Here is a 53,541-nt window from a genome sequence, read left to right on the forward strand (position 1 = left end):
CCACCAGCACCTCGGCCGCGGGGGTTTCCCGGGCGCGCTGGGCCAGCCAGCGCAGTTGCTGCGGCCGCGGCGCCTGGTCGAAGGCGGTGGACGGCACGTCGGTGAGGCCGCGGCGCAGCGGCCGGCCGAAGTAGCCGAACGGGTCGAGCCAGGCGTTGGCCAGCCCCAGGGCCAGCAGCCCTGGCAGCAGCACGGCCAGGCCGGCCAGCAGGAACCGCCGTTCAGAAGCGTGCATAGATGAAGCCGCTCCCCGGGGTCTCGCCGAACAACAGCACCAGCAGCACCACCCCGCCGAGGGCGACACCCCAGGCCGCGCCGGGACGCCAGGCCAGGACCGGCGCCTGGCCCTCCGGGGCGGTGGGCGTCGGCCGCAGCAGGCCGAACAGCTGCATGGTGTTGGGCGCGACGAACACCGCCAGGCTGGCCACCAGCAGGATCAGCAGGTCGACGCGCCGGTGCTCCGGCAGGCCGGGCAGGAAGCCGCTGGCGGGCAGCGCTTCGGCCAGGGGTGCCGGCAGCCAGGCGGCGACACCCGGGGAGACGCCCTGGGCCCCCAGGTCCACCAGGCCCGCCAGCAGCGTGGTCAGGCTGTCCAGGTCGTTGGCACGGTTGACCAGCCCCAGCAGGCTGAAGGCCAGCAGCACCGCCAGGTGGCCGCCGATGCGCCGCAGCCGCCGGCGCCAGGCCGGGACCGGCGCGCGGTGGACGGGGCGTGCCAGGGCCGGCAGCTGGGACAGGATGATCAGCACCCCCGCCAGCAGCCCGCCCAGCAGCAGCGAGGCCTTGGCGCCGTGCCAGGCCGCCAGCAGACCCATGCTGACCACGGTGCTCAGCGCCCAGGCGATCAGCCGGCGGCGGGTCGGCTCGCCCAGGGGCCAGCGGCGCACCGCCTGGAACAGCGGCTGGTAGACGTACTCGCGGATCCACGCCACCAGGGACATGTGCCAGCGGTCCACCAGGGCGCTGAAGGAGGCGGCCTTGAGGGGCGAATTGAAGTTGACCGGCAACCACAGGCCGAGGCACAGCCCCAGGCCCAGGGCCATGTCCGAGTAGCCGGAGAAGTCGAAGTACAGCTGCAGGGTGAAGCCCCAGCAGGCCAGGGCGCTTTCCAGCGGCGCCGGCCGGCCACCCATCGCCACCAGGGCGTGCACCGCGTCCACCAGGCGGCCGATGGCATCGGCGAATACCAGCTTCTTGCCCAGGCCGAGCACGAACAGGCTCAGGCCGGCCAGCACCAGGGCGCCCGGCACCGGCTGCCCCAGGCGCAATAGCTGGGGCGCCAGGTCCCGGTAGCGGGAGATCGGCCCGGCGGGCATCTGGGCGAAGAAGCCGGCGAACAGCCCGTGGTGCAGCGGCCCCAGGCGCGGCACGTCATCGCGCCGGCAGTCCAGCAGGAAACCGATCTGCTGGAAGGTGTAGAACGACAGCCCCAGGGGCAGCCCGGCCAGGGCGAAGGCCCCGGGCGTGACCACCGCCCCGGGGGTGCCCAGGTACTTGTACAGGGCCAGGGGCAACAGGTTGAGCAGTACCCCCAGGGTTATCCAGCGTCTACGCCGGGCCGGGTCGCGGCGGATGCGCACGCCCAGGCCGTAGTTGACCAGCATCGACGCCAGCAGCAGTGGCAGCCCAGCCGGGTCGATCGCGGCGTAGAAGCCCAGAGAGGCTACCAGCAGCAGCGGCGCCGCCAGCCCCGGGGCGCGACGGCAGGCCAGGTGGAAGGCCAGCAGCGTCAGGGGCAGGAACAGCAGCAGGAACGGCGCCGAGAGGAAGGCCATTCAAGGCGCGTCCTTTTCCACCAGCAGGTCCTCCAGCAGCACCGCGTCCAGGCCGGTGGTGGCCAGGACTGCCAGGGCGTCCTGCACGCTGTGGACGATGGGCTTGCCCATCACGTTGAAGCTGGTGTTGAGCAGGATCGGCACGCCGCTGCGGGCCTCGAAGGCGGCCAGCAACGCCCGCAGCCAGGGTTCCTCGTCGGCGCCCACGGTCTGCAGACGGCCGCTGCCGTCGGCGTGCACCACCGCCGGCACCTGTTCGCGCCGGGCCTCGCGCCAGGGCAGGGCGAAGGACATGTAGGGGGACGCCTGGTCCCGCTGGAACCAGTCGCCGACCCGCTCCGCCGGCAGCATCGGCGCGAACGGCCGGTAGGGTTCGCGGCCCTTCACCTGGCGGTTGATGCGGTCCTTCATGGCGGCCGGGCGCGGGTCGGCGAGGATCGAGCGGTGGCCCAGGGCCCGTGGCCCGTACTCCGCCGCGCCGCGCATGACGCCGACGATGCGCCCGGCCGCCAGGCGCTCGGCCAGGTAGCCGGCGGACCCGGCGCCCAGGTCGCGGACCCGGAAGCCGCCGGCGTGGCAAGCCACCGCGGCGATCACCGCCGGGTCGGGCCGCGAGCCCAGGTAGGCGCTACCCGCCGCGCCCTGGCGGGCCCTGGGCAGCGGCTGGCCAGGGTGGTCCTGCATCCAGGCCAGCAGCGCCGCGCCGACCGCATTGCCGTCGTCCCCCGGCGCGCTGGGCACGTGCACCGCGCGAAAGCCGTGGCGGCCCGCCAGGCTGCCGTTGTAGGAGGAGTTGAGTGCGCAGCCGCCGGTGAGCACCAGATTCTCCTGGCCGTCGCTGGCGCAGGCCGCCAGCACCGCGTCGGCGAACCCGGCGTAGGCCGCCTGGCCACTGGCGGCCAGGTCGGCGGCCGTCATCAGCGGCGCCGAGGGCGCGCGCCGCGCCGGGGCCAGGCGCGCCATCAGGGCCAGGAGCCGGTCCGGCTCCGGCAGGCGCGGCCGGCCGGCCTCGATGTGCAGCATCTGCGACAAGGCGTCCAACAGCTCCGGGCGCGGCGTGCCGAAGGCGGCCAGGCCCATCACCTTCCATTCCTCGCCAGCCTTCCAGTCGAAGCCGCAGGCGCCGGTCAGCCAGCCATAGTAGGTACCCAGGCTGCCGGGCCCCCAGGACCGCCAGGTCCGCGCCAGGCGACCGTCCCGGTAGCGATACAGGCTGACCGCGCCCACTTCTCCTTCGCCATCCAGCACCAGGCAGGTGGCCGCGTCGAAGGGCGCGCCGTGGCAGGCGTAGGCGGCGTGGCACAGGTGGTGATCGAAGTCGCGCCGCTCATGGGCGACGCCCGCCGGCAGCAGCCGCGCCAGGGAATCCCCGGCATCGGCGTGGGCGCGCTTCTGCTGGGTGCGCAGCCAGGCGCCCTCGGCCGCCGGCAGCAGGTTGTCCATGGTGTCGGTGGGCAGCTCCGCCTTCAGCCGCGTCCAGCTGGTGGCGACCACCACCCGGGCGCCCGCCTCGCAATGGGCGGCCAGCACCGCGGCCAGGTGGCCCGGGTGGTCCGGGGCGGCGCCCCAGGCGCGCTTGTCCTGCAGGAAACGTTCGGTGGCCTCGGCGAACAGCACCTGGCCGCCGTCGTCCAGCAGGGCCAGCGCCGGGTCGTGCCCGGAGGTGGAGAGGCCCAGGTAATAGGTACGGCCGCCGCCGGACGAGTCGCTCACGCCCGCTCCAGCAGCACCAGCAGGCGGTCGGCCACGGCATCGACGGTGCGGTACTCGAACATCATCACCGGGTCCACTTCCAGGTCGAAGTGGTCCTCGATCTCGCCGCTGATGAGCACCACGTCGACCGACTTGATCCCCAGGTCGGTGAGCGGGGTGTCGTTGTCCAGGCGCGCCTCGGGCAGCCCGGTGCGCTGGAGGATGCGCTCGCGCAGGAAAGCCACGATACGCTCGCGTTCGACTCGATTCATGAAGGGTTCTCGGGTTGCAGGAAACAGGGAAGTGTCTGCGGGGCGCGGATGAAGGTGGTCTCGATCCACTGGGGCGGTTCGAGCCCGAGGCGCAGGCCCGGGTAGCGGGCGAACAGCCGCGGCAGCACCGCCTCGATCACCAGCCGGGCGAAGGCGGCGCCGGGGCACTTGTGGATGCCCGAGCCGAAGCCCAGGTGGCCGATGGCCCGGGCGCCGTCCTCGAAGGCCCGGTCGTCTTTGGGAAACACCTGCGGGTCGCGGTTGATGGTGGGCAGGTGCATCTGCACGTGGTCGCCGGCACGGAACGGGCAGCCCCCGGCCTCCCGGTCGGTGCGGGCCTGGCGGTCGATGAACTGGGGCGAAGCATGCAGGCGCAACAGGGTTTCCAGGTGCTGCGCGACCCAGGCCGGGTCGGCGGCCCGCGCCCGGCGCTCGGCGGGGCCCTGCAGCAGCGCCACCAGGATGTTGCCGAGGGTCTGGGAGGTGGTCTGGCCGGCCACCAGCAGGGCGGTGGACAGGGCCACCGCGTCGTCCCGGTCGAAGCCGACATCCAGGTGTGCCATGACCTGGGCGAGGAACGGCGGCGGGCAGCCGGGGGTGTGCAACGGCTCGGCGCGGTCCACCTCGGCCATCAGCTCGCGGATCGCCGCCTGCAGGCGCTCCATGCGTCGCACCGATTGCAGCGGCTCCAGCAGCGTCCGGGTCTGCCGGGTCCACTCGACGAAGCCCGGGTGGTCGGCGATGGCCAGGCCCATGACCCGGCCCAGGGCGGCCTGGAACAGCGGCTCGATGAAGTCGCCCATCAGCTCCACCGCATCGCGCCCCTGCAGCCCCTCCAGGGCGCGCTCCACCAGAGCCTCCACCGTGGCCCGCCAGGGCGCGATGTGACGGGTGCCGAAGAAGCCGGCGGCCAGGGTGTGCAGCTTCAGGTGGCGCTCGCCTTCGAGGAAGAACGGGATGTTCCGCGCCAGGTGTTCGAGGGTGCCCAGGTCGCGCCCGGAATGGGTCCGCAGCACGCCCAGGTAGGCGGCCAGGTCGATGGGCGCGAAGCCGCGGTCGCGCAGCACCGCCCGGGCGCCGGGCTGGTCGTCGACACGCACGAAGCCGGGCCGATCCTGGCCGGGCCTTTCCTGGCCGGGCCTTTCCTGGCTGGGCCGCGAATGGTCGGGCTGCGCAAGGCCAGGGCCGGCCAGGGCGTGCGTCGTTGCCTCGTCGGCGTCGTTTCCGCCAGGCCCTGCTGCAGCGGGGTGTTCGCCGCTCAAGGCGCGACCTCGCGGGCATCGGGGTAGTGGTGGCCGGCGCGGACCCGGGCGGCTACCGTCTGGCGCCGCACCTTGCCGCTGGTGGTGCGCTCCAGGCTGCCGCGCTTGACGACGCGCATCCAGGCCAGGTCGAGGCCGAAGGTGGCGCCGATCCGCGCGCGGATGGCCTCGGCCAGCTGCTGGGCATCGTCCGGCGCCGCCTGGCCGCCGCGCAGTTCGATCAGCAAGGCGACGCGCGGATCGTCGCTGGCCAGTTGGAACGCGGCGGCGGCCATGGGATTGAGCGCCGGGTGCAGGTCGGCGGCCAGCCACTCCAGGTCCACCGCCGCGGTGTTGCGGCCCTGGGCGATCAGCACGTCCTTCAGGCGTCCGGTGACGGACAGCGTGTCGCCGTTCAGGGTGCCCAGGTCGCCGGTGCGCATGAAGGCCCGCGGATCGTCCTCCAGGCGCGCGCCGAAGGTGGCGCGGCTCTCCTCCGGCTGGTTCAGGTAGCCGGCGGACACCGACGGGCCGGCGACCCAGATCTCGCCTTCCTCGCCGTCCGCCACGGCCTGGCCACTGGCCGGGTCGACGATGCGCAGGGTGGCGCGGGTGCTGGGCGCCAGGCGGTTCGGCTCGGTGCGGCCGTCCCCTGCCAGGGACATCGAGGCGCCGTCCCAGGCCCGCTCGCCGGCCACGTACAGGGTGGACTCCGCCAGGCCGTAGCAGGCGTGCACCGCCGCCGGGTCCAGGCCGGCGCGGGCGAGGCGCGCCCGAAAACGCGGCAGCAGCCCGGCGGGCACCGGCTCGGCGCCGCAGAACGCCACCTGCCAGGACGACAGGTCGAGGCCGTCCAGGTCGGACTCGGCGATGGCATCGACGCACAGGGCGAAGGCGAAGGCCGGACCGCCGCTGAGGGTGGCGCCGAACTGGCTGATCGCCCGCAACCAGCGCAGCGGCTTCTGGGCGAAAGCCAGGGGCGACAGCTGGATGCACGGCGCGCCCCACAGCAGCGGGCAGAGGGTGCCTCCCATCATGCCCATGTCGTGGTAGTTGGGCAGCCAGTTGACGCTCACCGTATGGGCGCCCAGGCGCCAGCGCTCCGAGGCCAGGGCGGCGTTGCTGACGACGTTGCGCCCGCTCAGGCGCACGCCCCGGGGCTGGCGGGTGGAACCGGAGGTGTACTGGACCAGGATGTCGTCGTCGAAGGCCCTCGCCAAGCCGCGGCAGTGCCCCCCCAGGGGCAGCGGCGCCTCGGCCAGGGCATCCAGGTCCAGCAAGGTGGGCAGCAGGCTCCGGCGCTCGCCGTCGTACTGCTGCAGCAGCACCTGGGCGCTTTCCCGGGTGCACAGCACGGCACTGGCGTCGGCATCGGCGATCACCGCGTCGAGGCGCTCGCGGTGGGCATTGGCCACCGGCACCGGCAGCGGCGCGGCGATCACCCCGGCATACAGGCAGGCCACCAGCGCCAGGGTGCAGTCCAGGCTCGGCGGGATCACCAGCAGCACCCGGCTGCCTTCCGGCAGCCGCTGCTCCAGGTGGGCGGCGAGGTGCAGCACCCGCTCGCGGAAAGTGGCGCCGTCCAATTGCTCGCCGATGCGCTCGCCGCGCTCCAGGTAGGTGGCGATGGTATCGGTGCGGGTGAGCAGCAGGTTCTGCTCGATCCGCTGGGCCAGGTTGGGTTCGCTGCCGAGGGTGCTCATCGCTGGGGTCCCGGGGGGGCTGGGGAATGAGGCCGGGACGCCGGTGCGCGGGAGGCGCCGGCGAACCGTGGAACGGTGAACCGGACGCCATCGGCCACGAGGGCGGACGCGGTCAGGCAGTATCCGCAATGGCCGGGGGCTGCGCCATCGCCATGCAAAAGAAAGCCCCGCCTAGGCGGGGCTGGTGAAGCGACCGGTCAACCCTCGGCGTCGAGGGCCGCCTGGTAGGCGCCGGCGTCGAGCAGCTTTTCCAGCTCGGCCGGGTCGCTGGGCTTGAGCTTGAAGAACCAGCTGCCATAGGGGTCGCCGTTCACCGCTTCCGGGCTGTCCCCCAGGGTTTCGTTCACCGCGACGACTTCGCCGCCCAGGGGCGCGTAGATGTCCGACGCGGCCTTCACCGACTCCACCACCCCGGCTTCCTGGCCCGCCGAGAGCTGCTTGCCCACGGCCGGCAGTTCGATGAACACCACGTCGCCCAGCGCTTCCTGGGCATGGTCGCTGATGCCGACGGTCACGGTGCCGTCCGCTTCCAGGCGGGCCCATTCGTGGCTGGCGGCGTAACGCAGGTCGGCGCGGATTTCACTCATTGTCATGTCCTCTGAAAGGGGCGGCGGAATCGCTGCCGGTTAATTTAGCAGGCACGGCGGCGTGCCGTCAGATCAGCGGCTTGCCATGCCGGACAAAGGCCGGCCTGACCACTCGCACCGGGTACCACTTGCCGCGGATCTCCACCTCGGCGCGCTCGCCGGTGGCGGCCGGCACCCGGGCCAGGGCGATGGACTTGCCCAGGGTCGGCGAGAAGCTGCCGCTGGTGATCTCGCCCTCGCCGATGCCGTTGATCCGCACCACCTGGTGGGCGCGCAGGACGCCGCGCTCCTCCAGCACCAGGCCGACCCGCTTGGGCAGGTCGCCGGCCTGGCGCTGCGCCTCCAGGGCGGCGCGGCCGACGAAATCGCGCTCGGCGGGCGTCCAGGCGATGCTCCACTCGAGGCTGGCCGACAGCGGCGAGACATGCTCGTCCAGGTCCTGGCCGTAGAGGTTGAGCCCGGCCTCCAGGCGCAGGGTGTCCCGGGCGCCCAGGCCGATGGGGGCGATACCGGCGCCCACCAGCTCGTTGAAGAACCCCGCCGCCTCCCCGGCCGGCAGGATGATCTCCACGCCGTCTTCACCGGTGTAGCCGGTGCGGGCGATGAACCAGTCGCCGTCGGCGAACCCCTGGAATGGCTGCAGCCCGTCGATCAGCGAAGCCCGGGAGCTGGAGACCAGCTCGACGCTGCGGGCCCGTGCCTTCGGCCCCTGGATGGCCAGCATCGCCAGGTCGTCCCGCTCGCGCCAGCGCACCTCGAAGCCCTCGCTGCGGGCTTCGAGCCAGGCCAGGTCGCGGGCCCGGGTAGCGGCGTTCACCACCAGCCGGTAGCCGTGCGCCAGGCGGTAGACCACCAGGTCGTCCAGCACGCCGCCGTGGTCGTTGAGCAGGGTGCTGTAGAGGGCCTTGCCGGGCGTGTCCAGGCGCGCCACGTCGTTGGCCAGCAGGTAGCGCAGGAACGCTTCGGCGCCGGTGCCCTCGACGTCGATGATGGTCATGTGGGAGACGTCGAAAACGCCGCAGTCGTTGCGTACCTGGTGATGCTCGTCCACTTGCGAGCCGTAGTGCAGCGGCATGTCCCAGCCGTTGAAATCGACCAGCTTGGCGCCGAGGGCGAGGTGCAGGTCGTAGAGCGGCGTACGCTGTCCCATGGGTGTCTCCTTCCGGGCGTGGCGAGGATGCGGGCGGGCCCCGGCGGCGAGGAAAGACACCGGCCGGCGCCGTCGCGAGCCCAGGCGGGCCGCATCGAATGGCGCGCATTGTAGCCGCAAGGTCGGAGGCTGGACACCTGAGGCGCCGGGCAGCCGGGGCACGCGGGCCGGGAGGACCGCTGCGCCGGGCGCGGCGGCGGGGGCTCAGGCGCGGGCCAGGGCCGGCAGGTCGCCGGACAGCCCCAGGGCCTGGCGAACGAACAGCGCCTTGGCCTCCGGCAGGCGGTCCACCTGACGCAGGCCGGCGTTACGCAGCCAGCGCAACGGCAGGGCATCGGTCTGGAACAGCCGCTGGAACCCTTCCATGGCCGCCATCATCGCCAGGTTGTAGGGCATCCGCCGGCGCTCGAAGCGGCCCAGCACCCGCGGATCGGCCAGGCGCTCGCCGCGGCCGTGGGCGTGCAGCAGCACTTCGGCCAGCACCGCGGCGTCGAGGAAGCCCAGGTTGACCCCCTGCCCCGCCAGCGGGTGGATGGTGTGGGCGGCATCCCCCACCAGGGCCAGCCCCGGCTCCACGTAGCGCTTGGCATGGCGCTGGCGCAACGGGATGCACAGCCGCGGATCAGCCTCCAGCACCTCCCCCAGGCGTCGCTCGAAGGCATCCCCGAGGGCCGCGCGGAACCCGTCGTCGTCCAGCGCCATCAGCCGCTCGGCCTCGGCCGGGGTGGTGGACCAGACGATGGAGCACCAATGGTGGTCGTCGCCCCGGCGCAGGGGCAGGAAGGCCAGTGGGCCGTGCTCGGTGAAGCGCTGCCAGGCGGTATCGCGGTGCGGCTCGGCGCAGCGCACGCTGGTGACTAGGGCGTGGTGCAGGTAATCCCACTCGCGGGTCTCGCAGCCCACCAGCCGGCGCACCGCGGAGTGGGCGCCGTCCGCCGCCACCAGCAGCGGTGTGCGCAGGCGGCGGCCGTCGCTGAGGGTCAGCAGCCAGTCGTCGCCGGAGCGGCGCAGCTGCTCCAGGCGCACGTTCGCCATCAGCTCGACCGGGCTGCCCGCCAGGGCGTCCAGCAGGCCGTCCTGCACCACGCGGTTCTCGACGATGTGGCCGAGCACCTCGGCGTGCACGCTGGCCGCGGAGAAATGGATGTGGCCGGTGCCGGTGCCATCCCACACGTACATCTCGCCATAGGGGCTGGCGCGGCGGGCGGCGATGCCGTCCCAGGCGCCCAGGCGCTGGAGGATGCGCTGGCTGGCCATGGACAGCGCGCTGACCCGCGGCTCGAAGGGTGCTTCGGCGGCCAATGGCGAGGTGGCCAGTGGGCCGCCGTCCAGCAGCAGGATGTCCAGGCCACTGTCCTTCAGCGCCAGGGCCAGCGCGCTCCCCACCATGCCGGCGCCGACGATCACCACGTCGGCCTGCCTGTCGTCGATCTGCATCGTCCCCTCGTTCATTCCCGGGCCCGCGGCTTGAGCCGCACGTAAAGCGTCTTGTGCACGGTGGCCACCAGGCCACCGTCCCCGTCGCGCACCTCCACCGGCAATTCCGGGAGGTACTTCTCGCCCTCGGCGGTGCGCGCCCGGATGGTCTCCAGCAGCGCCTCGTCGATGCGGAAATCGGCGTACACCGTCCCCTTGCCGGGCGCGACGAAGTCGATGCGCGCGGCCTTGTCCCAGACGATGTAGTCGCGCCCCAGGTTCTCCATCAGCATGAGCATGAAGAACGGGTCGGTCATGCTGTACAGCGAGCCGCCGAACTGGGTGCGGACGTAGTTGCGGTTGTACCAGCTCAGGACCATCTTGACCCGTACCAGGCGGAAGTCCGCGCTGATCTGACGCACCCGGATACCGGCGCCCAGGTAGGGCGGGTAAAAGGTCAGCGCCCAGCGCAACAGGCGCGCCCGGCGTGCGATCGTCCGCGGGTCCGGCGCGCTCAAGGCGTCTGCTGGTCGCGGGTGGCGAAGGTGGCCAGGGTCTGCGCCGCGGTCAGGCGCCGGGTCGACTGGGCGAAGGCGTAGTTGCACGGCTGGTCGTCGACGAAGATTTCCAGGGTCAGCTCGAACACCGACGAATCGTCGAAGGCCTGGGCCGAGACCATCAGGGCGGAGCCGTCCCGGGCGCGCCAGAACAGCGACGAGCCGCACGCGCGGCAGAACACCCGCTCGCCCCACTCAGAGGACCGGTAGACGCCCAGGGCGCTGTCGTCGTCCAGCTGCAGGGCCGGGTCGCAGGCTACCGCCATGCCCACGCCGCCGGCCCAGCGCCGACACAGGGAACAGTGGCAGACCGACATGGCGCGACTCAGGGGCGTCGCCCGAAAGCGCACTGCGCCGCACAGGCAATGGCCATGGCGTGGGCCGAGGGGGGCGGTATCCATGACGCGGTCTCCTCAGGGACGGGTGCCCAGGCCCATGGCCTGGCGCGAAAACCAGCGCTTCGCCGAGGGCAGCAGGTCCAGGCCCAGCAGGCCCAGGTTGCGCCCGGTAGCCAGCAGCGGCCGGTCGTTGGAGAACAGTCGGGTGACCTGGTCGGAGAAGCCCACGGTCAGGTGCTGGTCGAGGCGCTGGCCGTCCAGGTAGGCCTGCAGCACGGCGAAGTCGCCCGGCTCGGTGTCGCTGGCCAGCAGGGCGTCGGCCAGGGCCTGGGCATCCCGCAGGGACAGGTTGTAGCCCTGCCCGGCGATGGGGTGCAGGCTGTGGGCGGCGTTGCCGAGGATCGCCAGGTGCGGACGCACCTGCTCCCGGGCCTCCACCAGGTTCAGCGGATACAGGTGCCGCGCGCCCACCTGGCGGAAGGCGCCCAGGCGGTAGCCGAAGGTGGCCTGCAGTTCGGCGAGGAAGGCCGCGTCCGGCAGCGCGGCGAGGCGCTGGGCGTCTTCGTCGGGACGCGTCCAGACCAGCGCGCAGCGGTTGTCGGCCAGGGGCAGCAGGGCCATGGGGCCTTCGTCGGTGAAGCGTTCGAAAGCCTGCCCACGGTGAGCTTCCAGGGGGCTGACGTTAGCGATCAGCGCGGTCTGCCCGTAAGGCGTGCGGCTGACCTCGATCCCCAGTTGCTCGCGCAGGGCGGAACGGCCGCCGTCGGCCAGCACCGCCAGGCCGCAGTCCAGCTCGGCGCCGTCGTCCAGGGTCAGGCGGTAGCCGTCTTCCTGCGGCTGCAGGCGCGTCACCTCGGCCGGGCAGCGCCAGCTCACCACGTCGGCGTCCAGGGCCTGCCACAGGCACTGGCCGAGCCAGGCGTTCTCCACCACGTAGCCGAGGGCCGGCACGCCCTCCTCCATGGCCGACAGGTGCGCGGCGCCGAAGCGGCCGCGGTCGGAGACGTGGATCTGGCGGATCGGCTCGGCGCGCTGGGCGATGGCCTGCCAGATGCCCAGGCGCTGGTAGATCTGCTGGGTGCCGTAGGACAGCGCCGAGGAGCGCGCGTCGTAGCTGGGCTGGTAGGGTTCGCCCGGGGCGAAGGGCTCGACCAGGGTGATCGACCAGCCCCGCGCCTTGGCGCCGCCTTGCAGCGCCAGGGCCAGGCTGGCGCCCACCAGGCCGCCGCCGACGATGGCCAGGTGCGAACGCACCTACGCGGCCTCGCTGCGGGCGGCGCTCATCAGCGCCTCGATCTCGGCGACGGTCTTGGGCACGCCACCGGTGAGGATCTCGCAGCCCTCGCGGGTCACCACCACGTCGTCCTCGATGCGCACGCCGATGCCGCGCCATTTCTTCGGCACGTCCTGGTTGTCCGGGGACACGTAGATGCCCGGCTCCACGGTCATCGCCATGCCAGGCTCCAGCACGCGCCATTCGCCGCCGACCTTGTAGTCGCCGACGTCGTGCACGTCCATGCCCAGCCAGTGACCGGCGCGGTGCATGTAGAACGCCTTGTACGCCTCGCTGGCGATCAGCGCGTCCACGTCGCCCTGCAACAGGCCCAGCTCCACCAGGCCGGCGGTGATCACCCGCACGGTGGCCTCGTGGGCCTCGTTCCAGTGCCTGCCCGGGGCGATGACCGCGAGGGCCGCCTCCTGGGACTTCAGCACCAGTTCGTAAATGGCCTTCTGCTCAGGGCTGAAGCGGCCGTTCACCGGGAAGGTCCGGGTGATGTCGCTGGCGTAGCAGTCCAGCTCGCAGGCGGCGTCGATGAGGATCAGGTCGCCGTCCTTGAGGGGGGCGTCGTTCTCCCGGTAGTGCAGGATGCAGGCATTGCGCCCGGCGGCGACGATGGAGCCGTAGGCCGGCATCTTCGCCCCGCCGCGGCGGAATTCGTATTCCAGCTCGGCTTCCAGGTGGTACTCGGCGAGCCCCGGGCGCGCCGCCTGCATGGCCCGCACGTGGGCGCGGGCGGAGACCTCGCTGGCCTCGCGCATCACTTTGACCTCGGCGGCGCTCTTGTACAGGCGCATGTCGTGGAGCAGGTGGCCGAGGGCGACGAATTCGCTGGGCGGCTGGGCACCCTGGCGGGCCTTGGAGCGGATCACGTTGACCCAGTCCATCAGCCGCCGATCGAATTCCACGTGGGTGCCGATGGAGTAGTAGACCCGCTCGCGGCCCTCGATCAGGCCGGGGAGGATGTCGTCGATGTCATTGATGGGAAACGCGTCGTCCGCGCCGAAGTCCCGCACCGCGCCTTCCTGGCCAGCGCGCAGGCCGTCCCACAGTTCGCGCTCCGGGTCCCGCTCGCGGCAGAACAGCACGTATTCGCCGTGGGCGCGGCCGGGGATCAGCACCATCACCGCTTCTGGCTCGGGGAAGCCGGTGAGGTACTGGAAGTCACTGTCCTGGCGGTAGACGTGCTCGACGTCGCGGTTGCGGATGTGCATGGGAGCAGCGGGCAGGATGGCGATGCTGTTGGGCACCATCTGTTCCATCAGCGTTTTGCGCCGACGGGCGTACTCCGGTTTCGGGATGCGGATCATGCGGTTCTCCGATCAATGCAGGGAAGGCGTGGGCGTCGTCGCCGGGGCGGTCTTGCCGCATTCGGTGAAGAGCAGCAACGGCGCCACGCGCAGATATTCCATTACTTCCATGAAGTCATTCTCGCCGTCCTCCGAGTCCTCCAGGGCGCTCTGCACCTGGGCGATCGAGGCGAGATCCTGCAGGACTTCCATCGCTTCGGCGCTCAGCGCGGTGTCCCGCGCGGCGAGGCCGAAACCGCCGAGGAAACCCTGGCACCACTGCCCCAGGGCGGCGGCCCGCTCGGAAAGCGGGCTTTCATCCTCGGGCAGCAGGACCACCACGGCCATGTCGCCGCCGGTGAGCTCGCCCTTGACCATCTCCTGCAGCCCGATCAGCGCCTGCCGCAGGTTGTCCTGGGGGGTGGCGCCGATCAGCTCGGCGGCGTCCTCCAGCCAGGGCTCGGGGTCGAACCCCGCGCCGGCGCAGCTGCGACCCAGCAGCAGGCCGTGCAGCTCGGCGGGGGAAACGGTCTGGCCCGAGGTGGCGATGAGGGCGGCGAAAGCGGTGTACGGGGAATTGGAACGGGGCATGGGCGGCTAGGCGCGACGAAGCGCAATGACTAGAATGACGGCTTCGTATCCTAGCACCGGCGTATGCGCCCGACCACGACCGGCGCGGCGAGCCCCGACCGCTCCGCCAGCCGCCACGTCGCCCGCCCGCGCCGTCCCGCCCCCAACGCCCGGCAAGAAGAGACCTGATGGAAAACGCCGACCTGCAGGCCCTGACGAACAAACTGGATCGGCTGATCCAGCACGTCGAGCAGCTCAGGGGACAGAACCGTCTGCTGCTGGCGAACGAGCGCGCCTGGCGCGGAGAGCGCGCTCATCTGATCGAAAAGAACGAAATGGCACGACTGAAGGTCGAAGCGATGATTTCGCGCCTGAAAGCCCTGGAGCAGGATTCATGACCCAGTCGAAAACCGTCACCGTCCATATCCTCGATAAGGACTACTGCATCAACTGCCCCTCGGAAGAGCGCGCCAACTTGGAAAGCGCTGCGCGTTATCTGGACGGCAAGATGCGCGAAATCCGTACCAGCGGCAAAGTCATCGGAGCCGACCGCGTGGCGGTCATGGCAGCCCTGAACATCACCCACGAACTGCTGCATAAACAGCAACGCCTGGACCAGGAAGTCACCTCCACCCGCGAGCGCGTGCGTGACCTGCTGGATCGCGTGGACACCGCCCTGACCGCCGATCCGGAAACCCCGCAAGGCTGACCCGTCGCAAAACTTTGGGGTATACTCGCCGCCAGCTCCCTGGTTTGTTGGCCAGTCGGTGATGTCCCTGAGCCGATACGCACAACCACTGGGGGTTGTGAGCTGGGGCCGGTGTGCATGTCCGCCTGACGGAAAGCCTTAACGCCTCCTGCAACCTCCACCTTGAACTTTCGGGTTCAAGGGCTAACCCGACAGCGGCATAACCGGGGAGTCAATTTCTTCATGGTCCGCCCCATGATCGTCGCCGGCACGCTTTCCCGCCCGGCCCTGCGCCGCCAGCTCCGCCAGGCGCGCCGCACCCTCAGCCCCTCCCAGCAGAAACGCGCGTCCCTCGCCCTCTATCGCCGCCTCGCCCAGTCGCCGGTGTTTCGCCGTGCACGCCATGTGGCCCTGTACCTGCCCAACGACGGCGAGATCGACCCCCGCCCCTTGCTGCGCGCCGCCCAGCGCCGCGGCAAACAGGTCTACCTGCCGGTGCTCAAGCCGTGGCCACGTACCCGCATGGCCTTCCAGCACCTGCGCCTTGGCGAGCGCCTGGGCCGCAACCGCTTCGGCATTCCCGAACCGCGCCGCTGCGTGAAGCGCCAGCGCAAGGTCTGGGCCCTGGACTTGGTGCTGTTGCCCCTGGTGGGTTTCGATGAAGCCGGCGGGCGGCTGGGCATGGGCGGCGGCTTCTACGACCGTAGCCTGGCCTACCGGACGCGCCGTGGCACCTGGCTCAAGCCCACGCTGCTGGGACTGGCCCATGAATGCCAGAAGGTCGATCGGCTGGAGATGGCGGACTGGGACGTGCCCCTGCAGGGGACGGTGACGGATGGCGGGTGGTACGCGGCGGCCCGGTAGGCCTGAAGGCACCGCCGGACGGCGGTGCCGGGAAGGATCAGGGTTGTTGCGGTGTAGCGTCGACGATGCCGACCGGCGCGTCGGCCTGACGCTCCCAGAAACTCTGGGTGTAGCCGGTGGTAACCACACCCAGACCGAAAATGATGACCAGGACCCAGAGCAGATCGGGTTTGCGTTTCATGGATATATGCCTCCCCCTTCAGGCAAGCCGCGATGACTGGCGGCCGTTCCTTGTGACGTGATGGTGAAAAAAACGAGTGAACGAAAAAAGCTGCGGCATTGTCCGGCAATGTGACGCCACGCGCAATTTCTGCTTCGCGCCAATTGTCGGTCCGGTTACATTTTTCATCCCGCCGCGCTAACTGGAACGCACGATGAACCACTGGCTGATGAAATCGGAACCGGACGAGCTGTCCATCCAGGCTCTGCGCGAACAGGGCCGGGCCCGCTGGGACGGCGTGCGCAACTACCAGGCGCGAAACTTCCTGCGCCAGATGAAACCCGGCGACACCTTCTTCTTCTACCACTCCAGCTGCCCGCAGCCGGGCATCGCCGGCATCGGCCGCATCGCTTCGGACGCCTACCCCGACCCCACCGCCCTCGACCCCGAAAGCCCCTACGTCGACCGCCGGGCGACCCCGGAAAAGAACCCCTGGAGCGCCGTGGACGTGGAATTCGTCGAGGCTTTTGCGGATGTCCTAGGCCTGGCGACGCTGCGGCAGCTGCCCGGGCTGGACGACCTGGCACTGGTGCAGAAGGGCAGCCGGCTCTCGGTGATGCCGGTCACCCCGGCGCAGTGGCGGGCGATCCGCGCCCGCGCCTGAAGCTTTCGCTCAGGGCTGGACGATCAGGTTGTTGAACAGCAGGTCGTCCACCAGGGGCGCGCCCTCCTCCGTGGTGAGCACCTGCTGGACCTGTTTGAGGGCTTCCTGGCGCAGCTTTTCCTTGTTCTCCACCGTACCGAGGCTGTCGTCGGTCTGCTGGGAGAACAGCATGATCAGCTGGTTGCGGATCAGCGGCTCGTGGTACTCCACCTTCTTCGCCACCTCGGCGCCAGCGGTCTGCAGGGCGATGTCGGCCTTGTAGTACTTGAGCTTGGCGCCGCTGCCGTAGTTGCCCACCAGGGCGGGCGTGAGTTGCACGAAGGCGACCTTGGGCGCCTCGGCCTCGCCTTCCTTCTTCGCTTCCTCGGCGCCTACCGGACCGATCAGCAACAGGGCCGCCAGCAACCCGACGATGATTCTCACGCGATGCTCCTTCAACGAACGGCTCGCTCGAGCCGGAGGGGATGTCCGGTCGCCCGGCATTACTGCCTAGCATAGCCAGTGGTGCGCCCGCTCCCAAGCCCGCGCGGCCGCTTATGCCGGCGTATCAGGCGCAGGCATCCTCGTTGACCCACCGCACGGCCTTTCTACACTGCCTGTCCACCCTCCTGGAGATTGCCCCCATGAAAGCCGTCCTGTGCAGAGCCTTCGGCCCGCCCGAGCACCTGGTGCTGGAAGAGGTCGCCAGCCCGGAACCGAAGAAGAACGAGGTGCTGATCGACGTGCACGCCGCCGGCGTGAACTTCCCGGACACCCTGATCATCGAGGGCAAGTACCAGTTCAAGCCGCCCTTCCCCTTCTCCCCCGGCGGCGAGGCGGCCGGCGTGGTGACGACGGTGGGTGAGAAGGTGAGCCATCTCAAGCCCGGCGACCGGGTGATGGCCCTCACCGGCTGGGGCAGCTTCGCCGAGCAGGTGGCGGTGCCCGGCTACAACGTCCTGCCGATGCCGGCGGAGATGGGCTTCGCCGATGCCGCGGCCTTCGGCATGACCTACGGCACGTCGATGCACGCCCTGAAACAGCGCGCCAACCTGCAGCCGGGGGAAACCCTCCTGGTGCTGGGTGCATCCGGCGGCGTCGGCCTGGCCGCCGTGGAGATCGGCAAGGCGCTGGGTGCCAAGGTGATCGCCGCGGCCAGCAGCGTGGAGAAACTCGACGTGGCCCGGGCCGCCGGCGCCGACGAGCTGATCGACTACAGCCGCAGCAGCCTCAAGGAAGAGGTGAAACGCCTGACCGGCGGCCAGGGCGCCGATGTCATCTACGATCCGGTGGGGGGCGACCTGTTCGACGACGCGATCCGCAGCATTGCCTGGAACGGCCGCCTGCTGGTGGTGGGGTTCGCCAGCGGGCGGATTCCGGAGCTGCCGGTGAACCTGGCGTTGCTCAAGGGCGCCGCAGTGGTGGGCGTGTTCTGGGGTTCCTTCGCCCAGCGCCAGCCCCAGGACAACCTGGCCAACTTCCAGCAGCTGTTCGCCTGGTACCGGGAGGGCAAGGTGAAGCCGCTGGTGTCCCGGACCTACCCGCTGGCGCAGGCTGCGGAGGCGATCCAGGCCCTCGGCCAGCGCCAGGCGGTGGGCAAGGTGGTGGTCACGGTTCGCTGATCGACCCAAGCCTTCGGGCCTGGGCGGCCCGTTCCATCGCACGAGGCCGGGTCGGAGCATGCCCTCCTGGCCGTGCTCCGTCCGCCTCCCGTCTCGCAGGCCCGTGACGGCGCTTCGCCCCGTCGCGCGTACCCGAGGTCAGCGCGGCGCGTAGGCGAAGACGTCGGCGCGCATCTGGTGCGGGTCCATGCCCGCCTCCACCAGGGCGTCGAGGGTGCCGTAGACCATCGCTGGCGAGCCGCTTGCATAGACGTGCAACGGGCTCAGGTCGGCGAAGTCCTCGCGGATCGCCTCGTGCAACAGGCCGCAGCGCCCGTTCCAGTCGCAGCGGTCGCTGACCACCTGGTGCAGGAAGAGGTTGGGCAGCGCCTCCCATTGCGTCCATTCAGGCACGTCGTAGAAATCCTCCGGACGCCGCGCGCCCCAGTACAGGTGCACCGGGTGGGCGAAGCCACGGGAGCGGCAATCCTCGATCAGGCTGTGCATCTGCGCCATGCCGGTGCCGGCGGCGATCAGCACCAGCGGGCCGTCCGGCAGCTCGGCCAGGTGGGCATCGCCGAACGGCAGCTGGACCCAGGCGCCGCGATCGCGGCGCAGCTGGGCCAGCAACACCTGGGTGCTGTCTTCCCGGGCCAGGATGTGCAGCTCCAGCTCGCGCCCCTGGTGAGGCGCGGAGGCCAGGGAAAACGCCGAGGTGCTACCGCTGTCGCGCTCGATCAGCAGGTACTGGCCGGCGTGGTATTCCGGCGGCCGGCCTGCCGGCGCCCGCAGTCGCACGCGGAAGACATCGCCACCGGCCTCCAGGCAGGCCGCCAGTTGGCAATGCACCCGGCGCACCGGCAGCTCGCCCGGGGCGAGCACGCCGTCCCAGTGCAGCACGCAGTCTTCCAGGGGTTCCGCGAGGCAGGTGTACAGCTCGCCGTGGTCCAGCTCGCCGTGGGCCTGGCGCACGCGCCCTTCCACCAGCAGTGCCGCGCAGACGTGGCAGTTGCCGTTGCGGCAGCTCTGCGGGCAGTTGTAGCCGAGACGCCGGGCCGCATCGAGGATGCGCTCGCCGGCCTGGACATCGAGTACCGCGCCGGACGGTTGCAGGGTCACGCGCATGGCTCGGGCACCTCCTTATAGCCCTCGGAACCGCATCCGGCGGCCAGCCCGCGCGGAGTCGTCCCGTACATCAGTCGATCCCCAGCTCGGCCCACAGCGCGTCCACCCGCTGCTTGACCGCCTCGTCCTGAACGATGGCGCGGCCCCATTCGCGACTGGTTTCCCCCGGCCACTTGTGGGTGGCGTCCAGGCCCATCTTCGAGCCCAGGCCGGACACCGGCGAGGCGAAGTCCAGGTAGTCGATGGGGGTGTTGTCGATCATCACCGTGTCGCGCTTGGGGTCCATGCGGGTGGTGATGGCCCAGATCACGTCGTTCCAGTCCCGGGCATTCACGTCGTCGTCGGTGACGATGACGAACTTGGTGTACATGAACTGGCGCAGGAACGACCAGACCCCGAGCATCACCCGCTTGGCGTGGCCGGGGTACTGCTTCTTCATGGTCACCACCGCCATGCGGTAGGAACAGCCCTCCGGCGGCAGGTAGAAGTCGGTGATCTCCGGGAACTGCTTCTGCAGGATCGGCACGAACACCTCGTTCAGCGCCACGCCGAGGATCGCCGGCTCGTCCGGCGGCCGGCCAGTGTAGGTGCTGTGGTAGATCGGGTCGCGGCGCCGGGTGATGCGCTCGACGGTGAACACCGGGAAGGTGTCCACCTCGTTGTAGTAGCCGGTATGGTCGCCGTAGGGGCCTTCCGGCGCGGTCTCGCCGGGATGGATCACCCCTTCCAGCACGATCTCGGCGCTGGCGGGCACCTGCAGGTCGTTGCCGACGCACTTCACCAGCTCGGTCCGGTGGCCCCGCAGCAGGCCGGCGAAGGCGTACTCGGAGAGCGTATCCGGCACCGGCGTCACCGCGCCGAGGATGGTCGCCGGGTCGGCGCCCAGGGCAACCGCCACCGGGTACGGGCGATCCGGGTGTTTCTGGCACCACTCGCGGTAGTCCAGGGCGCCGCCGCGGTGGCTGAGCCAGCGCATGATCACCTTGTTGCGGCCGAGCACCTGCTGGCGGTAGATGCCCAGGTTCTGGCGCTCCTTGTTGGGCCCCTTGGTGACCGTCAGGCCCCAGGTGATCAGCGGACCGACGTCCCCGGGCCAGCAGGTCTGCACCGGCAGCCGGGTCAGGTCCACCGCCTCGCCCTCCTCGATGACCTCCTGGCAGGGCGCATCCTTGAGGACCTTGGGCGCCATGCTGATGACCTTCTTGAAGATCGGCAGCTTGCTCCAAGCGTCCTTCAGGCCCTTGGGCGGCTCGGGCTCCTTGAGGAAGGCCAGCAGCCGGCCGATCTCCCGCAATTCGTCCACGGACTCGGCGCCCATGCCCAGGGCCACTCGCTCAGGAGTGCCGAACAGGTTGCCGAGCACCGGCATGTCGAACCCGGTGGGCCGCTCGAACAACAGGGCCGGGCCCTGGCGGCGCAGGGTGCGGTCGCAGACCTCGGTCATCTCCAGCACCGGCGAGACCGGCACCTGGATGCGCTTGAGTTCGCCGCGCCGCTCCAGGGCGCCAATGAAATCGCGCAAGTCGCGATACTGCATGTGAGCCTCGTTGGCCTGCGAGTCGAAACCGGGAAGTCTAGCGCTTCGCTCGGGTATTCAGAAATGCGAAAGCCGGGTTTCCCCGGCTTTTTTATTCGCGCCTTCGACTCACTTCCGCTTCATGGAGAGGAAGAATTCGTCGTTGGTCTTGGTGTCCTTGAGCTTGTCGAGAAGGAATTCGATGGCGGCGATCTCGTCCATCGGGTGCAGCAGCTTGCGCAGGATCCACATGCGTTGCAGCTCGTCCTCGGCGGTGAGCAGCTCTTCGCGGCGGGTGCCGGACTTGTTGATGTTGATGGCGGGGAACACGCGCTTCTCGGCAATGCGGCGGTCCAGGGGCAGCTCCATGTTGCCGGTGCCCTTGAATTCCTCGTAGATCACCTCGTCCATCTTCGAGCCGGTTTCCACCAGCGCGGTGGCGATGATGGTCAGCGAGCCGCCCTCCTCGATGTTCCGAGCGGCACCGAAGAAACGCTTGGGCTTCTCCAGGGCATGGGCGTCGACACCCCCGGTGAGCACCTTGCCGGAGCTGGGGATCACGGTGTTGTAGGCGCGGGCGAGACGGGTGATGGAGTCCAGCAGGATCACCACGTCCTTCTTGTGCTCCACCAGGCGCTTGGCCTTCTCGATCACCATCTCGGCCACCTGCACGTGGCGGGTCGGCGGCTCGTCGAAGGTGGAGGCGACCACTTCGCCGCGCACGGTGCGCTGCATCTCGGTCACTTCTTCCGGGCGCTCGTCGATCAGCAGGACGATCAAGTAGCACTCGGGGTTGTTGCGGGTGATGTTGGCCGCGATGTTCTGCAGCATGATGGTCTTGCCCGCCTTGGGCGGCGCCACGATCAGACCGCGCTGGCCCTTGCCGATGGGAGCGCAGAGGTCGATCACCCGGCCGGTGAGGTCCTCGGTTGAGCCGTTGCCGGCTTCCATGGTCAGGCGCTTGTTGGGGAACAGGGGCGTGAGGTTCTCGAACAGCACCTTGTTTTTGGCGTTTTCCGGACGGTCGAAGTTGATGGAGTCGACCTTGAGCAGCGCGAAATAGCGCTCGCCCTCTTTCGGCGGGCGGATCTTGCCGATGATGGTGTCGCCGGTACGCAGGTTGAAGCGGCGGATCTGGCTCGGGGAGACATAGATGTCGTCGGGGCCGGCCAGGTAGGACGAGTCCGCGGAACGCAGGAAGCCGAAGCCGTCCTGCAGAATCTCCAGCACACCGTCACCGGAGATCTCCTCGCCGCTCTTCGCGTGTTTCTTCAGCAGCGAGAAGATCACGTCCTGCTTGCGCGAACGGGCCATGTTCTCGATGCCCATCTGTTCGGCCATTTCCAGCAGTTCGGTGATCGGTTTTTGCTTGAGTTCGGTCAGATTCATAGGAATGACGTATTCGAAGGAAGGGAAGCTGATGAGCTTGGAAGGCCGCGCCACAGGAAGGCGACAGAGTCGCGCTGCGTACTTGTTCGAATCAGGGGGGCGTCGGCGACGGCTAGCAGAAGACAGGGGCGAAACCCGCTGTGAGCCCGAATGTATCACCGGTTTTTCGGGCATGTCCAGCCTGTGGCTGGAAAAAGCCCCGCATTGTGCGGGGCTTTTGATGACACCGGTGCGTCAGATGTTGCTGTCGAGGAAAGCCGCCAGTTGCGACTTGGACAGGGCACCGACCTTGGTGGCTTCGACGTTGCCGTTCTTGAACAGCATCAGGGTCGGGATGCCGCGCACGCCGTACTTCGGCGGGGTGTCCTGGTTCTCGTCGATGTTCAGCTTGCACACCTTGAGTTTGCCCTGGTAGGTCTGGGCGATCTCGTCGAGCACCGGGGCGATCATTTTGCAGGGGCCGCACCACTCGGCCCAGTAGTCGACCAGCACCGCGCCTTCGGCCTTGAGCACGTCCTGCTCGAAGCTGGCGTCACTGACGTTGGTGATGAATTCGCTCATGGATAATCTCCGTGGTTCCGCAAGGCAAGAGTGTCGGCCATCATAGCTTGGCTTCGTCGGCACAGGAAGGAACCGACGATTGAGCCTCTCTATGGGACCGCCCGGGGCTGCCCGCGGTTCGGCCGGGCTCTATACCCATCCGCGCGCCACCCGCGCGACAGCGCGACGCGCACGGCGGGGTTTGGCGCGGCTCGTCTATCGTGGCAGGATGACGGCGATTCGAATCGAGATTCTTCCCCATGCCGCACACCCCTGCCGAAGCCTTCCCGCTGATCGCCGCCATCGACCTGGGCTCCAACAGTTTCCACATGGTCCTGGCCAAGGCCGACCATGGCGAAATCCGCATCCTCGAACGGCTTGGCGACAAGGTCCAGCTGGCGGCCGGCATCGACGAACAGCGGCAGCTCAGCGAGGACGCCATGCAGCGCGGCCTGGCCTGCCTGCGGATGTTCGCCCAGCGCATGGCCGGCATGCCCGAGGGCGCCGTGCGCATCGTCGGCACCAACGCCCTGCGCGAAGCGCGCAACCGCAGCGACTTCATCCGCCGCGCCGAGGACATCCTCGGGCACCCGGTGGAGGTGATCTCCGGCCGCGAGGAAGCCCGGCTGATCTACCTCGGTGTATCCCACTCCATGCCCGACGCCCCCGGCCGGCGCCTGGTGGCGGACATCGGCGGCGGCAGCACCGAGTTCATCATCGGCCAGAGCTTCGAGTCGCTGCAGCGGGAAAGCCTGCAGATGGGTTGCGTCAGCTACACCCAGCGCTATTTCCGCGACGGCAAGATCACCCCGGCGCGCTATGCCCAGGCCTACACCGCGGCGCGCCTGGAGCTGATGGGCATCGAGCACAGCCTGCGCCGCCTCGGCTGGCAGGAAGCGGTGGGCGCCTCCGGCACCATCCGCGCGGTGTGCCTGGCGATCAAGGCCGGCGGCCGTGGCAACGGCGAGGTCAACGCCGAGGGCCTGGCCTGGCTCAAGCGCCGGCTGTTCAAGCTGGGCGAGAGCGAGCGCATCGACATCGAAGGGGTGAAGCCCGACCGCCGGGCGATCTTCCCCGCCGGGCTGGCGATCCTCGAAGCTATCTTCGACGCCTTCGAGCTGGAGCAGATGAGTCATTCCGAGGGTGCCCTGCGCGAAGGCGTACTCTACGACCTGCTGGGCCGCCATCACCGGGAGGACGTCCGCGAGCGCACCCTCAGCGCGCTGATGGAGCGCTACCACGTGGACCTGGAGCAGGCGGCGCGGGTCGAGGCCCGGGCGGTGGAAGCCCTGGCCCAGGTGGCGGACAGCTGGGACCTGGACGACGAGTGGCACCGCGACTTGCTGGTCTGGGGCGCGCGGGTCCACGAGATCGGCCTGGACATCGCCCACTACCACTACCACAAGCATGGCGCCTACCTGATCGAGCACTCCGACCTGCCGGGCTTCTCCCGCCAGGACCAGCTGATGCTGGCGCTGCTGGTGCGCGGCCACCGGCGCAACATCCCCAAGGATCGCTTCGCCGAGTTCGGCAAGGAAGGCATCAAGCTGATGCGCCTGTGCGTCGTGCTGCGCTTCGCCATCCTTTTCCACCACATCCGCGGCACCCAGGCGATGCCCCAGGTGCGCCTGCACGCCAACGATCAGGCCCTGGACGTGCGCTTCCCGGATGGCTGGCTGGAAGCCAACCCGCTGACCCGCGCCGACTTCGACCAGGAAGCCGAGTGGCTCAAGCGCATCGATTTCCACCTCAGCGTCCGCTGAGGCGCCGACGCGTCACCCGATCGAGACGGGCCCGGGCGACCGGGCCCGCGTCGTTTCAGCGCACCCCGATGGTGGGGTTGGTAAGCCGCTCCAGCAGGCTGGCCTGGACGTTGCGGGTGTTCTGGTTGCCGGTAGGCTGCAGGTGCTGGTAGCGGCCGTCGCTCTGAAGGATCCACGCCAGGGTGTTGTCGCTGAGGTAGGACTCCAGCTCCTTCTTCACCCGGGTGATGAGCTTCTTGCCTTCCACCGGGAAACAGGTCTCGACCCGCTTGTCCAGGTTGCGCTCCATCCAGTCGGCGCTGGACAGGTAGATCTTCTCGTCGCCGCCATTGAGGAAGTAGTAGATCCGGCTGTGCTCCAAGAAACGCCCGACGATGGAACGCACCTGGATGTTGTGGGACACCCCCGGCACCCCCGGGCGCAGGCAGCACATGCCGCGCACCACCAGGTCGATCTTCACGCCGGCCTGGCTGGCCTTGTACAGCGCGCGGATCACCTTGGGATCGGTCAGGGAGTTGACCTTGGCCATGATCTGCGCCGGGCGTCCTTCGCTCGCCGCCACCGCCTCGCGGTTGATCATCTCCAGCAGGTTCTTCTTCAGGGTGAACGGCGCGTGCAGCAGCTTCTTCATGCGCAACGTCTTGCCCATGCCGATCAGCTGGTTGAACAGCTTGTGCAGGTCCTCGCAGAGGGCCACGTCGGCGGTGAGCAGGCTGTAGTCGGTGTACAGCTTGGCGTTGCCGGCGTGGTAGTTGCCCGTGCCCAGGTGGGCGTAGCGGCGCAGCTCGCCGTTCTCCCGGCGCAGGATCAGCATCATCTTGGCGTGGGTCTTGAAGCCCACCACGCCATAGATCACCACTGCGCCGGCGGCCTGCAGGCGGCTGGCCAGTTGCAGGTTGGATTCCTCGTCGAAGCGCGCGCGCAGCTCGATCACCGCGGTGACCTCCTTGCCGTTGCGCGCGGCCTCCACCAGGGCGTCGACGATCTCCGAGTTGGCGCCGGAGCGGTACAGGGTCTGCTTGATCGCCAGCACCTGCGGGTCCTTGGCGGCCTGGCGCAGCAGGTCGATCACCGGGGTGAAGGACTCGAAGGGGTGCATCAGCAGGTAGTCCAGCTTGCCCAGCACGGTGAACAGGTTGTCGCGGTTCTGCAGCTGCTTGGGAATCAGCGGGGTGAAGGGTGCGTACTGCAGCTCCGGGTGGCTTTCCAGGCCGGTGATGCTGAACAGGCGGGTCAGGTTAACCGGCCCGTTCACCTTGTACAGTTCGCTGTCGGACAGCCCGAACTGCTTGAGCAGGTAGTCGGAGAGCGCTTTCGGGCAGCTTTCCACCACCTCGACCCGCACCGCGTCGCCGTAGCGCCGGGAGAACAGCTCGCCACGCAACGCCCGCGCCAGGTCTTCCACGTCCTCGGCATCCACCGACAGGTCGGCGTTGCGGGTCAGGCGGAACTGGTAGCAGCCCTTCACCTTCATGCCGTGGAACAGCTCGTCGGCATGGGCGTGGATCATCGACGACAGGAAGACGAAGTTGTCCCCCGGGCCGCCCACGTCCTCCGGCACCCGGATCACCCGCGGCAGCAGGCGCGGCGCCGGGATGATGGCCAGGCCGGAATCGCGGCCGAAGGCGTCCATTCCCTCCAGCTCGACGATGAAGTTCAGGCTCTTGTTCACCAGCAGCGGGAACGGGTGGGTCGGGTCGAGGCCGATGGGGGTGATGATCGGCGCGATCTCGTCGCGGAAATAGCGACGCACCCAGGCCTTGAGCTTGGGCGTCCAGAAGCGCCGGCGGATGAAGTTGACCTGGTGCTTGGCCAGCTCCGGCAGCAGCACGTCGTTGAGGATCGAGTACTGCCGCGCCACCTGCTCGTGGACCAGTTCGGAAATCCGCGCCAGGGCCTGATGCGGTTGCAGGCCGTCAGCGCCGGCCTGCTCGCGGGCGAAGGTGATCTGCTTCTTCAGCCCGGCGACGCGGATCTCGAAGAACTCGTCCAGGTTGCTGGAGAAGATCAGCAGGAACTTCAGGCGCTCCAGCAGCGGGTAGGATTCGTCCAGCGCCTGCTCCAGCACGCGGATGTTGAACTGCAACTGGGACAGTTCGCGGTGCAGGTAGAGGCTGCTGTCGTCCACGCTGGGCACCGGCGCGACCTGCAGGTCCTGCGGCGCGGCGTCGGTGAGAGTGAGCTCGGCCGGCTCCATCACCGGCGGCGTTGCGCTGTCGTTGAAGGCTTCGCTGTTCATCGAGTCATCCTGCTTGCGCGCTCGGACCCGCCGGCTCTGTAGCATCGGACGGCGCTCCTAGCGCTGGGTGTTTAACAACTGGGCGGCACGCTTGGCGAAATAGGTGAGGATGCCGTCGGCGCCGGCGCGCTTGAACGCGATCAGCGACTCGAGGATCACGCCCTCGCCGAGCCAGCCGTTCTGGATCGCCGCCATGTGCATCGCGTACTCGCCGCTGACCTGGTAGACGAAGGTGGGCACCTGGAAGGTCTGCTTCACCCGCCAGAGCACGTCCAGGTACGGCATGCCCGGCTTCACCATGACCATGTCGGCCCCCTCGGCGAGGTCGGCAGCCACCTCGTGCAGCGCCTCGTCACCGTTGGCGGGGTCCATCTGGTAGTTGTACTTGTTGCCCTTGCCCAGGTTGCCCGACGACCCGATGGCGTCGCGGAACGGGCCGTAGTAGCCGCTGGCGTACTTCGCCGAGTAGGCCATGATGCGCACGTTGGTGTGCTCGGCCAGCTCCAGCGCCTCGCGGATCACCTGGACCCGGCCGTCCATCATGTCCGACGGCGAGATTACCTGGGCGCCCGCCTCGGCATGGGACAGCGCCTGCTTCACCAGCGCATCGAGGGTGACGTCGTTGAGAACGTAGCTGTCCTCGTCGATGATGCCGTCCTGGCCATGGGTGGTGTACGGGTCGAGGGCCACGTCGGTGATGACACCGAGTTCCGGGAAGCGTTCGCGCAGGGCGCGGATGGCGCGCTGGATCAGGCCGTCCGGGTTCCACGCCTCAGCGGCGTCGAGGCTCTTCTTGTCCGGGGTGATGTAGGGGAACAGGTCGATGGCCGGGATGCCCAGGGCCACCAGTTCTTCCGCTTCCCGCAGCAGCTCGTCGATGGACAGCCGCTCGACCCCGGGCATCGAGGGGATCGCCTCGCGGCGCTTCTCGCCCTCCAGGACGAACACCGGCAGGATCAGGTCGTTCACCGTCAGCACGTTCTCCCGCACCAGGCGCCGGGAGAAGTCGTCGCGGCGGTTGCGCCGCAGGCGCGTGGCGGGGAACAGACGGTTGGCGGGGGTAAAGCTCACGGCGGACTCCAGTCCCGTACAGGCGGGCAGTGTGACAGTTATAAGCCGCCATTATGACCAATTCATGGCGGCAGCGGCGGACGCTGCGACCCGCAGTCGCAGCCCGCGCCGAGCACGGGTTTCATTGTCGCCAGTCAACCTTACCGCATCGAGCCGCGCCCCGTGCTTTTCCGCGGACGCGCGAGCGGGTAGGCTGGGCGTTTCGCCCTCGGTCCGACTGACCCATGCTGCAACACTTCCTGCAGGACTTCGGCTACCTCGCCTTGCTCCTCGGCACCTTCTTCGAAGGCGAGACGATCCTGGTGCTGGCTGGCTTCCTGGCCTTCCGCGGTTACCTCGACATCAACCTGGTGGTGCTCACCGCCTTCCTCGGCAGCTACGCCGGCGACCAGCTCTGGTATTACCTCGGCCGCCTCAAGGGCCGCGCCCTGCTGCAGCGCAAGCCCCACTGGCAGGCGCTGGGGGAGAAGGCCCTGGCGCACATCCGCCGGCACCCGGACATCTGGGTGCTGGGCTTTCGCTTCGTCTACGGCCTGCGCACGGTGATGCCCATCGCCATCGGCCTGTCCGGCTATTCGCCGCTGCGCTACCTGCTGCTCAATGGCCTCGGCGCCATCGTCTGGGCGGCGGCGCTGGGCTGGGCGGCCTACCACTTCGGCGCGGTGCTGGAGACCGTCCTCGGCGACATCAAGCACTACGAGCTGCGGGTGCTGGGCGCGCTGGTGCTGCTCGGCGTCGTCCTGTGGATCTGGCGCGCCGTGCGTGCCAAGCGCAGCGCACCGGACGCCTGAACGACGGCGCGGCGCGACGATCCATACCTGTAAGGAGCCGCGACCGCTCCCAACGCGACCGGCCCTGCGCCACGAACCCCCGCGACCCGGCCCCGCCGCGTCGCCCGATTGCGCCGATCCGGCGTACCGAACAGCGGAGAACGCGATGAACAAGAAAGTGGCAGTGATCCTATCCGGCTGCGGCGTCTACGACGGCGCGGAAATCCACGAAAGCGTGATCACCCTGCTGCGCCTCGACCAGCGCGGCGCCCAGGTGCAGTGCTTCGCCCCCAATGTGACCCAGCACCACGTGATCGACCACCTGACCGGCGCCGAGATGCCGGAGAGCCGCAACGTGCTCACCGAATCGGCGCGCATCGCCCGTGGCCAGGCGAAGGACGCCCGCGAACTGCGCGCCGAGGACTTCGACGCGCTGATCGTTCCCGGCGGCTTCGGCGCGGCGAAGAACCTCTCGGACTTCGCCGGCAAGGGCGCCGACTGCAGCGTGCAGCCGGACGTGCTGCAGGCGGCCCGGTCGTTCGCCCAGGCGGGCAAGCCCATCGGGCTGATCTGCATTGCCCCGACCCTGGCCACCCAGATCTTCGGCGAGGGCGTGTCCTGCACCATCGGCAACGATGCCGAGACCGCCGGCGCCCTGGAGAAAATGGGCGCCCGCCATGTGGAATGCGCGGTGGAAGACATCGTCGAGGACGAACAGCACAAGCTGGTGAGCACCCCGGCGTACATGCTGGCCGGCTCCATCAGCGAAGCGGCCTCGGGGATCAACAAGCTGGTGGACCGCATCCTGGAAATGACGGTGCAGGAGGCCTGATCCCGGCCAGCGCCCGAGCGACCCGGGCGCCTCACTCAACCCGCCCTGGTACCCCTCCCCCGCGAACCGACCGAGCCAAGGGCTGGTTCGATCGGTTCGAGCCGGCGCGGAGCCGCTAGCCGAGCCGGCTCAGCAGGCGATCCAGGGCATTGGCGAAAGCCTGTCGGTCCCGATCGGAATAGGCGGCCTGGCCGCCGCCCACTTGCCCTTGGTCGCGCAGCTCGGTGAACAGGTTGCGCGCCGCCAGGCGCTCGCCCATGTTGCGCTCGTCGAATTCACGCCCACGCGGGTCCACCACCATCACGCCTTTCTTCACCAGCCGGTCCGCCAGGGGCACGTCGCTGCAGACCACCAGTTCCCCGGGGATCGCGTGCTCAACCAGGTAATCGTCGGCGGCGTCCGGCCCACTGGGCACCACCACCAGCCGCACGCAGGCGAACGGCGGCCGCGCCTGGGCCTGGCCGGCCACCAGCGCCACCTCGAACTTGCGCTTGAGGGCGAACTTCACCACCAGGTCTTTCGCCGCCCGCGGACAGGCGTCCGCATCGATCCACACACGCATCGCATCGCTCCGGGTCCTGACGGCCGCTCACGGCCGTGCACCGTCCCGGTGGGTAGCCCGGGACGCCTCGCCGGAATTGTCCCCGGCGAGGCCGGTCGGCTCAAGCCCGGCCGGGATCAGGCACGGTAGAACGCTTCGCAACTGGCGCGAATGGCCTGGGACAGGGCGTCCTCGCTCAACTCCATCAGGCGCAGCTCCAATTCTTCCGGCAGCACCTCGGCGATGCTGGCGGCGAGGCGGCGCTGCATCGCCTGGTCGGTGCCGGTCACCGCCAGCAGCAGGCTGGGCGCGGCGCTGGCAGGTTGACGCAGCGCGGCCAGGTAAGCCTCGCGCACGGCCAGGCGCGAACAGGCGGCGGCGATAGCTTGTTCCAGGGGGGGATGACGCAGGGGGGCGACGCAAGGGTCGGACGAGGGGTCACCGGTTCGAACAGCGGACGGCGGCATGGCGCAACTCCAGGAATCGGGTCGTGCAGCCTAGGCAAAAGCCGCGGCGCTGTCGCGGCAGCCGGTCACGCTCCGACCCTCGACTGGTTCACGCCACGGCGATGCGCGCGCCCACCGGGGCGCGGGTCGAACCGGGTCAGCCCCGCCAGCGGCGGACGGCTTTCTGGAAGAACAGGCTGTTGGGCACCTGCAGCCAGGCGCCGGGGCTTTCGCTGCTGGCGTCTTCGAGGGTGGTGTAGAACATGTTGATCGCCACCACCCGGCCCTTCACCCCGGGCTTGTCGGCGCTGTCGATCACCTCCACCAGGTCCCCCAGGCGGAACGGCCCGAGGGCGAAGATCAGCAGGGCGCAGAACAGGTTCGACAGCACGCTCCAGATGGCGAAGAACGCCACCGCCGCCACGGCGGCGAAGCCGGTCAGGGCGGTCCACAGCACCTGGGCGGAGACACCGAAGCGCTCCAGCACCATCATGAAGGCGCTGCCCATGATCAGCCAGCGCAGGCCCCCGCGCAGGGGCATCAGGAGCTCACCCGGCAGCTGCGGGTAATGGGTCCCCAGGCGGGTGATGCCCCGGGTGACCAGGCGTTGCACCAGCCAGGCGAGCAGCACGATGGCCAGGACTTGGGCCGCGCGCAGCAGCGGCTCGCTCCAGGCGGCGAGCAGGACCAGATCGTCCATCAGCCGACCTCCTCCAGTTGCCTTTGCAGGTCTTCGAGCCGCTCCAGGGCGACCAGCCAGCGTTCTTCCAGGTCGGCTTCCCGGGCCTTCAGGCTGGCCTGATCCGCCAGCCGCTCACGCAGCTCGTCCCGCCGCGCGGCCTCGTACAGGGCGCTGTCGCCGAGCCGGGTCTCCAGGGCGGCGAGGGCCTCGTGGACCGTGCCCAATTCCTTCTCCAGCTTCTCCGCCTCGCGGCGCAGCGGTGCCAGCTGCTGGCGTTGCGCCGCGGCGGCCTGGCGCTGGGCGCGCTTGTCGGTCTTGTCGCCGACGGCCGGCGATTCGTTCACGGGCACTTGGCGGGCGCGGTAGTCCACCAGCCAGCGGGCGTAGTCGTCGAGGTCGCCGTCGAAGCTCTGCACGCGGCCGTCGGCCACCAGCAGGAACTCATCGGTGGTGCTCTTGAGCAGGTGCCGGTCGTGGGACACCACCAGCACCGCACCGGAGAACTCCTGCAGGGCCAGGGTCAGCGCCAGGCGCATTTCCAGGTCCAGGTGGTTGGTGGGTTCGTCCAGCAGTAACAGGTTGGGCTTCTGCCAGGCGATCAGCGCCAGAGCCAGGCGTGCCTTCTCGCCCCCGGAGAAGTTCAGCACCGGCTCGTCGCAGCGCTCGCCGCGGAAGTCGAAGCCGCCGATGAAGTCCCGCAGGGTCTGCTCCCGCTCCCCGGGCGCGATGCGTTGCAGGTGCAACAGCGGGCTGGCTTTCGGGTCGAGGGCGTCCAGCTGGTGCTGGGCGAAATAGCCGATGGCCAGGTTCTCGCCACAGCGCAGCTCGCCCCCCAGGGGCGCCAATTCGCCAGCGAGGGTCTTGATCAGGGTGGACTTGCCGGCGCCATTGGGCCCCAGCAGACCCAGCCGCGCACCGGGGCGCAGCTGCAGCTTCACCTGTTGCAGGACCGCGCGCTCGCCATAGCCGAGGCGGCCCTCGCTCAGGTCCAGCAGCGGGTTGGAGAGTTTATCCGCCTCGCGGAAGCCAAACTCGAACGGCGAATCCACGTGGGCCGGGGCCAGCTCCTCCAGGCGCTCCAGGGCCTTGATCCGGCTTTGGGCCTGGCGCGCCTTGGTGGCCTGGGCGCGGAAGCGGGCGATGTACTTCTCCATGTGGGCGCGCTGCGCCTGCTGCTTCTCGTAGGCCTGCTGCTGCTGCGCCAGCCGCTCGGCGCGGGTGCGCTCGAAGGCCGAGTAGCCGCCGCGGTAGAGGGTCAGCTTGCGCTGCTCCAGGTGCGCCACGTGGTCCACCACGGCGTCGAGGAAGTCCCGGTCGTGGGAAATCAGCAGCAAAGTGCCGGGATAGGCCTTGAGCCAGTCCTCCAGCCAGAGGATCGCATCCAGGTCCAGGTGGTTGGTGGGTTCGTCCAGCAACAGCAGGTCGGAAGGGCACATCAGCGCCTGGGCCAGGTTCAGCCGCATACGCCAGCCACCGGAGAAATCCCCCACCGGCAGTTCCATCTGGCTGGCCAGGAAACCGAGGCCGGCCAGCAGCTTGCGGGCCCGTGCGTCGGCGGTGTAGCCATCGGCGCTGTCCAGCTCCACGTGCAGGCGGGCGATGGCCGTGCCGTCATGGGCCGCCTCGGCGGCGGCCAGGTCGCGCTGGACCCGGCGCAGGTGCACGTCGCCGTCCAGCACGTAGTCCACCGCGCGCCGCTCCAGGGTGTTCACCTCCTGGCGCATGTGGGCGATGCGCCAGTCCGCCGGCAGGCTGCAATCGCCGCCGTCGGGACCGAACTCGCCGCGCAGCAGGGCGAACAGGGTGGATTTGCCGGCGCCGTTGGCGCCCACCAGACCGGCCTTCTGGCCGGCGTGCAGCGTCAGGTCCGCGCCGTCTAGCAGACGTTGCGGACCCCGCTGTAGAGTGAGGGTGTTCAATCGGATCATAAGGCGGCGGAGTTTATCAGCTTCGCCGGATCATCTGGGATGCCCATGGCCGACGACCTCTGGCGATTCGCCCTGACCCTATACGCCCGCCCCGGGGTGGAAGCGGCGTGCCTGGATGCCCAGGCGCGAGGCGCGGACGTGTGCCTGCTGCTGGCCGGCTCCTGGCTCGGCCGGCGAGGCGTGGACTGCGACCCGCAGCGGGTCGCGGCCCTGAAGGCGCTGACCCGCCCCTGGCGGGACAGCGTGGTGGCCCCGCTGCGCGGGTTGCGCCAAGGCTGGCGCGACGCGGCCCGGGATGACCCCGAACTGGCGGCGCTGCGGGAGCGCGTGAAAGCCCTGGAGCTGGAGGCGGAACGCGTGCTGCTGCAGCGCCTGGCGCACTGTGCCGACGACTGGCCGGCCGACGTAGCGGGCGATGCCACCGACGCGGTGGTCCGCACCTGGCTGGAAGCCCTCGCAGGCGACGCGGCGTCATCCGCCGCCCAGGCGCTGGATGACCTGCGTCGGGCGGTGCCGGAAACCTGAAACCTGCCCGCGTCATCCGCGGGCCGGTCACCTGGACTCAGGTGCTGGGGGTCTCGCTGCTCGGGCTCGGCGTAGCGGGCGCGGTGGCGCCGTCGGTGGCATGCACCGGCGTCGGGACCGTGGCCGGGCTGGCGGTCGCCGGCTTGCGGGCCGGGGCTGCCGGCTTGCGGGCCGATGTGCTGGCGGGCTTGGCAGCAGCGGGCTTGGTCGCGGCGCTTTTCGCAGCAGCAGGCTTGGCGGCAGCGGGTTTGGCACCGTTGGCGGCGGGTGTGGTGCTAGCTGTGGACGTGGCACCGGCGGTACGGCTTCGGGACGCCGGCTTGGCGGTACCGGCCTTGTTCGCAGCACTGCTGGAGCGGGCTGGCGACGGGGCGTCCGCCTTCTTCGCCGGGGCGGCCGGTGTACGGGGCTTGCTGGCCGGCTTCGCGGCGGCAGCGGTGCGGCTGGGGGTGGCTGCCGGCGCTTTGCGCGCACGGGCCGCCGGTTTCGCCCCAGGGGGCGCGGAGCGGGACGCCCCGGTTTCGCGGGCGGCCAGGGCCTGGCCTGCGGCCTCGTGGACCTTGCCGATGCCCTGGGCCAGCTTCAGGCTTTCCTCGGCGTCCTGTTTCAGGCGCGCGATGTACTGGCGGGTCTCTGCCTGGCGCTCCTGCAGCGAATCCAGCAGGTCCTCCAGTTCGCCCACGGCCTGCTTGGCCTTGGCCTGGGCCTTGAGCTTGCCGACCTCGACGGCGCCCTGGAGCTTGGCGCGTCGCGTCAGCAATTTTTCCTGGGCCTTGCCCCGCTGTTTTTCCAGCTTGGCGAGCAGTTTTTCCGCGTCGATCAGGGCCTGGCTGCAGGCGTCCTGCAGGTGGTCGAGCAGGCTCTGGGACAATTGCTGGAGCAGGTGCAACGGCGTACGAACAGGCTTCTTCTTGGCCGCCATGGGCATTCCTCCGGGAGCGGACGAGGGGGTGCGCCCCATACTAGGCGCTGCGGACAGGGCCGTCGAGCCGGGCGCGCCTCCGCGGACGCGCGGCATGCTGGCGCAGCAGGCGCCTTGAGCGTCGCCCCGCGGCTGGCATAATCGCCTGCCGTGTCCCGGAGGCTTCCCATGCGCCGCTCGTTGCTGTCCATCGCCCTGCTCACGTCCCTGGCCGGCACTGCCGTGGGCGATGATGCCCACGACCTGTCCTACAGCCTGGGGGTGCGCCTGGGCGAGCGACTGCGGGAGGAAGTGCCCGACCTGCAGGTGGAAGCGTTGCTCAAGGGCCTGAGGCAGGCCTACCGGGGCGAACCCCTGGAGCTGCCCGCCGCACGGATCAAGCAGTTGCAGGCTGCCCACGAGGCCCGGATGGTCGAGGCGGAGCGCCTGCACACACGGGAGATTGCCGCGGAAACGCGCTTTCTGGTGGCCGAGAAGGCCAAGCCGGGGGTACGTGAACTGGCGGGCGGGGTACTGATCACCGAACTGCAGAAGGGCAACGGCGGCAGGCCGCGGTCGGGGGGTGAAGTCCGGGTGCGCTACACGGGGCAACTGGCGGACGGCAGTGTCTTCGATGCCAGCCCGACGCCGGCCTGGTTCAAGCTCGATAGCGTGATCGCCGGCTGGCGCATGGCGCTGCTGGAGATGCCGATGGGCGCGAAGTGGCGGGTGGTGATCCCGTCCGCCCAGGCCTATGGCACGGAGGGCGCCGGCGACTTGATCCCGCCCTATGCGCCCTTGGTGTTCGAGATCGAGCTGCTAGATGGTCGCTGATTCCGCCGGCTCGATGTCCTGCTCGCGATGGGCGTTGTGCAGCACTTCGATCAGGCAATCTTCCAGTTCGAATCGCTCGTGGAGGCACTGGCCCAGGCGCTTGAGTTCCTGGGTGAGGCAAGTACCGCGGGCCTTGCCCTTGTCGCACAGGTCGTTGAAAGCCAGCGCTTCTTCGGTGATGGCCTGGATGCGCGGGTACAGCCGGTGCGCTAGCTCCACGCCACGCTCGTCACCGAATGCCAGGGCTTCGCTGAGCAGTTGCTCGTAGATTTCGAAGTGGCCGGCAGACACGTAGTCCACCAGGGATTCGCAGAATTGCAGCAGCGCCTCGGGGTTGTCGCCAGGAGCGATGGGGGCGTCGCTGAGGATCTTGAAGTGGCGGATCAACTGATGACGTTCCTGCAACCAGCGATCGATCAGGAGGTGGACGCCGCCCCATCGTTCCTGGGCGTTCTGGCAGCTCTCGAGCATGATGGCTTCCCTTTTCTTCGCTGAGTTATCGGCGCCACGCAGTGGGCGGTGGCGGAGGATGACCGGGAAACACCGCGAAAATGGCGACTTCCGGCGCGAGTATGCGGGCCAGATTATGCCCGGTGGACAGCGCCTTCAAGGCACCTCGGCGGAAAATTTCATACGCGCGTTCGAACGAAAACAATCTGAACCGAACGCACCCGGGGAGGTCTGGAGCCCGCGCGGAGCGCGGGCTTCGCCTGTCAGGCACGGCGCAGCAGTTGGTACAGGCTGAAGGCGGCCATACCGATGAAGGCCAGCAACGCCCACTCCGGCAGGCTCATGCCGAACAGCGTCCAGGTGACTTCCACACAATCGGCGCTGCCGTGCAGCACCAGACTGACGATCTCCTGGAAAGGCAGCGCATCCATCATGTATTCCAGGCTCGGCAGGCAGGCGGGCAACTGGTCGGCCGGGACGTTCTGCAGCCAGATCTGCCGGCCAGCGGTGGCGCCGCCGCCGACGGCGCTGAGCAGCATGAGGAAGGCGTAGACGCGGCGGCCGGTGGTGGCCGGGTTGTGCAGGAAGCCCACCAGCCCGATCACCCCGAACAGGATTACGAAGATCCGCTGCAGGATGCACATCGGACATGGCGCGAGGCCCACCACGTGCTCGAGGTAGAGGGCACCGGCCATGACGGCAGCGCTGCCGAGGAAAGCCAGGAGAAACAGCATGCGGGGGCTGGCCAGGGGCATGGCGGCTCCGAGGGAAGTGAGGAAAGGCGGTTACGGTAGAGGAAGCCCGAGGGGCTTTCAAGGCGCCGCGCGAACCGTGAGCGGGCGCCGGTCCGGGGAACGGCGCCACGCGTCAGGCCAGGGCGCCCTCGCCCGTCATCCGGCCTGGGGGACCGGCAGGGTCACGGGGTGCCGGCTGCGTTCCAGCAGGTCGAAGCCCTCGCGGAACAGCCGGTTGCTGCGCTCCACGTCGCCCCGCTCGGCCAGCAGGTGGGCAAGTTCGGCACAGGTCTCCGGATCGCGCTCGAAGGCCAGGCTGGATTCGAAGTACTCGTTGGCCTTGCCCCACAGCTGGTTGTGCAGGCACAGCCGGCCGAGGGTGAGCAGTAGCACCGGATCGCTGGGATGCTGGGCCAGCCAGGCCTCGGCAGTCTGCAACTGCTTGCCCGGCTCACTTCCCTGGAGCAGCCCGTACAGGCGCACCAGGCGCGCGTCGTAGCGGTCGCGCAGGGCTTGGCGGACCAGTTTCTCCGCCTCGTCATCAGCGCCCAGGCGGTGCAGGCGCTCGGCGTAGGCAGCCAATAGCGCCGGCTCCTGGCGTCGGGCGGACGGCACCGCCTGCCAGGCGGCCTGCAACTCGGCGAGGTGGGTCTCGCCCGTGCCGGTCTCGCCCAGGTATTCGGTCCAGACCTGGCGCTCCACCCCATCCAGCTCGCTGTCACCCAGGGCCTTTTCCTTGCGCAGCACGGGTACCAGATCGCGCAGGGGCGCCCAGTCGCCCCGCATCAGGTAGACACGCTGCAGCTGCCGCAGCACCTGGGGATGCCGGGGTTGGCGGGCGCGCATGGCTTCCAAGGTGTCCCGGGCGCCGTCGGTCTCGCCGCGCTCCACTTGCAGCTCGGCGTGGGTCAGGGCGATGGCCAGCTCGGCGTCGGGCTGACGCTCCAGGGCCCGGGCCAGCAGCCGATCACTCTCGGCGGCATCCCCCAGCGCCTGGGCGGCCCGGGCGGCGCCCAGGTAGTACGCCAGAGGCCGTGGATCGGCCTCGGCGGCGCGCTTGAGGTGCCGCAGCGCCCGCTCCCAACGCCCTTCGGCCAGGTCGAGGAAACCCTGCTCGGAGGCCTGGTGGATGCGCCGACGGCGATGCCGGCCGGACCAGGGGTTCACCAGCCCGCCGGTCACCACCACGGCGCTGAGCAGCAGGCGCACCAGGTAGACCAGCAGGGCCACCACCGCCAGCAGCGCGAGGGTGGCCCACAGGCTCGACTCGTAGCGGAACCCGTCGTAGGCGATCAGCACGTAGCCCTTGTGGTGGGCGATGGCGAGCCCCAGCAGGGCCAGCCCGGCGAGCACCAGCAGCATCATCAGCAGCAGCGCAACACGTCTCATGGGCGGGCATCCTCCGCCGCCGGCGCGGCCTCGGGCGCCTCGGTAGCCGCGTCCGGCACCGCGTCACGGGCCGCCTGCTTGTGCTGCAGGTACGCCTGGACGGCGTCCAAGGTGGGGCTCAGGTCGGGGGTTTCCACCGCCACCGGCTGCTGCGCCAGTTCGTCGAGGCGCCCGCTCAGGGCGCGGTTGTCCGCCTTCTGCGGATCGAAGTAGGCGGCCAGTACCTGGCGCGCCTGGCCGAGGGCCTGGCGGTAGACGCCGCTCTCGCCGTGCAGGGCGGCCCACTGGGCCTGTTCTAGGGCCAGGGACAGGGTCAGCCGCACCTGCTCAAGGCTCTGCCCGGCCAGCAGCGGCTTGATGGCGGGATCGGCATTGAAGTCCAGGCGGAAATAGTCGGCCAGGGTATCGAGCCAGCGCGACCAGACGGCGTCGTCGCGGTGCTGCGCCGCCAAGCTGCGCAAGGCGTCGTCGTGGACCTCGAAGGCGGGATCGACGGGGTCCAGGGAGGCCACGCGCTCGCGCAGCGCCCCCAGTTGCAGGAACAGGCCGGTGCGGTCCGGACGCGGCAGGCTGCGCAGGGCTTCCAGGCTCTTCGCCAACTGCTGCCGCGCGGCATAGCCGCTCGGGTCGTCCTGTTCGCGGATGATGTCGTCGGCGGCCTGCACCAGGGCCTGGGCGCTGTTGATGTCCTGCAGCGCGGAGAGGCGCAGGGCGGCCAGGCGCAACAGGTGCTCGGCCTCGGCCAGGCGCCAGTCCTGGCGGCTGGCGCCGAGCACGCCCTCCAGGCGCTGGCTCAGGTGCTGCTGTTCGCTCTGCAGGTCGCCCAGCAGGCGCTGGCGCTCCTCCAGCTCGGCTGGCGCCGGCAGTTCCGCCAGGCGTGCGCTGAGGCGACGCTCGCTCTGTACCAGGGCCTGGGTCTTGCCGCGGGTGTCTTCCAGCTGCGCCAGCTGCTGCTGGTCGTACTGGTCGAGCTGATGGACCTTCCACACCCCCCAGCCGCCTATGCCGACGCCGGCCAGGCCGATCGCCAGGGCCAGCGCCGCCAGGCCCCGGCCGCTTCGCTCGGCGGGCGCGGGGGCGAGCACCGGCTCGGGCGTCGTGGAGGTCGGTTCTTCGGAGGGGAAGGCTGTTTCGCTCACGTATCCATCCTTTGCTTCAGGGGGTGGGCGCCTCGCATCGTTCGAGGGCCGCCAGCAAGGCCGCGGCGCTGGCGCCACGGCAATCCACGACTCGTCCGGCGCCTGCGGCGCGGGCTTGCTCGGCCACCCGCGGGCTGGGCACGAACAGGGGTAACGCCGACAGGGCCGGCCAGGCATCGCCGGCCAGGGTGCGCAGGTGCTCGAAGCCCTGCCCACTGCTGACCACCAGCCCGTTCAGGCGTTCCGCTTGGACGCGCCGCGCCAGCGCGCCCGGCGGGTGATCCGGCAGGCGACGACGGTAAAGCGCCAGATAGTCGACCGCGACGCCGCGTTCGCGCAAGCGCTCCGCCAGCCACTCGCGGCCTCCTTCGCCGCGCACGATCAGCGCGCGTGCGCCGGGTGCTGACAGGCTCTCCGCCAGGGCCGGCAGCGCCAGCAGCGCCTCGCTGTCGTCGCCCTGCTGCGGCCAGTGGCTGGTCAGCCCGTAGTCAGCCAGCAACTGGCCGGTGGCGCCGCCCACGGCGAACCAGTGCTGGGCCGCGGGCGGCTGCGGCCAGTAGCGGTCGACGGCGTCGAGTACCAGGCGGGCCGCCGGCTTGCTCACCACGATCACCGCGGCGTAGCGGTCCAGTTCGAGGATCGGTTGGCGCCGCTCGGGGCTGTCCGGCAGGTCCTCGATGGCCAGCAGTGGCAGGCAGCTGCCGAACACGCCGTGGGCGGCCAGTTGCCGGGCGAGGGTTTCGCCGTCCTCCGCCGGACGCGTGATCAGCAGCCGCCAGGCGGAAGGATTCACACCGGCCCGCCGTCGCCGTAGATGGCCTCGAGAATCGCCCCGGCGCCTTTCTCCAGCAGCGCCTCGGCGACACGGATGCCCAGGGCCTCGGCGTCGTCCGCGGCGGCGCGCTCCTCGGCCCGCAGCAGCAGTTCGCCGCTGGGGCTGCCCACCAGGCCGCGCAGCCACAGCCGGTCGCCTTCCAGCTCCGCGTAGCAGGCGATGGGGACCTGGCAGCCTCCGTTGAGGCGCCGGTTCAGCGCCCGCTCGGCACTCACCCGCAGGGAGGTCTCGGCGTGGTGCAGCGGCTGCAGCAGGCGATGGATCTCGTGGTCCTCGCTGCGGCACTCGATGCCCACCGCGCCCTGGCCACCGGCGGGCAGGCTGTCGGCGATGCTCAGGGAGGCAGTGATGCGCGCCTCGAAGCCCAGGCGGATCAAGCCGGCGGCGGCGAGGATGATGGCGTCGTACTCGCCCGCGTCCAGCTTGGCCAGGCGGGTGTTCACGTTGCCGCGCAGGAAATGGATGTTCAGGTCCGGCCGGCGCGCCAGCAGCTGGGCCTGGCGGCGCAGGCTGGAGGTGCCCACGACGCTGCCGGCGGGCAGCGCTTCCAGACTGGCGTAGGTATTGGAGACGAAGGCATCGCGGGGGTCTTCCCGCTCGCAGATGCAGAACAGACCGAGGCCCTGGGGGAAGTCCATGGGCACGTCCTTCATGGAGTGCACCGCGATGTCGGCCTCGTTCTCCAGCAGCGCGGTCTCCAGTTCCTTGACGAACAGGCCCTTGCCGCCGATCTTCGCCAGCGGCGCATCCAGCAGCTTGTCGCCGCGGCTGACCATGGGCACCAGGCTGACCCGCAGGCCGGGGTGGGCCTGCTCGAGGCGGGACTTGACGTATTCGGCCTGCCAGAGCGCCAGGGCGCTCTTGCGGGTGGCGATGCGGATTTCGCGGGGCATGGGGCACTTCCAGAAAGCGGACTGCCGGCCATGATACCAGCCGCACGGGAGGGCGGATTGAGACGTGTCAGTCCGAGGCGCGGTTCGGGAGCGGCTGACGGCGGGCCGGCGCAAGCACGCGCGGCCGCGCCGCTAGAGGTTGTGCATGAGCTTGCGCACGCCGGCCACGTGGCGGCGGCTGACGGTCAGGGCCTCGTCGTTCATGCCTTTGAGGTAGAGCTGGAAATGCCCCAGGGGCGTTCGCTGCAGGCGCTCGATGCGCTCGCGGGCCACCAGGGCGTTGCGGTGGATGCGCACGAAGCGATCGCCGAACTCGTCTTCCAGCGCCTTGAGCGGCTCGTCCAGCAGCACTTCCCCGCCTTCATGGCGCAGGGTCACGTACTTGTGATCGGCGATGAAATACAGCACCTGACCCAGGGGGATCAGCTCGATACCCTTGCGGGTGCGGGCGCTGATGTGAGTGCGCGGACCGCTGCCGGTGTTGGCGGCCGGCCGGGTCAGGGCGGCCAGCTGGATGCGGTTGGGCCGCTCAGCCTTCTGCAGTGCTTCTGCCAGGGATTCCGGGCGCACCGGCTTGACCAGGTAGCCGACGGCGCTGACCTGGAAGGCGTCCACGGCGAATTCGTCATGGGCGGTGCAGAAGATCACAGCCGGGGGGGTGTCGCGCTCGCACAGGCGCGCAGCGACCTGCAGGCCGTCGAGCCCGGGCATGCGGATGTCCAGCAGGACGATGTCCGGCTTGAGGTTGTCGATGAGGCTCAAGGCCTCTTCGCCATTGCTGGCTGCAGGTTCCAAAACACGGTACCCATCGAGGTCGCCGACCAAACGGCTCAGGCGTTCGCGGGCAAGGGGTTCGTCATCGACGATCAGGACATTCATATTGCTCTGGCTTCCTGCGTGAGTCTGGCACAAGGATAGCGTAGACAGGTGAAGTGGCGACCGTCACAGCGCTCCACGGTGAGACTTGCCCGCGGTCCGAAAAGTGCCGCAAGGCGCGCTTCTATATTGGTCAATGCCTGCTGTGTTCCACGGGACGGCGCGTGAGCGCCCTCGTCGAACGGGTTGCTGACGCACAGGGTGAACAGCCCGTTCTCGTACCGGGCTTCGACCCTCACCAGTCCCCCTTCGATCCGTGGCTGGATGCCATAGATCAGCGCATTTTCCAGCAGCGGCTGCAGCGTCAGCTGCGGGATCGGCAGATCGGGGGGCACCCGCTCCACGTCCCAGTCCATGTGTAGACGCTCGCCCAGCCGATAACGTTCGATCGACAGGTAACGCTCGGCCAGCTCCAGTTCGTCGCGCCAGGTCACCAGGGTGCCGGTCTTGCCCAGGCTGGCGCGGAACAGGTCGGACAGGTCCAGCACCGCCTGCTCGGCCTTGACCGGGTCGGATGCCACCAGGCTGGCGATGCTGTTTAGGCTGTTGAACAGGAAGTGCGGGCGGATGCGCGCCTGCAGCGACTCCAGGCGCGCCCGCAGCTCCGCCTGCTGCTGGTGCCGCCACTGGCTCTGCAGGTAGAAGTAACGCAGCAGCAGGGCGGTCATGATCAGCCCGATCAGCGCATGGCGCAGGTAGAGGTTGGCCTCGCCCGCCCGGGACAGCGGCCCGCCCAGCTCGTAGTGGTCGGCGATGGCCGTGCAGCCCAGGGTCAGCGCTACCACCACCAGGCAGCACAGCAGGGTCGACACCGCCACCGGCAGGCGGGCCAGCAACGCGCGGGCCTGGCACAGCAGCGCCGCCGACAGCAGCACGATCCACTGCACGAACAGTGAGGTCAGCGCCAGGCGCGTCCAGTTGAAGCCGGATACGAAGGGCTCGGCGCGGAACGGCTCGGCCAGCACCAGCACCAGCACCAGCAGCTCCGCCAGCAGCACCAGCCCGAGCAGGGCCTCGGCCTGGCACAGCTCGGGAACGAAAAAGTCATCGGTGGGCGTGCGGTCGCGCATCGGCGGAGGTCCTGTGGTCGGATCGGTGCAGTGTCCCGGCCGCCGTCCGCGCCGGCAAGCCGGCGTGCACCGGTCGGACGGATTCGACCGGCGAAAGGCGAGGCGGCGATGGAAACTGTGAGACGGCCGACATTTCCCGGGCGGGCGCGACCGCTCGGCAACGCTGTTATGATCGCGCCAGTCAATCGCCGCGCAGGCGCCGCGCCTGCCCTTTCGCCACGAGTCAGCCATGAGCACCGAGAAGACCAATCAATCCTGGGGCGGCCGCTTCAGCGAGCCCGTCGATGCCTTCGTCGCCCGCTTCACCGCCTCCGTCGACTTCGACAAGCGCCTCTATCGCCACGACATCATGGGCTCCATCGCCCACGCCCACATGCTGGCCGAGGCCGGCGTGCTCAGCGGCGAGGAGCGCGACGCCATCGAGGCGGGCCTGAAGCAGATTCAGGACGAGATCGAGGCGGGCGCCTTCGACTGGCGTGTCGACCTGGAAGACGTGCATATGAACATCGAGGCGCGCCTCACCGAACGCCTGGGCGTGGTGGGCAAGAAGCTGCACACCGGCCGCTCGCGCAACGACCAGGTGGCCACCGACATCCGACTCTGGCTGCGCGACGAGATCGACACCATCCTCGGCGAGCTGACCCGCCTGCAGCAGGGCCTGCTGGGCCTGGCCGAGGCCGAGGCCGACACCCTCATGCCCGGTTTCACCCACCTGCAGACCGCCCAGCCGGTGACCTTCGGCCACCACCTGCTGGCCTGGTTCGAGATGCTCAGCCGCGACCACGAGCGCCTGGTGGACTGCCGCCGGCGGGTCAACCGCATGCCCCTGGGCAGCGCCGCCCTGGCCGGCACCACCTACCCGATCCGGCGCGAGACCACCTGCCGCCTGCTGGGCTTCGAAGCGATCTCCGGCAACTCCCTGGACGGCGTCTCCGACCGGGACTTCGCCATCGAATTCTGCGCCGCCGCCTCCCTGGCGATGATGCACCTGTCGCGCTTCTCCGAAGAGCTGGTGCTGTGGACCAGCGCGCAGTTCCGTTTCATCGAGCTGCCCGACCGCTTCTGCACCGGCTCCTCGATCATGCCCCAGAAGAAGAACCCCGATGTTCCGGAACTGGTGCGCGGCAAGGCCGGCCGGGTGTTCGGCGACCTCGCCGGCCTGCTGACCCTGATGAAGGGCCAGCCCCTGGCGTACAACAAGGACAACCAGGAGGACAAGGAGCCGCTGTTCGACGCCGCCGACACCCTGCGCGACAGCCTGCGGGCCTTCGCCGACATGGTCCCGGCGATCCGCCCGAACCGCGAGGTGATGCGCGAGGCCGCACGCCGTGGCTTCTCCACCGCCACCGACCTGGCCGACTACCTGGTGCGCAAGGGCCTGCCGTTCCGTGACTGCCACGAGATCGTCGGCCACGCGGTGAAGTACGGCGTGGACAGCGGCAAGGACCTGGCCGAGATGAGCCTCGAGGAACTGCGCCGCTTCAGCGACCAGATCGACCAGGACGTCTTCGCCGTGCTGACCCTGGAGGGCTCGGTGAACGCCCGCGACCACATCGGCGGCACCGCGCCTGCCCAGGTGCGCCAGGCGGTGGCCCGCGGCAAGGCGCTGCTGGAAACGCGATGACCGCGGACGCGGGACTGGGGCGGCGCATCTCCGTGGTGGGTTGTTCCGGCGCGGGCAAGACCACCCTGTCCCGGCAGCTGGCGCGCCACCTCGGCTGCCGCCACGTGGAACTGGACGCCCTGTTCCACCAGCCCGGCTGGCAGCCGCTGGAGCCGGAGCGGTTCCGCGCGGCGGTGGCCCAGGCACTGGCAGGCGAGGACTGGGTGGTGGAAGGCAACTACTCGGTGGTGCGCCCGCAGATCCTCGAGCGGGCGGACACGGTGATCTGGCTGGACCTGTCCAAAAGCCGGGTCATGGGCCAGTTGCTGCGGCGGACCCTGCGTCGACTGCTGGGCCGGCAGGTCCTGTGGAATGGCAACCGCGAGCGCTGGGGCAACCTGTTCAGCCTCGACCCGCAGTTCTCCATCCTCGCCTGGGCGTGGACGCGTCATGGCGACTACCGCCAGCGCTATGGCAGCGAAATGCGCGAGGCGCCGCCCGGCACGCGCTACATCCGCCTCGCCTCGCGCCGGGCGGTGGACGACTTCCTGATGCGGCTGGACACCCGCTGACACGCCGGACAGGCCGTTCTCGCAGCGCCGTCTCGCCGCTTCGCTGACCCCTCTCCGGCACAGATTCGGTCACCGCCGACATCTGCCGCATGCACGTGGAAGCACCGTCCTTGAGCGGTTGCGTCACCCGGCTTGGCTTCCCGGGCCAGGGGCTGGCACACTGGCCGCTCACGTTCAGGAAGTCCCCGCCATGCACGAAGAAGACGACGAAACCCTGGCCGAACAGGCGCTGGTGGAAGCCATCGAGAACCAGGTGGAGGTGGATGACCCGCCGGCAGCCCGTGCCACCTTGAACAAGCTGACCCTGGTGGGGCATCCCCGGGAGGAAAGCCTGCACCTGATGGCGCTGGTGCTGGCCCAGGCGATCCGCACCATGCTGCGGGAAGACCGGCCGTTCGACCGCGCCTGGTACGAGCAGGCCTTGCGGGCGCTGCCCGACCTGCCGGACGACGATTCCGCCGACGCGTAGCCCACCGGGCAGCCGAGACCAGCCCGCCGGATAGAGGACGTCGTACCGGATGCGCCACTCGCCCCCCGCCCTGCTGCACGTGTGTTTCCAACTGCTGGCCGTGCCGCTGTTCCTGGTGCTGACCGGGCTGGCGTCCCTGGCCGCGGAGCCGCTGCTGGTGGGAGCCGAGGACGACTGGTACCCCTACACCGCGGTGCGGGACGGGCGCATCCAGGGCATGTCGGTGGACATCGTCAAGGCCGCCTTCGCCGCCAGCGGCACGTCCGTGGAGCTGGTGGCCTGCCCCTACGCCCGCTGCATGCAACGGGTCCTCAAGGGCGAACTGGTAGCGTGTTTCAACACCGCGCCGGATACCCGCATCGCTACCCTCTACCGCCTGCCCCAGGAACCGCTGTTCAGCGCCGATATCCTGCTCTGGGCGCGGCGCGAGGACGCCACGCCGGTGGAAGACCTGGGCCGGCTGCGGGACCGCCGGGTGGCGGTGACCCTCGGCTACGAGTACGGCGAGCTGTTCGACAGCCTCCAGCTGATGCAGCGGGTGCCGGTGCGCAAGGACCTCAACGGCTTCCTGATGCTCAGCCACCGGCGGGTGGACTACATGGTGGCCTACCGCGAGACGGCGGAACGGCTGTTCCAGGAGACGCCCGCCCTGCAGGGCGCCTTCGCCCCGGTGGCGACGGTGCACCGGCCGCAGCTGTACCTGTCCTTCTCCCGCCATCATCCCGAAGCCGAAACCCTGCTCCAGCGCTACGACCAGGGGATGCGGCTGATCCGCGCCGACGGCCGCTACCAGGCGATCCTCGATCGCTGGCAGCATTCCGGCGGCGATTCCCCGGCGCATTAGCCGCGCCCGGCCTACACTGCGCAGGCGAGGCCTCGCGCCCCGCCCCGACCACGAGACCGGAGTGCCCATGTCGTTCACCACCGAACTGATCGCCGAACTGGAAATCCTCGCCCTGTACAACCTGGGCAACACCCTCGAGGGCATCAAGGTGCACCACGATGCCGATGCCGGCGCCGTGGCCGCCACCCAGCGCCTGCACGCCAAGGGCCTGCTCAACCAGCCCGATGGCGGCTACCTGACCAGCCTCGGCCTGGACGCCGCCGAACACGCCCAGTCGCTGCTCACCATCCTCCGCCGCGAACCCGGCTGAGCCTGCCGACCAAGGGGCGCCCGCCGCCCTCATGAGCCCGGCGCCGGCTGCCGATAACCCGGCAGGCCCGGCGCTCCCGCCACCGGGAAAGCCCCCGCGGCAACTCCCGCGTACCGACGTCCGCTGGTAGTCTTTGCCCACCCACAGGTGCGAGCGAGTCATGACGCGTAACCAGGAAATCCGCCCGGACATCGACGACGGCATCGACCGCAAGCAGCTCACCCAGCTGCGCGCCCGTTTCCTCACCATCAACGCCGGCCGCCTGCAACGCGCCCTGCTGGCCCTGCCGACCCGCCAGCAGTTGGTCCTGCGCCTGCTGCCGCTGCTGTTCCACGTCAACCATCCGCTGCTGCCGGGCTACGTCTCCGGCACCACCCCGGCCGGCCTCTCCGGCTTCGAGCCGGACGACGACCTGCTGGCCGAGGCTCAGCGCCTGACCCGTTCGTTCGCCTACAAGGCGCGCCGCGGCAACCCTCTGGGCGGCAAGCCGGTCATGCCGATCCACGGCCTGTTCCTGATGGGCAGCCTGGGCACTGTGGCCCAGGCCGAGCAGAGCGACATGGACGTCTGGGTCTGCCACGACTCGCGCCTGCCCGCCGAGGCGGTCGCCGAACTGCGGCGCAAGTGCGACCTGCTGGAAGCCTGGGCGGCGACCCTGGGCACCGAGGCACACTTCTTCCTCATCGACCCGCACCGCTTCGTCCTCGGCGATCGCGAGACCCACCTGACCTCCGATGACTGCGGCACCACCCAGCACTACCTGCTGCTGGACGAGTTCTACCGCACCGCCATCTGGCTGGGCGGCCGCACGCCGCTGTGGTGGCTGGTGCCGGTGTACGAGGAAAGCCGCTACGGCGAATTCGGCCACACGCTGCTGAGCAAGCGCTTCATCCGCGCCGAGGAGGTGCTGGACCTGGGCCACCTGGCCTACATCCCGCCGGGGGAATACATCGGCGCCGGCATGTGGCAGCTGTTCAAGGGCATCGACTCGCCCTACAAGTCGGTGCTCAAGCTGCTACTCACCGAGGTCTACGCCAGCGAGCATCCCCAGGTGGAGTGCCTGTCCCTGGGCTACAAGCGGGCGGTGTTCGCCAACCGCCTGGACCTGGACGAGCTGGACCCCTACATCATGGTCTACCGGCGCCTGGAGGCGTACCTGGCGGGCCGCGGCGAACACGAGCGGCTGGAGTTGATCCGCCGCTGCCTGTACCTGAAGGTGAACAAGAAGATCAGCCGACCGCCCCGGGGCCGGGTCAAGAGCTGGCAGCGGCTGTTGCTGGAGCGTCTGACCGCCGAGTGGCAGTGGGACGCCCGCCAGCTGGCGATGCTCGACAGCCGCAGCCAGTGGAAGGTGCGCCAGGTGGGCGCCGAGCGCCGCGCGCTGGTCAACGAGCTGACCTACAGCTACCGCTTCCTTTCCCAGTTCGCCCGCTCCGAGCACGCCGACAGCCTGCTCAACAGCCGCGACCTGGGGGTACTCGGCCGGCGCCTGTACGCGGCCTTCGAGCGCAAGGCGGGCAAGGTGGAATTCATCAACCCGGGCATTGCCCCGGACCTGGCGGAAGACACCCTGACCCTGGTCCATTCCCCCAGCCCGGAGGCCCCCGACGAGACCCAGTGGGCGCTCTACAGCGGCAGCCTCGGCACCCAGGAATGGCCCCACTTCGCGCCCCTCAAGCGCGCCCGGGAGCTGATCGAGCTGCTCGCCTGGTGCCACCGCAACGGGGTCATCGACGCCAGTACCCGGCTGTCCCTGCACCCCGGGGACAGCGACCTCACCGATTTCGAGCTGAACAACCTGCTGGCCAGCCTGCAGCAGATGCTGCCCCTGCCGCTGCCGCCGGTGAGCGAGGACGCGCTGCTGCGGGCCAGCTCGCCCCACGAAGTGCTGCTGCTGATCAACGTGGCGGTGGACCCGCTCAAGCAGCACAGCCAGATGAACGTCCACATGACCACCGACCGCACCGACGCCCTGGGTTATTCGGGCGTGCGGGAGAACCTGGTGCTGACCCTCGACCAGGTCACCCTCAACAGTTGGAACGAGCTGCTGGTCACCCGCTACGCCAGCCCCGACGCGGTGCTGGAGTGCCTGCGGGACTTCCTCAACGATTTGCCCGCCAGCGGGCCCCGCCCGCACCTGCGGGTGCGCTGCTTCTGCCGGAACCGCGCGCAGACCATCGCCCTGCGGGTGGAGGACCTGTTCCGCGACGTCTGCGCCCACCTGAGCAGCGAGCGCAACCAGCGCTACCTGCTGCAGGTGCAGCAGCGCTACCACCTGCTGGAACTGGCGCCGGGCCAGGTCCGCCACGTGGCCCTGGCGGACGTACCGGCGCTGATCGAGTACCTGGGCGAGGAGCGCCGCGCCTTCAGCCCCCTGCGCCTGGACCCGTTCGCCCTGGAGGGCCATGACCTGGCGCTGATCCTGCCCCTGGGGCGGCCCGACTGCATCCAGGTGTTCTACCGCCAGGATGGCGACAATGCCGAGCTGAGCGTGCTGGATGAACAGAACACCCTGTGGCGCCAGCGCGCGCCGTTCCGCGACGAGCAGAGCCTGCTGACCCCGCTGCAACGCTTCCTGCAGTCGGTGCTGTACCGGCGCAACGCGCTACTGCCCCTGGACGGCGCAGTGCCGCCGGCAGCGGTGGAGCTGGTCTACTACGAGGTGATTCCGACGCAGCCGGGCAAGGCCCTGCACCTGGAGCGGCGCAACGCGCCGAAGGCCGACGCCGGCAAGCCGCTGCACACCGTGCAGGCCATCCTCGAACCCGCCGGCGGCGGCCGGGTCCACGTGACCCTGTACTGCAACCACCGGGAGTTCTCGGAGCTGGAGTACGGCGCCGACCTATACGCCGCCGTGGCGCGGCACATCGTCGCCCAGCGCCAGGAGCCCGAGCGCTACCCCTGCTACATCACCGACCTGGACCTGTCACGGCTGGCGGGGACCGCGCCCACCGTGCATTACCTGCGAGTCAAGGCGCGCCTGGAACTGGCACTGAACCACGCCCTGAGCACCGCCTGAGCGGACCTCAGTGCGCGTAGGCGCCGGCCGCCTCCGGCTGGTATTCCACATCCAGCAGCGTCAACCGCAGGGTCTTGCCGCCGGGGGCCGGCCAGTCGATGTGCTGGCCGACGCTCAGCCCCAGCAGGGCGCAGCCCACCGGCGCCAGGATCGACACCTGGCCTTCGCCGCCGGCGTCCTGAGGGTAGACCAGGGTCAGGTGGTAGTCCTTGCCGCTGCCTTCCTCGCGGCAATGCACCCGGGAATTCATGGTCACCACGCCCGGCGGCACCTCGTCATGACCCACCACCTGCGCCCGGGACAGCTCGGCCTCCAGGGCCTCGGCGGCGGGGCCGTACGTCTCCAGGCTGTCGAGCAGGCGCTCCAGGCGCTGCAGGTCGAGGCGGGTGATGGTGATCGGCGGCTGAGTGTTCATGGCGAAGGCTGGGCTCCTCGGGTGCGTTCGGCGATGAAAAAGCAAAAACCCCGCCTCCAGGGACTGGATGATCGGCGACGCGGGCGACCCGGCGAGCACAGGCGGGGGCAAGGGAGCCCACGCGCCACGGCGTCGACGGCCGGGCACCACGCATGGCCGGTTCAATCGAGCGGCGGAGGCGAGGTTTGGAAACGGGAGTCCGGACGGGAACGCCGGACCCGGTCGACACTACGTCAGCGCAGCGCCGCTTGGCAATAGCGTGGCCGGGCGTCGTACCCGGGCCGCTTCCACGATCTGCAGCCGCCGTCCGTCGCTGGCGTCGCGCCATTCGCGGATCTCCCCGAGGGTGCGGCCGCAGCCCAGGCAGACCTGGACATCGTCCAGGCAACACTGGCGCCGGCAGGGCGAAGCCGGCCGCCCGTCGGCGCCCAGCGCGGGCGTCGGGGCCGATGCGCTCACAGGTCTTCGAACGCCAGGGTTTCGCCCGCCTGCTCGCCAGTCACGCGGACCAGCAGCTCACCCAGGGTCTCGCCACTGGTGTCGCAGATCCAGCGCTCGGACTGCAGGTCGTAGTCGAAATGAAAACCGCCCGAGCGGGCCGCCAGCCACAGCTGGCGCAAGGGTTCCTGGCGGCTGAGGATCAACTGGCTGCCGTTGTCGAAGCGCACGGTGAGCACGCCGGCGGCGTTCTCCAGGTCGACGTCCAGGCCGCTGTCGTCGAAGGCGTCCTCGACCGCCTCCTGCACGGCGTCCAGCAGGTCGTGGAAACGGGCTTCGCTCAGGCTCATGGCACATACCTCGGGTGATGATCGGAGGGCGCGCGACATTCCGCCACGCGCCGGTCCGCCAAGGATAACCGAGTGCGCCACGACCCTGGGCCGGAACGCGCTCATGGCACAGCGCCAGGTGCCCACCGGCAGCGGCCCTGGAACGCCCGCCAGCCGGGCGCCGGCGCATAGGCAAGGGGCCGGGGCGTGGGTATACTCCGGGCCATTCGACGCTCGATCAAAGGATTCCGCCATGAAGCGCCTGCTTCTCCCCTTCCTCGCCCTGGCTGTGCTCGCCGGGGCCCTCGCCGGTTGTGGCCAGAAAGGCCCGCTCTACCTTCCGGACGACGAAAAGGCCGCCAAGGAACACCGCAAAGACCGCTACGAATTCTGACAGGAGGCATTCCATGGAAGCCTTCACCCACCGCGACGGCACGCTGTTCGCGGAAGACGTGGCGCTGTCCGCGATTGCCGAGCGTTTCGGCACTCCCACCTACGTGTATTCCCGGGCTCACATCGAGGCGCAGTACCGCGCCTACGCCGATGCCCTGCAGGGCATGCCGCACCTGATCTGCTTCGCGGTGAAGGCCAACTCCAACCTGGGCGTGCTGAACGTCCTGGCGCGCCTCGGCGCCGGCTTCGACATCGTCTCCCGGGGCGAGCTGGAGCGGGTCCTGGCGGCCGGCGGCGACCCCGCCAAGGTGGTGTTCTCCGGGGTCGGCAAGACCCGCGAGGACATGCGCCGCGCCCTGGAAGTGGGGGTGCACTGCTTCAACGTCGAATCCACCGACGAACTGGAGCGCCTGCAGACCGTGGCCGCCGCCTGCGGCCGGACCGCCGCGGTGTCGCTGCGGGTCAACCCGGACGTGGACGCCGGCACCCACCCGTACATCTCCACCGGCCTCAAGGAAAACAAGTTCGGCATCGACATCGACCAGGCCGAGGCGGTCTACCGTCGCGCCGCGGCCCTGCCGAACCTGCAGGTGATCGGCGTCGATTGCCACATCGGCTCCCAGCTCACCAGCCTGCCGCCTTTCCTCGACGCCCTCGACCGCCTGCTGGCCCTGGTGGACCGGCTGGCCGCCGACGGCATCCGCCTGCGCCACCTGGACCTGGGGGGCGGGCTCGGCGTGCGCTACCGCGACGAGACGCCGCCCCTGGCCGGCGACTACATCCGCGCGGTGCGCGAGCGCATCGCCGGCCGCGACCTGGCCCTGGTGTTCGAGCCTGGCCGCTTCATCGTCGCCAATGCCGGCGTGCTGCTGACCCGGGTGGAGTACCTCAAGCACACCCCCCACAAGGACTTCGCCATCGTCGACGCGGCGATGAACGACCTGATCCGCCCGGCGCTGTACCAGGCCTGGATGGCCGTGGACGCGGTGACGCCGCGCCCCGGCGCGACCCGTACCTACGACCTGGTGGGGCCGATCTGCGAGACCGGCGATTTCCTCGCTAAGGGCCGCGAGCTGGCCCTGGCCGAAGGCGACCTGCTCGCGGTGCGCTCGGCCGGCGCCTACGGTTTCGTCATGAGCTCCAACTACAACACCCGCGGCCGCGCCGCCGAGGTGCTGGTGGACGGCGCCGAGGCCATCGAGGTCCGCCGCCGGGAGCCCATCGAAGACTTGTATGCCGGCGAAAGCCTGCTACCGGCGTGAGGGGCGAGCATGTTATTGCGCTTCACCAAGATGCACGGCCTGGGCAACGACTTCATGGTCATCGACCTGGTCAGCCAGCACGCCCACATCCAGCCCAAGCACGCCCGCCAGTGGGGCGACCGCAACACCGGGATCGGCTTCGACCAACTGCTGCTGGTGGAGGCGCCCACCAACCCCGAGGTGGATTTCCGCTACCGGATCTTCAACGCCGACGGCTCCGAGGTGGAGCAGTGCGGTAACGGCGCGCGCTGCTTCGCCCGCTTCGTGCTGGACAAGCGCCTGACGGTGAAGAAGCGCTTCAAGGTGGAGACCCGCGGCGGCATCATCGAGCTGGACGTGCGCGCCGACGGGCAGATCCGGGTCGACATGGGCCCGCCGCGCTTCGAGCCCCAGGCCATCCCGTTCCAGGCCGAAGCCGCGGCAATTGACTACGAGGTGGACGTGGACGGTCAGGCCCTGCGCCTGTCCGCCCTGTCCATGGGCAACCCCCACGCGGTCCTGCGGGTCGACGACGTCGACGGCGCGCCGGTCCACGCGCTGGGGCCGCGCCTGGAGCATCACCCGCGCTTCCCGCAGCGGGTCAACGTCGGCTTCCTCCAGGTGCAGGACCGTCACCAGGCGCGCCTGCGGGTCTGGGAGCGCGGCGCCGGCGAGACCCGCGCCTGCGGCACCGGCGCCTGCGCCGCCGCGGTGACCGCGATCCGCCAGGGCTGGATGGCCTCGCCGGTACACCTGGAGCTGCCGGGCGGGCGGTTGACCATCGAGTGGGCAGGGGAAGACCGGCCCGTTATGATGACCGGCCCCGCCGTGCGCGTGTACGAAGGACAGGTTCGCCTATGACCGAGCAGCGCCAGGACCCGCTCCCGCCCCTTGAGGCCGATGCGGTCGCCGCCTACCTGCGGCAGCACCCGGAGTTCTTCGTCGACTACGATGAGCTCATTCCCGAGCTGCGCATCCCCCACCTGCCGGGGGGCGCCGTGTCCCTGGTGGAGCGCCAGGTACGCCTGCTGCGCGAGCGCAACATCGACATGCGCAACCGCCTCGCCCAGCTGATGGACGTGGCCCGGGACAACGATCGACTGTTCGACAAGACCCGCCGGCTGGTCCTGGACCTGCTGGATGCCGGCAGCCTGGAAGAGGTGGTCGGCATCGTCGAGGACAGCCTGCGCCACGCCTTTCAGGTGCCCTTCGTCGGGCTGATCCTGTTCAGCGAGCTCAACCCGGGCGTCGGCCGCTGGGTGAGCGCCGCCGAGGCCCACCAGGCCATCGGCGGCCTGCTGGCCGGCGGCAAGACCGTCTGCGGCGTGCTCCGCGCCCATGAGCTGGAGTTCCTGTTCGGCACCGACGACGCGGCACAGGTCGGCTCGGCCGCGGTGGTTTCCCTGACCCACCAGGGCCTGCACGGCGTGCTGGCCATCGGCAGCCCGGACCCGCAGCACTACAAGAGCACCCTCGGCACGCTGTTCCTCGGCTACATCGCCGAGGTCCTGGCCCGGGTCCTGCCGCGCTTCTCCGCGCCGCTGCGCTCGGTGCGGTGAAACAGACCGGCGCCGTCTCCGTCGCCGCGTCCATGC

General features: G+C 69.7%; 59 protein-coding genes and 1 other RNA gene (2 of these 60 running past the window's edge). 22 read left to right on the forward strand and 38 right to left on the reverse strand.

Features of this window, described 5'->3' with window-relative positions; all coding sequences use genetic code 11:
• From FM069_RS08765 to FM069_RS08830, 14 genes are all read right to left on the reverse strand, one after another.
• Window positions 1-235, reverse strand: partial view of a hypothetical protein gene (locus FM069_RS08765; protein ID WP_143487919.1) — the start only. 743 nt of this gene lie to the left of the window's left edge; the window shows 235 of its 978 coding nt (coding positions 1-235); it begins with the start codon at window positions 233-235; its stop codon lies off the left edge, out of view.
• Entirely contained in the window at window positions 222-1,775 is a 1,554-nt protein-coding gene (locus FM069_RS22050) for an MBOAT family O-acyltransferase (RefSeq protein ID WP_143487920.1), read from the reverse strand. The genes FM069_RS08765 and FM069_RS22050 overlap by 14 nt, the downstream gene beginning before the upstream one ends.
• Window positions 1,776-3,488: a carbamoyltransferase family protein gene (locus tag FM069_RS22055; protein ID WP_178106695.1), complete on the reverse strand. Its 1,713-nt coding sequence runs from the start codon at window positions 3,486-3,488 to the stop codon at window positions 1,776-1,778.
• Window positions 3,485-3,739, reverse strand: coding sequence for an acyl carrier protein (locus FM069_RS08780; RefSeq protein ID WP_143487921.1), 255 nt, complete (start codon window positions 3,737-3,739; stop codon window positions 3,485-3,487). The genes FM069_RS22055 and FM069_RS08780 overlap by 4 nt, the downstream gene beginning before the upstream one ends.
• Complete coding sequence (locus tag FM069_RS08785) at window positions 3,736-4,839, reverse strand: cytochrome P450 (protein ID WP_143487922.1); 1,104 nt, start codon at window positions 4,837-4,839, stop codon at window positions 3,736-3,738. Before FM069_RS08785 ends, FM069_RS08780 begins: the two co-directional genes overlap by 4 nt.
• 158 nt (window positions 4,840-4,997) lie before the next feature.
• Complete coding sequence (locus FM069_RS08790) at window positions 4,998-6,683, reverse strand: fatty acyl-AMP ligase (RefSeq protein WP_143487923.1); 1,686 nt, start codon at window positions 6,681-6,683, stop codon at window positions 4,998-5,000.
• 197 nt (window positions 6,684-6,880) lie between these two features.
• Window positions 6,881-7,270, reverse strand: coding sequence for a glycine cleavage system protein GcvH (gcvH, locus tag FM069_RS08795; protein ID WP_143487924.1), 390 nt, complete (start codon window positions 7,268-7,270; stop codon window positions 6,881-6,883).
• Between the two features lie 67 nt (window positions 7,271-7,337).
• Window positions 7,338-8,420, reverse strand: a complete 1,083-nt coding sequence (gcvT, locus tag FM069_RS08800; RefSeq protein ID WP_143487925.1) for a glycine cleavage system aminomethyltransferase GcvT — start codon at window positions 8,418-8,420, stop codon at window positions 7,338-7,340.
• Window positions 8,421-8,624: 204 nt separating this feature from the next.
• Entirely contained in the window at window positions 8,625-9,857 is a 1,233-nt protein-coding gene (locus tag FM069_RS08805; protein ID WP_143487926.1) for a 2-octaprenyl-3-methyl-6-methoxy-1,4-benzoquinol hydroxylase, read from the reverse strand.
• A gap of 11 nt (window positions 9,858-9,868) precedes the next feature.
• Window positions 9,869-10,354: a DUF4442 domain-containing protein gene (locus FM069_RS08810; RefSeq protein WP_178106696.1), complete on the reverse strand. Its 486-nt coding sequence runs from the start codon at window positions 10,352-10,354 to the stop codon at window positions 9,869-9,871.
• The gene (locus FM069_RS08815; RefSeq protein WP_143487927.1) at window positions 10,351-10,794 is read right to left on the reverse strand and encodes a GFA family protein; all 444 of its coding nucleotides are present in this window, start codon (window positions 10,792-10,794) and stop codon (window positions 10,351-10,353) included. The genes FM069_RS08810 and FM069_RS08815 overlap by 4 nt, the downstream gene beginning before the upstream one ends.
• Before the next feature lie 12 nt (window positions 10,795-10,806).
• Window positions 10,807-11,985 (reverse strand): 2-octaprenyl-6-methoxyphenyl hydroxylase, encoded by a 1,179-nt coding sequence (gene ubiH, locus FM069_RS08820; protein WP_143487928.1) that lies wholly within the window; start codon window positions 11,983-11,985, stop codon window positions 10,807-10,809.
• A complete protein-coding gene (gene pepP, locus FM069_RS08825) occupies window positions 11,986-13,320 on the reverse strand; it encodes a Xaa-Pro aminopeptidase (RefSeq protein ID WP_143487929.1) in 1,335 nt (444 codons plus the stop codon). It lies immediately after the preceding gene.
• Between the two features lie 12 nt (window positions 13,321-13,332).
• Window positions 13,333-13,890, reverse strand: coding sequence for a YecA/YgfB family protein (locus FM069_RS08830; protein ID WP_143487930.1), 558 nt, complete (start codon window positions 13,888-13,890; stop codon window positions 13,333-13,335).
• 167 nt (window positions 13,891-14,057) lie between these two features.
• Between FM069_RS08830 and FM069_RS08835 the strand changes: the two genes are divergently transcribed.
• The 4 genes from FM069_RS08835 (at window position 14,058) to FM069_RS08850 (ending at window position 15,421) form a co-directional block, all read left to right on the forward strand.
• Entirely contained in the window at window positions 14,058-14,267 is a 210-nt protein-coding gene (locus FM069_RS08835; protein ID WP_143487931.1) for a TIGR02449 family protein, read from the forward strand.
• Window positions 14,264-14,578, forward strand: coding sequence for a cell division protein ZapA (locus FM069_RS08840; RefSeq protein ID WP_143487932.1), 315 nt, complete (start codon window positions 14,264-14,266; stop codon window positions 14,576-14,578). Before FM069_RS08835 ends, FM069_RS08840 begins: the two co-directional genes overlap by 4 nt.
• 33 nt (window positions 14,579-14,611) lie before the next feature.
• Window positions 14,612-14,792: non-coding RNA, 6S RNA (ssrS, locus tag FM069_RS08845), on the forward strand.
• 20 nt (window positions 14,793-14,812) lie between these two features.
• A complete protein-coding gene (locus FM069_RS08850; protein WP_143488062.1) occupies window positions 14,813-15,421 on the forward strand; it encodes a 5-formyltetrahydrofolate cyclo-ligase in 609 nt (202 codons plus the stop codon).
• A gap of 37 nt (window positions 15,422-15,458) precedes the next feature.
• Here FM069_RS08850 and FM069_RS21590 read toward each other — a convergent pair whose 3' ends face one another.
• Window positions 15,459-15,602 carry a hypothetical protein gene (locus FM069_RS21590; RefSeq protein WP_178106697.1) on the reverse strand — a complete coding sequence of 48 codons (144 nt, stop codon included), beginning with the start codon at window positions 15,600-15,602 and terminating at the stop codon, window positions 15,459-15,461.
• A gap of 193 nt (window positions 15,603-15,795) precedes the next feature.
• Here FM069_RS21590 and FM069_RS08855 point away from each other — a divergent pair, with 193 nt between their 5' ends.
• Window positions 15,796-16,245: an EVE domain-containing protein gene (locus FM069_RS08855; protein WP_143487933.1), complete on the forward strand. Its 450-nt coding sequence runs from the start codon at window positions 15,796-15,798 to the stop codon at window positions 16,243-16,245.
• Between the two features lie 9 nt (window positions 16,246-16,254).
• On the opposite strand, the gene FM069_RS08860 is transcribed toward FM069_RS08855, so the two are convergent.
• Complete coding sequence (locus tag FM069_RS08860; RefSeq protein ID WP_233282010.1) at window positions 16,255-16,668, reverse strand: flagellar basal body-associated FliL family protein; 414 nt, start codon at window positions 16,666-16,668, stop codon at window positions 16,255-16,257.
• Window positions 16,669-16,868: 200 nt separating this feature from the next.
• On the opposite strand from FM069_RS08860, the gene FM069_RS08865 reads away from it, so the two are divergent.
• On the forward strand, window positions 16,869-17,846 hold the full coding sequence (locus tag FM069_RS08865) for an NADPH:quinone oxidoreductase family protein (protein ID WP_143487935.1): 978 nt from the start codon (window positions 16,869-16,871) through the stop codon (window positions 17,844-17,846).
• A 138-nt stretch (window positions 17,847-17,984) separates the two neighbouring features.
• On the opposite strand, the gene FM069_RS08870 is transcribed toward FM069_RS08865, so the two are convergent.
• The 4 genes from FM069_RS08870 to trxA form a co-directional block, all read right to left on the reverse strand.
• Entirely contained in the window at window positions 17,985-18,950 is a 966-nt protein-coding gene (locus tag FM069_RS08870) for a CDP-6-deoxy-delta-3,4-glucoseen reductase (RefSeq protein WP_143487936.1), read from the reverse strand.
• A 70-nt stretch (window positions 18,951-19,020) separates the two neighbouring features.
• Window positions 19,021-20,487: a 4-hydroxy-3-polyprenylbenzoate decarboxylase gene (gene ubiD / locus FM069_RS08875; RefSeq protein WP_143487937.1), complete on the reverse strand. Its 1,467-nt coding sequence runs from the start codon at window positions 20,485-20,487 to the stop codon at window positions 19,021-19,023.
• Window positions 20,488-20,595: 108 nt separating this feature from the next.
• Window positions 20,596-21,855 carry a transcription termination factor Rho gene (gene rho, locus FM069_RS08880; protein ID WP_143487938.1) on the reverse strand — a complete coding sequence of 420 codons (1,260 nt, stop codon included), beginning with the start codon at window positions 21,853-21,855 and terminating at the stop codon, window positions 20,596-20,598.
• A gap of 234 nt (window positions 21,856-22,089) precedes the next feature.
• Window positions 22,090-22,416 (reverse strand): thioredoxin TrxA, encoded by a 327-nt coding sequence (trxA, locus tag FM069_RS08885; protein WP_143487939.1) that lies wholly within the window; start codon window positions 22,414-22,416, stop codon window positions 22,090-22,092.
• A 239-nt stretch (window positions 22,417-22,655) separates the two neighbouring features.
• On the opposite strand from trxA, the gene ppx reads away from it, so the two are divergent.
• Entirely contained in the window at window positions 22,656-24,158 is a 1,503-nt protein-coding gene (gene ppx / locus FM069_RS08890) for an exopolyphosphatase (RefSeq protein ID WP_143487940.1), read from the forward strand.
• 55 nt (window positions 24,159-24,213) lie between these two features.
• Here ppx and ppk1 read toward each other — a convergent pair whose 3' ends face one another.
• Both ppk1 and hemB read right to left on the reverse strand, forming a co-directional pair.
• Entirely contained in the window at window positions 24,214-26,355 is a 2,142-nt protein-coding gene (ppk1, locus tag FM069_RS08895; RefSeq protein WP_325063566.1) for a polyphosphate kinase 1, read from the reverse strand.
• A gap of 99 nt (window positions 26,356-26,454) precedes the next feature.
• Entirely contained in the window at window positions 26,455-27,468 is a 1,014-nt protein-coding gene (gene hemB, locus FM069_RS08900) for a porphobilinogen synthase (protein ID WP_143487942.1), read from the reverse strand.
• A gap of 224 nt (window positions 27,469-27,692) precedes the next feature.
• Here hemB and FM069_RS08905 point away from each other — a divergent pair, with 224 nt between their 5' ends.
• Together FM069_RS08905 and elbB are read left to right on the forward strand one after the other, a co-directional pair.
• The gene (locus tag FM069_RS08905) at window positions 27,693-28,259 is read left to right on the forward strand and encodes a DedA family protein (RefSeq protein WP_143487943.1); all 567 of its coding nucleotides are present in this window, start codon (window positions 27,693-27,695) and stop codon (window positions 28,257-28,259) included.
• 145 nt (window positions 28,260-28,404) lie between these two features.
• Window positions 28,405-29,070, forward strand: coding sequence for an isoprenoid biosynthesis glyoxalase ElbB (elbB, locus tag FM069_RS08910; protein WP_143487944.1), 666 nt, complete (start codon window positions 28,405-28,407; stop codon window positions 29,068-29,070).
• Window positions 29,071-29,185: 115 nt separating this feature from the next.
• On the opposite strand, the gene FM069_RS08915 is transcribed toward elbB, so the two are convergent.
• The 4 genes from FM069_RS08915 to FM069_RS08930 all read right to left on the reverse strand — a co-directional run bounded on the left by FM069_RS08915 (window position 29,186) and on the right by FM069_RS08930 (window position 32,667).
• Window positions 29,186-29,632, reverse strand: coding sequence for a YaiI/YqxD family protein (locus tag FM069_RS08915; protein ID WP_143487945.1), 447 nt, complete (start codon window positions 29,630-29,632; stop codon window positions 29,186-29,188).
• 116 nt (window positions 29,633-29,748) lie between these two features.
• Window positions 29,749-30,078 carry an enhanced serine sensitivity protein SseB C-terminal domain-containing protein gene (locus tag FM069_RS08920; protein ID WP_143487946.1) on the reverse strand — a complete coding sequence of 110 codons (330 nt, stop codon included), beginning with the start codon at window positions 30,076-30,078 and terminating at the stop codon, window positions 29,749-29,751.
• A gap of 136 nt (window positions 30,079-30,214) precedes the next feature.
• On the reverse strand, window positions 30,215-30,757 hold the full coding sequence (locus tag FM069_RS08925) for a mechanosensitive ion channel family protein (RefSeq protein ID WP_143487947.1): 543 nt from the start codon (window positions 30,755-30,757) through the stop codon (window positions 30,215-30,217).
• The gene (locus tag FM069_RS08930) at window positions 30,757-32,667 is read right to left on the reverse strand and encodes an ATP-binding cassette domain-containing protein (RefSeq protein WP_143487948.1); all 1,911 of its coding nucleotides are present in this window, start codon (window positions 32,665-32,667) and stop codon (window positions 30,757-30,759) included. Before FM069_RS08930 ends, FM069_RS08925 begins: the two co-directional genes overlap by 1 nt.
• A gap of 45 nt (window positions 32,668-32,712) precedes the next feature.
• Here FM069_RS08930 and FM069_RS08935 point away from each other — a divergent pair, with 45 nt between their 5' ends.
• Window positions 32,713-33,192, forward strand: a complete 480-nt coding sequence (locus FM069_RS08935; RefSeq protein ID WP_143488063.1) for a TIGR02444 family protein — start codon at window positions 32,713-32,715, stop codon at window positions 33,190-33,192.
• Window positions 33,193-33,229: 37 nt separating this feature from the next.
• On the opposite strand, the gene FM069_RS08940 is transcribed toward FM069_RS08935, so the two are convergent.
• Entirely contained in the window at window positions 33,230-34,114 is an 885-nt protein-coding gene (locus tag FM069_RS08940; RefSeq protein WP_143487949.1) for an AlgP family protein, read from the reverse strand.
• A gap of 168 nt (window positions 34,115-34,282) precedes the next feature.
• Here FM069_RS08940 and FM069_RS08945 point away from each other — a divergent pair, with 168 nt between their 5' ends.
• A complete protein-coding gene (locus FM069_RS08945; RefSeq protein ID WP_143487950.1) occupies window positions 34,283-34,927 on the forward strand; it encodes an FKBP-type peptidyl-prolyl cis-trans isomerase in 645 nt (214 codons plus the stop codon).
• Here the strand turns inward: FM069_RS08945 and rsd are convergent.
• The 8 genes from rsd to FM069_RS08985 all read right to left on the reverse strand — a co-directional run bounded on the left by rsd (window position 34,913) and on the right by FM069_RS08985 (window position 42,313).
• Window positions 34,913-35,398, reverse strand: coding sequence for a sigma D regulator (rsd, locus tag FM069_RS08950; protein ID WP_143487951.1), 486 nt, complete (start codon window positions 35,396-35,398; stop codon window positions 34,913-34,915). The genes FM069_RS08945 and rsd overlap by 15 nt on opposite strands.
• 242 nt (window positions 35,399-35,640) lie before the next feature.
• Window positions 35,641-36,132 (reverse strand): disulfide bond formation protein B, encoded by a 492-nt coding sequence (locus FM069_RS08955; RefSeq protein ID WP_143487952.1) that lies wholly within the window; start codon window positions 36,130-36,132, stop codon window positions 35,641-35,643.
• 135 nt (window positions 36,133-36,267) lie between these two features.
• Entirely contained in the window at window positions 36,268-37,500 is a 1,233-nt protein-coding gene (locus FM069_RS08960; protein WP_143487953.1) for a heme biosynthesis HemY N-terminal domain-containing protein, read from the reverse strand.
• The gene (locus tag FM069_RS08965; RefSeq protein WP_143487954.1) at window positions 37,497-38,639 is read right to left on the reverse strand and encodes a uroporphyrinogen-III C-methyltransferase; all 1,143 of its coding nucleotides are present in this window, start codon (window positions 38,637-38,639) and stop codon (window positions 37,497-37,499) included. Before FM069_RS08965 ends, FM069_RS08960 begins: the two co-directional genes overlap by 4 nt.
• Before the next feature lie 16 nt (window positions 38,640-38,655).
• Window positions 38,656-39,432, reverse strand: a complete 777-nt coding sequence (locus tag FM069_RS08970; RefSeq protein ID WP_143487955.1) for a uroporphyrinogen-III synthase — start codon at window positions 39,430-39,432, stop codon at window positions 38,656-38,658.
• On the reverse strand, window positions 39,429-40,367 hold the full coding sequence (gene hemC, locus FM069_RS08975; protein WP_143487956.1) for a hydroxymethylbilane synthase: 939 nt from the start codon (window positions 40,365-40,367) through the stop codon (window positions 39,429-39,431). Before hemC ends, FM069_RS08970 begins: the two co-directional genes overlap by 4 nt.
• A 132-nt stretch (window positions 40,368-40,499) precedes the next feature.
• Complete coding sequence (locus FM069_RS08980) at window positions 40,500-41,246, reverse strand: LytR/AlgR family response regulator transcription factor (protein WP_143487957.1); 747 nt, start codon at window positions 41,244-41,246, stop codon at window positions 40,500-40,502.
• Complete coding sequence (locus FM069_RS08985) at window positions 41,243-42,313, reverse strand: sensor histidine kinase (RefSeq protein WP_143487958.1); 1,071 nt, start codon at window positions 42,311-42,313, stop codon at window positions 41,243-41,245. The genes FM069_RS08980 and FM069_RS08985 overlap by 4 nt, the downstream gene beginning before the upstream one ends.
• A gap of 229 nt (window positions 42,314-42,542) precedes the next feature.
• Between FM069_RS08985 and argH the strand changes: the two genes are divergently transcribed.
• The 6 genes from argH to FM069_RS09015 all read left to right on the forward strand — a co-directional run bounded on the left by argH (window position 42,543) and on the right by FM069_RS09015 (window position 49,130).
• Window positions 42,543-43,937, forward strand: coding sequence for an argininosuccinate lyase (gene argH / locus FM069_RS08990; protein ID WP_143487959.1), 1,395 nt, complete (start codon window positions 42,543-42,545; stop codon window positions 43,935-43,937).
• Window positions 43,934-44,488, forward strand: a complete 555-nt coding sequence (locus tag FM069_RS08995) for a P-loop NTPase family protein (protein ID WP_143487960.1) — start codon at window positions 43,934-43,936, stop codon at window positions 44,486-44,488. The genes argH and FM069_RS08995 overlap by 4 nt, the downstream gene beginning before the upstream one ends.
• A gap of 190 nt (window positions 44,489-44,678) precedes the next feature.
• Window positions 44,679-44,957: a DUF1841 family protein gene (locus FM069_RS09000; protein ID WP_143487961.1), complete on the forward strand. Its 279-nt coding sequence runs from the start codon at window positions 44,679-44,681 to the stop codon at window positions 44,955-44,957.
• A 49-nt stretch (window positions 44,958-45,006) separates the two neighbouring features.
• Complete coding sequence (locus FM069_RS09005; RefSeq protein ID WP_143487962.1) at window positions 45,007-45,801, forward strand: substrate-binding periplasmic protein; 795 nt, start codon at window positions 45,007-45,009, stop codon at window positions 45,799-45,801.
• 67 nt (window positions 45,802-45,868) lie between these two features.
• Window positions 45,869-46,111, forward strand: a complete 243-nt coding sequence (locus FM069_RS09010; protein ID WP_143487963.1) for a TIGR02647 family protein — start codon at window positions 45,869-45,871, stop codon at window positions 46,109-46,111.
• 160 nt (window positions 46,112-46,271) lie between these two features.
• Window positions 46,272-49,130: a class I adenylate cyclase gene (locus tag FM069_RS09015; protein ID WP_143487964.1), complete on the forward strand. Its 2,859-nt coding sequence runs from the start codon at window positions 46,272-46,274 to the stop codon at window positions 49,128-49,130.
• Window positions 49,131-49,137: 7 nt separating this feature from the next.
• Here the strand turns inward: FM069_RS09015 and rnk are convergent, their stop codons facing one another.
• The 3 genes from rnk to cyaY all read right to left on the reverse strand — a co-directional run bounded on the left by rnk (window position 49,138) and on the right by cyaY (window position 50,333).
• On the reverse strand, window positions 49,138-49,545 hold the full coding sequence (gene rnk / locus FM069_RS09020) for a nucleoside diphosphate kinase regulator (RefSeq protein ID WP_143487965.1): 408 nt from the start codon (window positions 49,543-49,545) through the stop codon (window positions 49,138-49,140).
• Window positions 49,546-49,773: 228 nt separating this feature from the next.
• The gene (locus tag FM069_RS09025) at window positions 49,774-49,977 is read right to left on the reverse strand and encodes a DUF1289 domain-containing protein (RefSeq protein WP_143488064.1); all 204 of its coding nucleotides are present in this window, start codon (window positions 49,975-49,977) and stop codon (window positions 49,774-49,776) included.
• Window positions 49,978-50,000: 23 nt separating this feature from the next.
• Window positions 50,001-50,333, reverse strand: a complete 333-nt coding sequence (gene cyaY / locus FM069_RS09030) for an iron donor protein CyaY (RefSeq protein WP_143487966.1) — start codon at window positions 50,331-50,333, stop codon at window positions 50,001-50,003.
• Window positions 50,334-50,565: 232 nt separating this feature from the next.
• Between cyaY and lptM the strand changes: the two genes are divergently transcribed.
• The 5 genes in view from lptM to xerC are tightly spaced (at most 32 nt apart) and all read left to right on the forward strand, a layout consistent with a single transcriptional unit that may run on beyond the window.
• On the forward strand, window positions 50,566-50,706 hold the full coding sequence (lptM, locus tag FM069_RS09035; RefSeq protein ID WP_143487967.1) for an LPS translocon maturation chaperone LptM: 141 nt from the start codon (window positions 50,566-50,568) through the stop codon (window positions 50,704-50,706).
• A 13-nt stretch (window positions 50,707-50,719) separates the two neighbouring features.
• Complete coding sequence (gene lysA, locus FM069_RS09040; RefSeq protein ID WP_143487968.1) at window positions 50,720-51,967, forward strand: diaminopimelate decarboxylase; 1,248 nt, start codon at window positions 50,720-50,722, stop codon at window positions 51,965-51,967.
• A gap of 9 nt (window positions 51,968-51,976) precedes the next feature.
• Window positions 51,977-52,807, forward strand: coding sequence for a diaminopimelate epimerase (gene dapF / locus FM069_RS09045; protein ID WP_143487969.1), 831 nt, complete (start codon window positions 51,977-51,979; stop codon window positions 52,805-52,807).
• Window positions 52,804-53,505, forward strand: coding sequence for a DUF484 family protein (locus FM069_RS09050; protein WP_143487971.1), 702 nt, complete (start codon window positions 52,804-52,806; stop codon window positions 53,503-53,505). Before dapF ends, FM069_RS09050 begins: the two co-directional genes overlap by 4 nt.
• Window positions 53,506-53,537: 32 nt before the next feature.
• Window positions 53,538-53,541, forward strand: partial view of a tyrosine recombinase XerC gene (xerC, locus tag FM069_RS09055; RefSeq protein ID WP_143488065.1) — the 5' end (the start) only. The gene runs 893 nt beyond the window's last position; 4 of the gene's 897 nt are visible here — the first part of the coding sequence; the start codon lies at window positions 53,538-53,540; its stop codon lies off the right edge, out of view.

Origin of the sequence: Pseudomonas mangiferae, assembly GCF_007109405.1 — a bacterium.
In the GTDB taxonomy this organism is placed as follows: Bacteria; Pseudomonadota; Gammaproteobacteria; order Pseudomonadales; family Pseudomonadaceae; genus Pseudomonas_T; species Pseudomonas_T mangiferae.

What these genes read in the sequence shown, in the direction of transcription:
- FM069_RS22050 (WP_143487920.1), bottom strand. Translation starts at nt 1,775, where the DNA reads ATGGCCTTCCTCTCGGCGCCGTTCCTGCTGCTGTTCCTGCCCCTGACG.
- FM069_RS08780 (WP_143487921.1), bottom strand. Translation starts at nt 3,739, where the DNA reads ATGAATCGAGTCGAACGCGAGCGTATCGTGGCTTTCCTGCGCGAGCGC.
- FM069_RS08790 (WP_143487923.1), bottom strand. Translation starts at nt 6,683, where the DNA reads ATGAGCACCCTCGGCAGCGAACCCAACCTGGCCCAGCGGATCGAGCAG.
- gcvH (WP_143487924.1), bottom strand. Translation starts at nt 7,270, where the DNA reads ATGAGTGAAATCCGCGCCGACCTGCGTTACGCCGCCAGCCACGAATGG.
- gcvT (WP_143487925.1), bottom strand. Translation starts at nt 8,420, where the DNA reads ATGGGACAGCGTACGCCGCTCTACGACCTGCACCTCGCCCTCGGCGCC.
- FM069_RS08805 (WP_143487926.1), bottom strand. Translation starts at nt 9,857, where the DNA reads ATGCAGATCGACGACAGGCAGGCCGACGTGGTGATCGTCGGCGCCGGC.
- FM069_RS08815 (WP_143487927.1), bottom strand. Translation starts at nt 10,794, where the DNA reads ATGGATACCGCCCCCCTCGGCCCACGCCATGGCCATTGCCTGTGCGGC.
- pepP (WP_143487929.1), bottom strand. Translation starts at nt 13,320, where the DNA reads ATGATCCGCATCCCGAAACCGGAGTACGCCCGTCGGCGCAAAACGCTG.
- FM069_RS08830 (WP_143487930.1), bottom strand. Translation starts at nt 13,890, where the DNA reads ATGCCCCGTTCCAATTCCCCGTACACCGCTTTCGCCGCCCTCATCGCC.
- FM069_RS08835 (WP_143487931.1), top strand. Translation starts at nt 14,058, where the DNA reads ATGGAAAACGCCGACCTGCAGGCCCTGACGAACAAACTGGATCGGCTG.
- FM069_RS08840 (WP_143487932.1), top strand. Translation starts at nt 14,264, where the DNA reads ATGACCCAGTCGAAAACCGTCACCGTCCATATCCTCGATAAGGACTAC.
- FM069_RS08850 (WP_143488062.1), top strand. Translation starts at nt 14,813, where the DNA reads ATGATCGTCGCCGGCACGCTTTCCCGCCCGGCCCTGCGCCGCCAGCTC.
- FM069_RS21590 (WP_178106697.1), bottom strand. Translation starts at nt 15,602, where the DNA reads ATGAAACGCAAACCCGATCTGCTCTGGGTCCTGGTCATCATTTTCGGT.
- FM069_RS08855 (WP_143487933.1), top strand. Translation starts at nt 15,796, where the DNA reads ATGAACCACTGGCTGATGAAATCGGAACCGGACGAGCTGTCCATCCAG.
- FM069_RS08865 (WP_143487935.1), top strand. Translation starts at nt 16,869, where the DNA reads ATGAAAGCCGTCCTGTGCAGAGCCTTCGGCCCGCCCGAGCACCTGGTG.
- FM069_RS08870 (WP_143487936.1), bottom strand. Translation starts at nt 18,950, where the DNA reads ATGCGCGTGACCCTGCAACCGTCCGGCGCGGTACTCGATGTCCAGGCC.
- ubiD (WP_143487937.1), bottom strand. Translation starts at nt 20,487, where the DNA reads ATGCAGTATCGCGACTTGCGCGATTTCATTGGCGCCCTGGAGCGGCGC.
- rho (WP_143487938.1), bottom strand. Translation starts at nt 21,855, where the DNA reads ATGAATCTGACCGAACTCAAGCAAAAACCGATCACCGAACTGCTGGAA.
- trxA (WP_143487939.1), bottom strand. Translation starts at nt 22,416, where the DNA reads ATGAGCGAATTCATCACCAACGTCAGTGACGCCAGCTTCGAGCAGGAC.
- ppx (WP_143487940.1), top strand. Translation starts at nt 22,656, where the DNA reads ATGCCGCACACCCCTGCCGAAGCCTTCCCGCTGATCGCCGCCATCGAC.
- ppk1 (WP_325063566.1), bottom strand. Translation starts at nt 26,355, where the DNA reads ATGGAGCCGGCCGAGCTCACTCTCACCGACGCCGCGCCGCAGGACCTG.
- FM069_RS08905 (WP_143487943.1), top strand. Translation starts at nt 27,693, where the DNA reads ATGCTGCAACACTTCCTGCAGGACTTCGGCTACCTCGCCTTGCTCCTC.
- elbB (WP_143487944.1), top strand. Translation starts at nt 28,405, where the DNA reads ATGAACAAGAAAGTGGCAGTGATCCTATCCGGCTGCGGCGTCTACGAC.
- FM069_RS08915 (WP_143487945.1), bottom strand. Translation starts at nt 29,632, where the DNA reads ATGCGTGTGTGGATCGATGCGGACGCCTGTCCGCGGGCGGCGAAAGAC.
- FM069_RS08920 (WP_143487946.1), bottom strand. Translation starts at nt 30,078, where the DNA reads ATGCCGCCGTCCGCTGTTCGAACCGGTGACCCCTCGTCCGACCCTTGC.
- FM069_RS08925 (WP_143487947.1), bottom strand. Translation starts at nt 30,757, where the DNA reads ATGGACGATCTGGTCCTGCTCGCCGCCTGGAGCGAGCCGCTGCTGCGC.
- FM069_RS08930 (WP_143487948.1), bottom strand. Translation starts at nt 32,667, where the DNA reads ATGATCCGATTGAACACCCTCACTCTACAGCGGGGTCCGCAACGTCTG.
- FM069_RS08935 (WP_143488063.1), top strand. Translation starts at nt 32,713, where the DNA reads ATGGCCGACGACCTCTGGCGATTCGCCCTGACCCTATACGCCCGCCCC.
- FM069_RS08940 (WP_143487949.1), bottom strand. Translation starts at nt 34,114, where the DNA reads ATGGCGGCCAAGAAGAAGCCTGTTCGTACGCCGTTGCACCTGCTCCAG.
- FM069_RS08945 (WP_143487950.1), top strand. Translation starts at nt 34,283, where the DNA reads ATGCGCCGCTCGTTGCTGTCCATCGCCCTGCTCACGTCCCTGGCCGGC.
- rsd (WP_143487951.1), bottom strand. Translation starts at nt 35,398, where the DNA reads ATGCTCGAGAGCTGCCAGAACGCCCAGGAACGATGGGGCGGCGTCCAC.
- FM069_RS08955 (WP_143487952.1), bottom strand. Translation starts at nt 36,132, where the DNA reads ATGCCCCTGGCCAGCCCCCGCATGCTGTTTCTCCTGGCTTTCCTCGGC.
- FM069_RS08960 (WP_143487953.1), bottom strand. Translation starts at nt 37,500, where the DNA reads ATGAGACGTGTTGCGCTGCTGCTGATGATGCTGCTGGTGCTCGCCGGG.
- hemC (WP_143487956.1), bottom strand. Translation starts at nt 40,367, where the DNA reads ATGCCCCGCGAAATCCGCATCGCCACCCGCAAGAGCGCCCTGGCGCTC.
- FM069_RS08980 (WP_143487957.1), bottom strand. Translation starts at nt 41,246, where the DNA reads ATGAATGTCCTGATCGTCGATGACGAACCCCTTGCCCGCGAACGCCTG.
- FM069_RS08985 (WP_143487958.1), bottom strand. Translation starts at nt 42,313, where the DNA reads ATGCGCGACCGCACGCCCACCGATGACTTTTTCGTTCCCGAGCTGTGC.
- argH (WP_143487959.1), top strand. Translation starts at nt 42,543, where the DNA reads ATGAGCACCGAGAAGACCAATCAATCCTGGGGCGGCCGCTTCAGCGAG.
- FM069_RS08995 (WP_143487960.1), top strand. Translation starts at nt 43,934, where the DNA reads ATGACCGCGGACGCGGGACTGGGGCGGCGCATCTCCGTGGTGGGTTGT.
- FM069_RS09000 (WP_143487961.1), top strand. Translation starts at nt 44,679, where the DNA reads ATGCACGAAGAAGACGACGAAACCCTGGCCGAACAGGCGCTGGTGGAA.
- FM069_RS09005 (WP_143487962.1), top strand. Translation starts at nt 45,007, where the DNA reads ATGCGCCACTCGCCCCCCGCCCTGCTGCACGTGTGTTTCCAACTGCTG.
- FM069_RS09010 (WP_143487963.1), top strand. Translation starts at nt 45,869, where the DNA reads ATGTCGTTCACCACCGAACTGATCGCCGAACTGGAAATCCTCGCCCTG.
- FM069_RS09015 (WP_143487964.1), top strand. Translation starts at nt 46,272, where the DNA reads ATGACGCGTAACCAGGAAATCCGCCCGGACATCGACGACGGCATCGAC.
- rnk (WP_143487965.1), bottom strand. Translation starts at nt 49,545, where the DNA reads ATGAACACTCAGCCGCCGATCACCATCACCCGCCTCGACCTGCAGCGC.
- cyaY (WP_143487966.1), bottom strand. Translation starts at nt 50,333, where the DNA reads ATGAGCCTGAGCGAAGCCCGTTTCCACGACCTGCTGGACGCCGTGCAG.
- lptM (WP_143487967.1), top strand. Translation starts at nt 50,566, where the DNA reads ATGAAGCGCCTGCTTCTCCCCTTCCTCGCCCTGGCTGTGCTCGCCGGG.
- lysA (WP_143487968.1), top strand. Translation starts at nt 50,720, where the DNA reads ATGGAAGCCTTCACCCACCGCGACGGCACGCTGTTCGCGGAAGACGTG.
- dapF (WP_143487969.1), top strand. Translation starts at nt 51,977, where the DNA reads ATGTTATTGCGCTTCACCAAGATGCACGGCCTGGGCAACGACTTCATG.
- FM069_RS09050 (WP_143487971.1), top strand. Translation starts at nt 52,804, where the DNA reads ATGACCGAGCAGCGCCAGGACCCGCTCCCGCCCCTTGAGGCCGATGCG.